Here is a 57671-nt window from a genome sequence, read left to right on the forward strand (position 1 = left end):
CCGGCGCGGGCTGGATCTCGGCGCGCGCCCGGATCCAGGCCGCGAAGGGATTGACGAAGCTGCCGTCGAAGGTCTCGTCCGGCGGCGCGGTGAAGTCGGCCCGGGGCCGGCGCCCGAGCCGGGCGCCGTACTTCACGTAGTGCTCGAGCGGCGACAGGTCGGTGAGGCCGACATCGGGATAGCGCGTCGCGTAGCCGATATGGTCGAACAGGCCGCTGGCGTAGATCGTGGCGAAATCGTCCTGCCACGGCTCGAGCGCGGGCGGAGCCGCGGTCGAGCCCGGCGCGCTCGCGCCTGCACCGTCCTGCATCGGTCTGATCCCTCGCACGCACCCCGTCCGGCCGCTCCCTAGATCACGGGACGGGGAGGGTCAACGCGACCGATAGAGACGATCGCTAAGTCTAGCTATCTCGGATCCGAATTTATACTTGACCTAATCGTCCGCAAAACGCGCCAACACTTAGGAGAGACCACTTGCAAGTTCGGTCACTCCGCGGCGCGCGCGCGCCGTCGACCGGCCCTCACAGCGTCGAGGGCAGGCGCGCCTCCTCCGACCCGTGATTGTAATAGTGCATCATCGGATCGGCCCCCGCATTGGCGACGTCGTCGTTGCACGCGAGGTAGAACTGGCGATCGAACAGGCCGGATGTCTCGAGCCACGCGAGCATTGTCTGCTCGGGCACGACCGGGGCGCGGTCAGGGGCGGCTTCGGCGGCTTCCCGGTAGAGGTGGGCGAACCGGGCGATCCGGGCCGCGACCTCCTTGGCGGCGGGACGGCGCACCGACGAGGCGACGACGCTCGACTGCTCGCCGGGACGCCGGCGCTGGAGATCCGCCTCGGCGAGGCGCACCAGCCGGGCCAGCTCGCCCTGCGCTTCCTTGAGCCGCGCCTGGGTCTCGGCGAGCTCCGCCCGCAGCGCCTCTACGTCCTCGCCCAAGGTCGGCTCCGTCTCAGTCGCGGGGCCCGACGGGTCTCGGGCACGCGGCCGCCGGCGGGATCGGCCGGAGGCCGGCGCGACGGGGCGCCCCTGTCGGGTCGAGGCCGGCTGTACGATCGGCTCCGGGACCGGTCAACCCTGCGTGCGGGGCGCGCGGATCGCGGGGCGGGCGGTCACGCCGCCAGACCGACGGCCTCCTCGGCCTCCGCGTCGGCCTCGTCGTCCGGACGCGGGAGCCACCGGCCGACCACCAGCAGCAGGAGGGCGGGGACGACGAGGATCAGGGCGATGCCGAAGATCCCGACATGCCCGATCAGCCGCCCGTAGAAGCCGCCGGTGACGCCGTCGTGCCACGAGATCACCGCCATGCCGGCACCGGCGGCGACGAGCAGCACGGGGATCTTGAACCACAGGGGCCAGGGCGCGCGCCGGGTGCGGACGGCCGCGCGCGCGGGGGCCTGCGGCGCCGCGCGCGCGCGCTGGGCCAGGAGCGCCTCGATCTGATTCTGGAACTCCGCCTGGTCGGGGCTGCTCGGGTCCACGCCGCCGTGCGCCGGGTGAGGCTCCATGACAGGCTCGACCCGCACCTCGCCGAGCCCCCCGCCGAGCGGTCCCGGGATCTCGGCCTCCGCGGCGACCATCAGGCGCGCCTCGTGCCGGCGCATGAACAGCCAGAGCGCGACGGCGCCCAGCAGGACGAAGGCCAGCAGCCCGAGGCCGACCGGGCCCATCACGTTCTCGATCGACCGGCCGCACAGGTAGGCGCCGAATCCCATGATCGAGGCCCAGGCGACGCCGCCGAGGGCGTTGAAGGCCATGAAGCGGCGCGCGTCGAGCTTGTTCACGCCGGCCAGGACCGCCGCGTAGGCCCGGAGCATCGCGGTGAAGCGGCCGAAGAACACGATCTTCCCGCCGTGCCGGCGGAACAGGTACTGGCCGAGCTTGAGCCGGCCGTGGTCGAGCCCGATCAGGTGCCCCTTGCGCAGGAGCAGAGGCAGTCCCCAGCGGCGGCCGACCCAGTAGCCGGCATTGTCGCCCAGGATGGCGGCGGTCGCGGCGATCGCCACGACGACGGCGATGTTGATGTTGCCCGTGCTGCCCGCGTAGGCCGCCGAGGTCAGCAGCACCGTCTCGCCGGGCAGGGGCAGCCCGGCGCTCTCCAGGGTGATGATGACGAAGATGGCCAGATAGCCGTAATGCGCGATCAGGTCGGCGATCGGCAGATCGTGCAGGAAGGACATGGGCTCTCCTCGCGGATCGATGCCGCCCGCTGTCGCCGACAAACGTGGCCGCTCCGGGGCGAAGACGAGATCCGGTCGGTCAGCCGGTGGCGGGGGGTGGACCAGCCGTCTCCGCCTGCGCCAAGTGGGCGCGCATCCACGCGATGGTCCCGGTCAGCCCGGCCTGCAGGGGGACGCGGGGCTGCCAGCCGAGCTCCGCCCGGATCAGCGCGGTGTCGAGCACGTTGGCCGGCACGTCGGCGGCGCGGCTCGGCCGGTGCACGCACGGGAGGTGGTCCCGCCCGAAGGCCGCCTTCAGCTCGGCGATGACCTCGTTGACGCTGAGGCCCCGGCCGCTGCCGACGTTCAGCACCTTGTGCGGTCCCCGATAGGCGACCGCGCCCAGGAAGGCGTCGCTGACGTCGTCGATGTGCAGGAAGTCGCGCACCACCGCGCCGGTCCCCCAGACCTCCAGCGGCTGGTCGGTGAGGACGCGGTGGATGTAGCTGCCGATCAGGCCCTGGTGCTTGGTGCCGAGCTGGAAGCGGCCGTAGGGGTTGGCGATCCGCAGGATCTGGTAGTCGATCCCGTGGAGGTGCCGGTAGAGGTGGAGCGACTTCTCGATCATCAGCTTGCTGATGCCGTAGGCCGAGATCGGGTCGGTCGGCGCCCGCTCGGGGATCGGGATGGCGGCCGGGATCCCGTAGATCGCGCCCCCGGAGGACGCGAACACGAGCTTCCCGATCCGGGCCGAACGGCAGATCTCCAGGAGGTGCAGCGTGGCGATCGGCGCCGCCGAGAGCTCCGCCGACGGGTCGCGGTTGGAGCTCTCGGGGATCGAGCCGGCGATCAGGTGGAAGACGACGTCCTGGCGTTCCACCGCGTTGGCGAGGGCGAGGCGGTCGGAGAACTGGCCGGACACCCGGGCGACGCGCCGGTCCAGGACCTCGGCCTGCGGGTGGCTGCGGCTGAAGCACGTGACCTCGGCGCCCGCCGCCGCGAGGCGGTTGCACAGGTTCAGCCCGAGGAACCCGCCGCCGCCCAGCACGAGGCAGCGGGCGCCCGCGAGCCCCNGACCCTGGCCGCCGCGGAGGCGCGCCTGCGCGACCTCTGCGCCCGCGAACGCTTCGCCGAGGCGGATCCGGTCGTCGCGCGCCTGCGCGCCGCGGACGCGAACCGGCTGCGACCGCGGATCATGGAGGAGTTGATCGACCGGGCGTGGCTTCTGGAGCTGCGCGGCGGGGCCGAGGCGAGCGTCCAGTGCTACCGCCTCGCTCTGGCCCTCAACGGCGGCGCCCCCGGTCTCGTCTCGCGGGACGGGGACCCGCTCGCCAAGAAGATCAAGAACCTGCGCCGGCTGCAGCTCGACGCACTGATCGAGGCCGGCGAATTCGACGCGGCCGTCGCGCTGCACGAGACAACCCGCCGGCTGATCGGCGCCGGCCCCCTGGCCTGCTACGACATGGTCACCGCCGCGTCCCTGGCCGGCCGGCCGGGCATCGACTACGCCGAGCTCCGGCCGCCCCGGCCGATCCAGGCACCGCGTCTCAAGTTCACCGAGCCGCCGCCGCCCCTCACCTCCGAGCCGGGGGATCTGGAGGCGCCGAGCCAGTACCTCGCGTTCGTCGACGGATGCCACGCCTTCCCGCGCAGCAACCTCGTCGTGAGGGACAGCCACCTGATCTACGACCTCGCCGCCCATCCCCGCCGGCGGGACGTGCTGCTCCAGGACGGGGTCAACCCGGACCAGATCGTGATGGCGGCCTTCGGGGAGAGGCGGGCCCTCGTCGAGGTTCCGGAAGACAGCCTGTCGATCGAGGCCGGCCTGTCGATGTTCGGGCTCCAGAGCCGGAATTACGGCCACTGGTTCTGCGAGTTCGTGCCGCGCATGCTGGCCTACAACGACCCGCGCTGCCCGGACGGCATCCCGCTCTGCATCGACGACCACATGCCGGCGACCCACGAGGAGGTGGTCCGGCTCCTCGACACGCGCGACCGCCCGATCATCAAGCTGCCACCCCGGCCGGTGGCGTTCGGCCGGCTCGGCCTCGCGCCGGTGCCCGCCTTCTTCCCGTTCGAGATGCGGCCGGGACAGCGGGTCTACGACACGATCTGGCCCTCCGACATCCTGGTGGATCTGCGCACCCGCATCCTCGACAGCGCCCGCGCGCGCGGGGCCCTGAGCGGCGGCACCGGCCGCCGGCTGTTCATCTCGCGCAAGGCCTTCGCGCAGCGCCAGCTCGTCAACGAGATCGAGATCGCCGAGGCGCTCCGGCCGCACGGCTTCGAGGTCATCACCCCGGAGACGATGACGTTCCTCGAACAGGTCGACGCGTTCCACGCCGCCGACATCATCGTCGGTTCGTCGAGTTCGGCGCTCACCAACGGGCTGTTCTGCCGCCCGGACTGCCGGATCCTCGGCCTGATCCACGCCAACCTGAGCTTCAATTTCCGGGGCTATACGAGCTTCATCGAGGCCGGCGGCGCGCAGATCACGTTCCTGCGCGGCGCGACCACGAACGAGGACGGTCACGCCTTCCACGCGAACTATCGCGTGTCGCCTCAGGCCGTCACGGCGGCCCTCGCGACCCTCGGGCCAGTCCCCAGCGCCGGCGCCGACGCGGGCCCAGCAACCGCCCCCGCCTCCGCATCACCGCCCGCGGCGCACTCCGCTGACGCCTCGCTGTTCAGGCGGGTGATCCGGGCGCTGCCCTTCGCCAGTCGCGCGGATTCGTGAACCCGTTGCGGACCGGGTCCTGTCGGCTTAGGACGGCCCGGCGCGGCGCCCCGTGCCTGTCGTCGCAGACAAGCCACTATCAGGTCCTTCCGGCGCCGTATCGAGCGCGCCGCGTGCCTCGGCACTCGCAGGATCTGAGCTGGAGTTTCCTATGGAACTGACCGACGCGCCGCATCTGATCGAGTTTAGGCAGATCCGGGATCCCCGCGGCGCCTTGACGCCGATCGAGGCGGAGGCGGACATCCCGTTCCCGATCCGTCGTGTCTACTTCATCTACGACGTCTCCGACGGCGCCATGCGGGCCGGACACAGCCACAAGGCCCTGCATCAGGTCCTGATCGCAATATCCGGCAGCTTCGTGGTCCATCTCGATGACGGGGAGAAGCGTCAGAGCTTCCGGATGAGCCGCCCCAACGTGGGTCTCTACGTCCCGCGCATGACCTGGCGCGACATCGACGAGTTCTCGGGCGGCGCGGTCTGCCTCGCTCTCGCCTCGGAGCGATACGAGGAGAGCGACTATTACCGGGATTACGACGCGTTCATCCGCGCCAAGGGTTTACAATGAAGGTTCCGTTCCTTGACCTGAGCCGGACGCACGACACGATCCGCGCCGATCTCGACGCGACGTGGCACCGGATCCTCGACCGCTCGCGTTACATCCTGGGTGAGGAGGTCGAGGCCTTCGAGGTCGAGTTCGCCCGCTATTGCGGGGCCGAGCACGCCATCGGCGTCGCGAACGGCCTGGACGCCCTGCACCTGATCCTGCGCGCCAACGACGTCGGTCCGGGCGACGAGGTGCTGGTCCCGTCGAACACCTTCATCGCCACGTGGCTCGCCGTCAGCCAAGTCGGCGCCACGCCGGTGGCCGTCGAGCCCGACCCGGCCACGTACAACATGGATCCGGCGGCCGCCGCGCGGGCGATCAACGGGCGCACGAAGGCGATCATCCCGGTCCATCTCTACGGCCAGCCGGCCGACATGGCGGCCCTGCGGGACCTTGCCCGCCGCCACGGGCTCCTCTGCATCGAGGACGCCGCCCAGGCCCACGGCTCGACCTTCGATGGCCGCCCGGCCGGCAGCCTCGGCGACGCCGCGGCCTTCAGCTTCTACCCGGGCAAGAACCTCGGCGCCCTCGGCGACGGCGGCGCGATCACGACGTCCGACAGCGCGATGGCGCACAGGATGCGCGAGCTCGCGAATTACGGCTCGAGCGAGAAGTACGTCCACCGCCAGCGGGGCCTGAACTCGCGTCTCGACGAGCTCCAGGCCGCGCTCCTCCGGGTGAAGCTGCGCCATCTCGATGCCTGGAATGCGCGCCGCCGGGCGATCGCCGGGACCTACCGCGACGCCCTCGAAGGCTGCGGGCTCGCCCTGCCGCACGTCGACCCGCGCACCGAGCCGGTCTGGCACCTGTTCGTCGTCCGCACGGAGCGCCGCGACGCCCTCGCGGCCCGGCTGAAGGTTGTCGGGATCGACACGCAGATCCACTATCCGATCGCGCCGGCGGATTCGGAGGCCTACCGCGATGCGCCGAAGCTCGGCACGAGCGATCTCGGCCGGACGCTCGGCCGCGAGATCCTCAGCCTGCCGATCGGCCCGCACATGCGCGACGAGGAGGTTCAGCACGTCATCGCGGCCTGTCGCGAGGCGGCTCGCTGATCCGCACCCGCGAGACGGGATCCGCAGGTGGGACGCCTCGCCGTGCCCGGAGGCCGGGCGCGGCCCCGCGAGGACGAACATCGGCGAGGCCGCAGGGGCCGGAGCACAGCATGGACAGTCCACGCAGAGATCTCGGTGCCTGCGGACATCTTCGCGCCCTCGATCCGCGGGCGCGCACGCATTTCCGCCTAGTCGACATCGCCGACGCCGCGTTCATCTTCGACCTCCGACAGGACGCCGCGATCGGCCGCTATCTGAACAAGCCCGCACCCTCGGTGGCGGACCAGGCGCGATGGATCGAGGCGTACAAATCCCGAGAGCGGCGCGGCGAGGATTTCTACTTCGTCATCATGCACGAAGGTCGGCGGCGCGGCCTGATCCGGCTCTACGACATCCGGAGTTTCGAGGGACGCGACTCCTTCTCCTGGGGCAGCTGGATCATCCCGCCGCCGCCGGTACCCGGCCTCGCCAGCTACTCGGCCCTCGCCATCTACGAGATCGGCTTCTCGGGCCTGGGGTTCGACCAAAGTCACTTCGATGTCCGGAAGGGCAACACGAAGGTCCTCGGCTTCCATACCGGCACCGGCGCGACGGTCGTGTCGGAGGACGCGGAGAATTTCTACTTCGTCTTCGAGCGGGAGCGGTACGCGCGCCTGCTGGCCGACAAGGCCGATGCGGTCCGCCACCATGGAGCGATCCTATAGGGACCGGCCCGGTGTCACGCCGGACTGGCATGCCGCTGAACGGGATGCAGGACACCCCCCGATGAGCCCACCTATCACCCCATTGAAGATCTGGCTGGCCCGCGCGCTCGTCGATCGGGAGTTCTACCTCAGCCGGTATCGGGACGTCGCGCTGGCCGGAGTCGATCCGGTCGCACATTTTGCGGAGTACGGGTTCCGCGCCCCAATGCGGTCGCCAAGCCACCGCTTCGAGAAGGCGCTGTTCACCGGTTCCGCGCTGCTCGTCGCGGTTTCGATCCTGTTCGGCGTCATCCGGCCGGATTTTCTGGAACTCCTGCGCGAGCACATCATCACGCTGCAGGGCCGCGGCAGGAAAGTGCGTCCGTTCCTTTACCTTATGGTGTTCCACGTCTACGCGGCCATGCAGGCTGCGGAAGTCGGTCAGCTGCTGACAATCGCGCGAATTTACTCGGATGCCCCGTATGCCGAGGCACGGCGCATCATCGCGCCGGAGCAGGATTTCACGTTCACGGATCCGGACGTGATCCTGTCCGAGCGAGTTGCGCGGCACAGAAACTTGAAGCGACCGAGCCTCTGGTGCGCGACGATCGAACACGCGCAGATCTTCGGATCCCTGCAGATCGCGTCCGGTGGCGTGTTCCTGGTCTCTGAACCGGCGGCGGACCCGCAGTTCAGCTTCGTCGCCGGACAGCACGAGTTCCTGACCACCCATCCGCTCAACCGGATCCGGTCCCGGAAGAGCGGCTTCGCCCGCCTGCCCGCCACCGCGGAGTCCGCTGTGCCGGAAGCCGTCCTCCTCGGCGGCCGCTGCGGCGTCAACTATTTCCACTTCCTCATCGAGTACGTCACCAAGGGCTACATCGTCGAGCGAATCGCGGAGCTCGACGGCCTGCCGCTGATCGTCCCGGACGACCTCTATCCGCAGGAGCTGGAACTGCTGGAGATCGTCTTCCCGGGCCGGCCGCTGGTGCGCCACAGGCGCGGGACGCGGATCGACGTCGCGAAGCTGCACGTGCCGTCGACGATGACGTACGTGCCGGACTGCCCCAAGACGCCGTTCTGGCAGGTCTCGGCCGTCAACCATGACAGCCTGGCCTGGCTGCGCGACCGGGTTCTGGCGGCGATCGCCATCCCGGCCGGCACGCCGCGGAACAGGAAGATCTTTCTGGCGCGGTTCCAGGGCCGGAACATCGAGAACGCGGAGGCGATCACCGAGATCTTCAGGGCGAACGGGTTCGAGATCGTCGACACGGCCAAGATGAGCTTCGCGGAGCAGGTCGTCACCTTCGCCACCGCGTCCCACATCGCCGGCCCGGTCGGCGCCGCCTTCTCGAACCTCATCTTCTGCGCGCCCGAAGCGAAGATCCTGGGCATCGTCTCGCCGTTCGCGGTCCAGATGTCCCTGTTCAAGAGCCTGTCGGACTTCGCGGGCGCGCGGTACTACGCGCTGCCGGGGACTCACCCGCAGTTCAGGGCGGGGATGGACGTCCGGCGCCCGCCGCTGCACGTCTCCCACGGCAGCTTCAGCGTCGATCCAACCTACCTGTTTGACGCGCTCAAGGTCTTCCACGAGGCCTGATCGGGCGCCCCCGGCGCGGACTGGCCGGTCAGCGCCGGTCCGGCCCCGTCATCACTGCGCGGAACGCGGCGCAGACCTGCTCGGCCGCGCCCACGCCCAGATCCCCGAACAGGGGCAGGCACAGCACCTGCTCGCCGATCCGGTTGGCCACCGGGAGATTCTCCCGCGCGCTGCTCGGCAGGTCCCGGTAGGGCCCGTAATCGCTGCACAGCGGGTAGAAGTAGCGGCGCGCGAACACGTTGTAGTGCTTCAGCCCCTCGTACACGGCATCGCGGGCGATGCCGGCCTCCCGCGGGTCGATGCGCAGGCAGTAGTACTGGAGGCTGTCCACCGCCGGGTCGGCCAGCTTCGGCCGCGTCACGCCGGGCAGGTCCGCGAGGTGCTGGTCGTAGACTTCCGCAACCGCCCGGCGCTTCAGCTTCTCGCCGGCGACAGCGTCGACGAGGCAGAGGCCGAGGGCCGCCTGCAGCTCGTTCATCTTGCTGTTGATGCCGACCGCCGGGACCGACACCTCGTTGGCGATGCCGAAATTCTTCAGGAGCTCCATGCGGCGCTTGAGGTCGGGATCGTTCATCACGACCGCGCCGCCCTCGGCGGTATGGAACAGCTTCGTGGCGTGGAAGCTGAACATGGTGGCGTCGCCGTAGGCGGCGATCGCGCGCCCCTCGACCCGGGTCCCGAAGGCGTGGGCGCCGTCGTAGAGGACCTTCAGCCCGTGCTTGCGGGCGATGCGCTCGATGGCCCAGACGTCGCAGGGATTGCCGTAGACGTGGACGGCGAGGATGCCGGTGGTCCGCGGGGTGATCGCCGCCTCGATCCGCTCCGGATCGAGCGTCATGGACCGCTCCTCGATGTCGACGAAGACGGGATCGATGCCGTGCCACGACAGCACGTGCGGCGTCGCCGCGAAGGTGAACGGCGTGGTGATGACCTCGCCGGACAGGTCGAGGGCCTTGACGGCGGTCATCAGCGCGTTGGTGCCGTTGTTGAACAGCGCGATGTGGCCGTCGCCCAGATGCGCCTGGAGGCGCCGCTCGAGCTCGACGTGCTGCGGGCCGCCGTTCGACAGCACGGCGCTGCCCCAGATCGCCTCGAGGTGCCGGGTGAAGACGGCGAGTTCCGGCAGCATCGGGCGGGTGACGTAGATCGGCTGCTCGAACGGCCGCGGCTGCGCGCTCATGATGACTCCTGCCGATGCGCGGACCGGAGCCCGTTCATCGCGAAACGAATAGCTTAGTGTGGCTGAGCACGCCCAGCAAACGCGCGCCCATCAGGCCTGACCGGCCGGTTTCGGCGCCGGGGCGACGATGTCCGCCCGGGGCCAGATCGTGGCGTTGTCGGGCAGGGCGCGCAGGACATTGCAGCCCATGCCGACCGTGACGCCCTGACCGAGGGTGAGGCCTTGGAGGATCTTGGCGAGCGGCCCGACGAGGCTGTCGGCGCCGATCGTGCAGCGGCCGCCGACGAAGGCGCCCGGCGAGATCGTGGTGTTGTCGCCGACGACCGTGTCGTGGCCGACGATGGCCGCCGAGTTCAGCACGCAGAAGCGCCCGAGCCGGGCATCGGCGTTGACGATCACTCCGTGCGCCACGAAGGCGCCGGCGCCGACCGCGACGTCCGGGCTCACGATCGCGCGGGGGGAGACGAGGGCGGGGCAGGGAAGGGCGTGCCGGTCCAGCCACGCGATCAGCTCGGCCCGCGCCCGGATCGCGCGCCGGCTCACGCCGCCGACCGCCAGGACGACGCCGTCATACTCCGCCCGGTCGGCGAGCAGCGCCTCGAGATAGCCCCGGTAGCGGCCGACCTGAACTTCCGGAGCGGTCGAGTAGGTATCCTCGACCGTGTGGCCGAGGGCGCGGGCGACCTCGGCGATCTCCTTGGAGAAGCCGCCGCCGCCGATCAGCGCGAGCCGCTGCCCCGGCCCGGTCACAGCACGGCCCCGCCATCGACCCGCAGGATATCGCCGGTGACGTGCCGGGCCTGGGGCGACATCAGGAACGCGATGGCGTCGACCACGGACTCGACGGTGGCGGCGCCCGCGGGGCTGCGCTTCTCCAGCGCCTCCTTGAACTCCGCGCCGTACAGGCGGGCATGGGCCTGGGTCATCTCGGTGTCGAGCCAGCCGGGGGCGACGCCGACGGCGCGCCGGGGTGCGAGTTCCCGGGCGAGCCCCTTGATCAGGGCGTCGAGGCCCGCCTTGGAGGCGGCGTAGGGCACGATCGCCGGCTCGGGCCGCTGCGCCGCGACGGACGAGACCGCGCAGAACACCGCGTCCCGGGTCGAGACGCGGGCGCTGCCGAAGGCGGCGGCGAACAGGGTCGGCGCGACGAGGTTGGTGCGGTAGAGGCGCTCGACCTCCTCCACGCCGAGGCTGCGCATCGGCTTGATGACCTGGACGCCCGCGCAGTACACGAGCCCGGTCAGGAGGCCCCGCTCGGCCACCGCCGCCTGCAGCACGCCGCCGATCGCCGGAAGGTCCGTGACGTCGGCCGCGACGGCCGCGCAGCCGAGGGCCTCCAGCTCGGCGAGCCGGTCCGCCCGCCGGGCGAGGGCGGTGATCCGCGCCCCGCCCGCGCGGAGGCGCTCGGCGACGGCGCGGCCGATGCCGCTGCTGGCCCCGACGACGAGGACGTGCCCTCCCGGCTCCGACATCGGCTCCGACATCGCGCTCAGGCCTGCAGCTTCGCGCCGGCCAGCGCGATCAGGTCGTCGGTGGTCGCCGCCCCGGCGATCCGCTGCGGATCCACCTCGAGGCCGAGCGTATCGTAGAGGGCCATGATGTTGAGGATGCCGAGCGAGTCGAAGGTCTCGATCGCCCCGAGGCTCTGCCCGCGGGCGAGCGGCCCCGGCTGATCGAGGATCGTGCCGAGCTCGTCCAGGAATGCGCCCTCGGTCATCGGGTGGTCTCCTCGTAGGTCAGGACCGGGGGCGCGAAGATCCGGTCGGTGGTGATCGTGCAGGCTCCCCAGCTCAGCCCGACCCCGAAGCCGGCGAGCAGCGAGCGCACCCGCCGCCCCGCATAGGCCTCCGCGAGGAAGCCCGAGATCGTGCCGGGGATCGAGGCCGAGTTCTGGTTGCCGTAGACCGACTGGGTGCCGGTCGGGAGCTTGCTGTCGTCGAGCCCCAGGCGGCGCTGGAGGTTCTTGAGGATGTACTTGTTCGGCTGGTGCAGGACCAGGAAGTCGACGTCCTCGGCGCGCGTGTCCGAGAAGGCCAGGATGCCCTCGATCAGCGGCGGGACGCGCTTGAGGGTGAAGTTGAAGACCTGCGCCCCGTCCATGTGCATGGTGCCGGGCTTGCCCGCGTCCTCGGCGTCGGCCCGCAGGCCGCTGTGCGGGATGAACAGGGCCTTCTCGCCCGAGCCGTCGCTGTGGAGCTGGAAGAAGCTCTCGCTCTCGCGCCGCTCGATCAGCACCGCGGCGCCGGCGTCGCCCATGATCGGCGTGATCGACCGGTCCCCGGTCGCGACCATGCGGCTCGCGACGTCGCCGACGCAGAGCAGGACGCGCTCGAGGCCGGATTCGACCAAGCTGTAGGCGACCGACAACCCGTAGACGAAGCCGCTGCAGCCGAGGCGGATGTCGAAGCAGAGCGTGTCGGTCCGCATGCCGAGGCGGTGCTGCATCCCGATCGACGTCGACGGCGAGCTGTAATCCGGCGTCTGGGTGACGAGGATCAGGCCGTCGACGGCGTCGGGCTGCAGGTCGAGGCCGCGCAGGAGGTGGCGCGCCGAGTGCAGGCAGAGATCCGCCGTCGTGGTGCCGGGATCGGCGACGACGTGACGGGTCGCGAAGCCCATGGCCCGCTTGAGGCGCTCCGCCTCCTCGGGGGCGAGCCCGAGGGCGGCCGCCTCGTCGTCGAAGGCCTGGACGCGCGCGCCGACCGTGGTGACGAGCCCCGCCAGGGTCGCGCGCGAGAACCGCAGGTCAGCCATGCTCGACCGTCTCGGCGACGTAGTCGATCCAGCCCTGGAAGCGGCGGAGCGGCGACTTCGTGCTGTCGAGGATGCTCTCGTTGGCGAGCGGCACGTAGCGGCCGACCGTCCGCTCGATCTCGGATTCCGTCTCGAGGAGGAGCTCGACCACCGCGAAGGAGTCGAGCCGTTCGTAGACGTCGTCCTCGGGCCCGGGATTCTCCAGCTCCGGGCGCCCCCAGGTCTCGACGAGCCGCGCGAAGGTCGCGCGGGCAGCCGCCTCGACGGCGCCGCGGTCACTCCGCGACGATGTGGATGTAGGGGGTGTCATCCGGTCCTCGTGTCAGTCGGTACGTCTTGCCCTCGGGGCCAGCGCTGAGGGGTTCGAAGCCGTTGTCGTCGAGGAAGCTCTCGACCATCCGGTTCTTCGCGCTCGGGCGATACCGGGCTTTCAGGTCCCGATCACCCTCCTGCTGGCAGACGTGGCGCAGAATTTGGGCCTCGATGCGGCGTCCGAGGGCCCGGCAGCTCATCAGGAACGTCTCGAGTTCGCCGCCCCGGACGATGGCGACCCCGACGATGCCCATGTCGCCGAACCGGTCGACCACCCGGGCCGCGTAGACGCCGCCCTCCCGCATGGCGGTCGCGACCTCGTCCTCGGTGTAGCGCCGCGTCGTCAGGTTGAACTGGTTGGTCTTGTTGATCAGCTGCGTGACCCGCCGCAGCGAGCCCGGGTTGTTGCGGGCGACGTGCACCCGGATCTCGAGGGAGGCGAGGTACTCGTCCATCGAGGCCGCGGAGCGCTGCAGCTCCTGGCGCTGGGCCTCGCCGCGGTACTGCTCGGTCTTGGCCAAGTCCTCGGCGGTGACGTTCCGGGCGCGCAGCGACGCGATCCCGTCGAGGAGGGTGAGCGCCTGCTCGGGGCGCGTCCGGTCGAACAGGTGGCACTCGACCCCGGGGAGACGCGCGCGGACCTCCTCGATCTCGAACGGGTTGTCGTCGAGGAAGATGAAGCTGTCGAGGCCGAGGTTCAGGGTCGCGGCGAGGTCGCGGATGTTCTCGCTCTTCTCCGTCCAGTTGCTGCGGTAGGCCACGAAATCGTCGAGGCGGAGCGGCATCGCGCGCTGGGCGAAGACCGCGCGGAAATCCTCCTCGTTGTTCTTCGTGACCGCGCAGAGCAGGATCCCGAGGCCCTTCAGGCGCAGGAGCTGGCGCTGGAGCTGGGTGTGGACGATCCCCGGATAGTCGCTGTCGACCTCCAGGTTCTCGACGCCGTCCTCGCCGACGACGCCGCCCCAGAGGGTGTTGTCGGCGTCGACCACCACCACCTTGCGCCGCGCCCGCAGCCGCGCCGCGACGGCCTCGGCGTAGCGCTCGCTGAGCGCGTCAACGGCGGCCGGGGCGTAGGGCATCTGGTACATGTACCGGTTGCGCTCGCGGAAGGCGTTGGCGAAGCCGAGCAGCGCCAGGGCCCCGGCGGCGTCGACGACGCTGACCCGCTCCTGCGTCCGGGCGAGGTCGAACAGCACCGCGTTCACCCGCGCCAGCGCGGCGAGCTGGTCGTGGAGGTCGCTCTCGACGGACGAGACCGGCACGAACGGCACGGTGTTGAGGATGATCGTCCCCGGCGCCCGGGCGAGCCGCGCCGAGACCAGCTCGGCGAGGTGCCGCGCGCGCGCGACCGCCGCCTCGTCCGGGGCGACGTCGAAGAACCAGCGGTGGTCGAGATGCACGATCAGGACGTCGGCGGCGGCGGGACCCGCCAGCACCTGCTCGATCTGTCCGATGGGGAGATGCTCGCACGAGACCGTGGCGAGATCCGCGAGGCGGCCCGCCACCTTCCCGAACGGGTTGGTGACGACGTTTCCGACGAAACCGATCGACAGGGCGCGAGCCGTGGTCATCCTCGATACCGGTCCCTGCGACACCCTGCGGATGCCTGCCCTCCGGCGATCGACCGGCCCCTTTCCGTGCGTGCGAGCGCCGCCCTCTTGCGAGATCGCGTGCCATAAAGCAAGGGGCCGGGCATCCGGCGGCCGGTCAGCCCGGTCAGCCCGGTCGGGGCGGGGACCTGGAGAGGGCTTGGCGGGGACCGGGCGAGGAGGAGCTGCGCGATGTACGGATCCGGTTCGGACGAGGCCGCCGCGACGACGCGGACCTGGACCGAGGCCCATCAGGCCGCCTTCGCGCGGGCGACCGGCGACGTGAACCCGATGCACATGGACGCGCGGATGGCCCGGCGGACGCTGGCCGGCGAGCGGGCCGTCCACGGCGTCCACGCCGCCCTCTGGGCCCTCGATGCCTGCGCCGACACCCATCCCCTCGACCGGCTCGCGACGCTGCAGATGCGGTTCGAGCGGTTCGTCCTGGTCGGGGACCGCGCCGTCCTGACGGTCCACGAGACCGACGCGGGGCAGCTGCGCCTGTCCGTGGCGGTGGACGGCGTCCGCACCCTGACGATCCAGGCGACCTTCGCGGCGGAGAGGGCCCCGGCCGGACGGGTCGAGGCGGCGCCGACCGCGATCCCCGCCGAGCCGGTCACCCACGATCCGGCGGCCCTGACGGGGCTCGCCGGCGCCTTCGCGCTGCCGGACCACACGTTCGGCATAGGCCCGCACCTCGACCGGGCGGCCGATAGCCGAGGCCGCGACAGAGTAGCGGTTGTTGTCGAAGCGCACGAGGCAGGTCGAGGACACTCGATCCTCTCGAAGATCGACGTGACCGTCACCGAGGGGGACACCGGTGCGAGCCTCGGCTACGCGGTGAAGCGGTTCCAGCCGATGCTGCAATCGGTGACGCTGGACGCGGTCGGCCCCGGCCTCGTCGCCCGGGTCGAGGGCTTCGTCCGCCCGCGGCCGGTGGAGCAGGAGAGCCTGCGCGACCTCGCGGCGCTCGTGGAGCCGGGCGCCTTCGCGGCGGTGTCCGCGCTGATCGTCGGCGGGTCGCGGGGCCTCGGCGCCGCGACCGCCAAGCTGATCGCCGCCGGGGGCGGGGCGGTCTGCATCACCTACGCGTCCGGCGCCGAGGAGGCGGAGGCCGTCGCCCGGGAGATCCGGGACGCCGGCGGGCGCTGCCAGGTCCTCCGCTACGACGCCGCCGAGCCGGCCGCCGCGCAGCTCGCGGCGCTGGCGATGCGCCCGTCGCAGCTCTACCATTTCGCGACGCCCCGCATCTTCCGCCAGAAGCGTGCCCCCTTCGAGCCGGCCTGCCTGGACGAGATGATGCGCGTCTACAACACCGCCTTCTACGAGCTGAGCCAGTTCTGCCTGGAGCGCGGCGACGCCGTGGCGGCCTTCTACCCGTCGACCAGCGCCATCGACGAGGCGCCCCGCGACACCCTGGAATACGTGATGGCCAAGATCGCGGGCGAGACGCTCGCCGCGACCCTGGCGCGCACGCTCCCGAACCTGCGGACCGTGATCGAGCGGCTGCCCCGGGTGAAGACCGACCAGACGGCCACGATCTTCCCTGTGCCGGCCGCCGCGCCGAGCGCGCTGATGCTGCCGATCATCCGCCGGATGTCGGCGGCCGCCTGACCTCGAGGCGTGGCGGGCACGGGACCGTGCTGGACGGCCCTGTCCGAGCCGGGCGCCGGCCTCACTCCGCGGCGGCGTCGTGCCGGACCTCTTCGTCCGCGTCCGAGTCGGTCTCGACCTCGCCCTCACCGTCCTCGGCCCCGTCGGGCGCCGCGGCGGCGGTGAAGAAGTCGCCGTTCCGGATCGCCTCGCCGCCGGTGACCAGCATGCTGAGATAGGTGTTGAGGGTGTTGGGCGCGACGTCGGGCAGCCGGTCGGCGATCTCGGCGTGCGACAGGCCCTGCGGGCCGGCCGAGCCGAGCAGCGCTTTCAGCCGCCCCTTGGCCGAGTTGGCCCGGGGACCGCGGACGCCGCGCCGTCCGCCGGAGGCGGGCACGNCTCGACGCCACCGGTCTCCACGCACCCGAGGGCCCGCGGGCCCTCGGGTGCGTGGAGACCGGTGGCGTCGAGCGGGATCCCCTCGACGATGGAGGTCAGCGCGGCTTCCGCCGCCCGGAGCTTGGTCAGCTCGGCCGCGATCCGGTCGTAGTCGCTCTGCAGCGCGGCCCGGCGCGCCCGAACGTCCACCAGGGCCTTCGTCAGGGTGTTGTCCTCAGCCATCGGACGGCCTCATCCCACGATTTCGATGGCTGACGGCATACGTCACAGGCGCCTTCCGGCGTCAACAGCCGCGCGGAGCCGCGCCGACCGGACCCGGCCACGCGCACCCGTTTCGCCGCGCGAGTTGTGAGGACGGCGCCCGATGCCTTAGAGACGTTCGTGAAACGCCGTTGCCGGCCCGGGGGCGTCGGCGCGACCGCCGAATGCGGACGGATCCCGATTTCGGCACGGCGATACCGTAATCGTCATGTCAGAAGGCGAGCTTTCTTCCGCGGGTTCGATGTGCGGCCGTCCGTTCCGGGGCGCCGGCCGCGCCGTGCCCAGGGGCGTTCATAGATCCCGCAGAGCGAATTATGTCTTTGAATATCTTCGATAAGGGGGAGAATAATGTCATCGACATTGATCCGCGGGATCAGCACAGCCAAGCGGGAAAGATCTACGTCAACGGCGACAACAACTACGTCCGCATAGGCAGGGGCTGCGTGTCCGACAAGGACATGCACATCGTCATCGAGTCGAACTGCCGGTTCGACGTCGGCGAGGACGTGCGGCTGTCGATGGCCAACATCTATATCGGCCCCGGCTCGGTGCTGCGCATCGGCGACCGGACCGGCTTCACCGGCCTCGTCCATCTCAACCCCGTCGAGGGGAAGGCGATCGAGATCGGCACGGACTGCTCGATCGCGTCGGGCGTCTGGATGACGACGAGCGACTTCCACTCCATCGTCACCCGGGACACCGGCACGCGGCTGAACCCGGCCAAGCCCGTGCGGGTCGGCAACCACGTCTGGATCGCCAATCAGGCCACCCTGCTCAAGGGCACGGTCATCGGCGACAACGCGATCGTCGGCGCGCACGCCGTGGTCACCGGGACGGTGCCGGCCCACTGCGTGGCCGCCGGCAACCCCGCGCGGATCGTGCGGGAGAACGTGACGTGGCGCTCCGACCTGATCTGACCGCACCGGCGGCGCGCGCGGGACGCGGGGCAGGGGGCGCCGTTGTTTACCCCGCGCGCGCGTTCCGTTAGGGCGATGGGCCGTCGGCGCGGGCCCTTGCCCGGCGCGCCGACACGCCTTCGATCCAGCCCGCGCGAACACATGCTCACCCGAGCCTCAGGTCTCGACCCCAGCGCCGCTTCCGGCACGGCCTCCGGCCGCGATCGGCGGCCGTCGCGCGACAGAGCGGGCGCCGCGCGTTGAAGCGGATCCGCGGCCTGTACCATCGCTGGGCGCGCTCCGGCCCGGTCCGCGCGAGCGGCAACCCGCTGATCCGGCTGGCCGCCCGCCGCGGCCTGCCGGCGGCGGACGATCTCGTCACCGCGGACGCGCAGATCGCCGCCCTGGCAGCCCACTTCGACGCGGCGTTCTACGCGAGCTGGTACGGGATCGCGGCCGACCCGGTGCGCGACTACCTCGTCCACGGCTGGCGCGCGGGCCGCGACCCGCGCCCCGACTTCGACTCCGCCGCCTACCTCGCCCGCCACCCCCACCTCGCCCGCGCCGGCATCAACCCGCTCCTGCACGCCCTGGCGCGCCGCCGCGGCYGGGCSGGCGGGGCCGGCGGGGAGGGGGWGTCCGAAGCCCTGCCGAAGCCCGACACGGCCGAGGCCCACCGCCTCGCCCGCCGCCTCGTCGACGGCGCCTWCTATCTCGCCGGCAARCCCGACCTCGCCGCCGCCGGCGTCGACCCGGTCGACCACTACATGGCCTCCGGCTGGCGCGAGGGCCGCGAGCCGGCGCCGCAATTCGACACCCTGGCCTACTGCCTCAGCCGCGGGATCACCTTCGCCACCCGGAACCCGCTGGTCCACTACGTCCTCCACGGCGGCCCGGCCCGGCCCGACCCGGAGGCCGCGCTCGCCCTGCGGGTCGAGACCCTCGCCCCCTACTTCGACGCCGCCCATTACCGGCAGCGCCTGCCCGAGCCGCAGGCCGAGGCGCTGGCCGGGGCCCCGGACGACGCCCTGCTGCGCCACTACGTGGCGGAGGGCTGGCGGGGGCGGATCGGCCCGCGGCCGGACTTCGACCCGGCCGGCTACGTGCAGGCGCGGGCCGGCAGCCGGGCGGTCGCGGACGACCCGTTCTTCCGCTACGTCGCCGAGGCGCGGCTGACGGGGGCCGAGCCGTTCTCGGAGCCGCACCGGCTGAACCTGCCGGCGGTGGACGCGGCGTGGTACCGGGCGACCTACCCGGACGTGGGCGGGCGCGAGCCGTTCCTGCACTTCGCCGAGGCGGGCTGGCGGGAGCTGCGCGATCCCGGCCCGGGGCGCTCGACGCTGGCGGCGCTGCTGCGGGTCTGCGGGCTGCGGCCGGCGCGGGCACCGGTGGAGGACACCGGCTGGCTCGGGGCGATCGGGCGGGAGACCCTCGACCGGGACGCGCTGCTGGACCTGCAGGCGCGGCTGGTGGCGGGGCATTTCGACCACGGCTTCTACCGGGCGCGCTACGGGCTGTCGGAGGCCGACGACGCGGTGCGCGACTACTGCGACACCGGCTGGAAGAAGGGCCGCAATCCCAGGCCCGACTTCAACGGCTGGGCCTACCGCGCGCACCATCCGTCCGCCGAGGCGACGGGCCTCGCGCCCTTCGTCCACCACATAGCCCGGGCCCTGCTGCGGGGCGACGACCTCGCGGGCGAGGCCTTCGATCCGCGCTACGGCGCGCCGCCGGCCGAGGAGGACGCCGACCTGTTCGAGCAGGCCCGCCTGATCGAGCCGTTCTTCGACGCGCCCTGGTACCTCAAGCGCTACCCGGACACCGGCGGCTTCGAGAACGGCCCGGCGATCCACTTCCTGTCCCACGGCCAGGAGGAGGACCGCGACCCGAGCAAGACCTTCTCGACGCGCTTCTACCGCCGGGCCTACGGGCATCTGCTGGGTCCCGGGGAGTCGCCGTTCCTGCACTACGTGCGCACGGGCCGGGCCGCCGGGCTGATGGGCTGCCCCGAGGATCTCGGCACCTACCCGCCGATGGAGGCCCCGCCCGCCGACGCGTGGGACCATCTGCCCCCGGCCCTGCCCATCGCGCAGGCCCGCGTCGTCGTCATCGTCCCGGTCTACAAGGGCCGCGGCGAGACCCTGCGCGCCCTCCACGCCTGCCTGTCGGCGCCCCAGGCCACCCCCTTCACCCTGCTCGCCGTCAACGACCGCTCCCCCGACCCGCAGCTCACCGCGGAGCTCGCCGCCCTCGCCGGCCGCGGCCTGTTCCACCTCGTCGAGAACGAGCGGAACCTCGGCTTCGTCCGCTCGGTCAACCGCGCCCTCGGCCTGCGCCAGGGCCGCGCCGTCGTCCTGCTCAACTCCGACGCCGAAGTCTTCGGCGACTGGCTCGACCGCCTCGTCGCCCACGCCGAACCGCAGGCGGACCCTCAGGCAGATCCTCGGGCCGGGTCCGGCAGCGTCACGCCCCTGTCCAACAACGCCACGATCTGCTCCTACCCGCGCTTCAACGCCAACAACACCATGCCGCTCGAGATCGCCCGGCCCGAGCTCGACCGCATGGCCGCGCAGGTCAACCGCGGCCGCGCCGTGCCGGTGCCCACCGGCGTCGGCTTCTGCATGTACATGACCGCCGCCGCCCTCGACGCCGTCGGCGACCTCGACGCCGAGGCCTTCGGCAAGGGCTACGGCGAGGAGAACGACTGGTGCCTGCGCGCCATCAAGGCCGGCTTCGTCAATCTGCTCGCCGAGGACGTGTTCGTCCACCACGCCGGCCAGATCTCGTTCGGGCTCGACGCGGGCGGCGAGTACGACCAGGGCCAGGCGGCGCTGCTCGCCAAGCATCCCGACTACCCGGCCCGGGTCGGGCAGTTCGTCCAGGCCGATCCCGGCCGGCGCGGGCGGGCGCGGCTCGACCGGGCGCGGCTGGCCCGGCACTTCGCGGGGCGGGCGCTGCTCTACGTGACCCACAGCTGGGGCGGGGGCATCCAGCGGCACGTCGACGACATGGTCGCGCAGGCCCGGGCCGAGGGCCTGAGCGTGGTGCTGCTGCAGATCGACCGGACCCGCAACCTGGAGGTCCACGTCTCGTATCGCGGCCCCGAGTTCCTGTACCTGCCCAACCTCGACAGCCTGTACCTGCCGCGGGACGCGGCCGAGCTCGCCGACTTCGTCGYGCAGCTGGCGCCGGTTCTGATCCACGTGCACTCGCTGGCGGGGCTGCGCTGGGCGGCGGCGCGGGCGCTGATGGCGGTGGTGGCGGGCGCGGGGCGGCCCTACGCGTGGACGCTGCACGACTACTCGCCGGTGTGCCACCGCAACCACRTGGTGCAGCCGGACGGGCGCTACTGCGGCRTGGCGCCGGTCAGCGAGTGCCGGTCGTGCCTGGCGGTGGACGCGGACGGGTTCGAGGAGCCGGATCCGGGCGAGCGGCGGGCGGCGTTCGGGGCGTTCCTGGCGGGCGCCGCGCGGGTGTTCGCGCCGTCCTCCGACACGGCGGCCCGGATCCGGACGGTCTACCCGGACCTCGCGGTGACGGTGCGGCCGCACGTCGAGCCGGAGCGGTCGGTGCGCGCGACCGCCCTGCAGCGGCCCGGCCGAATCCGCCGCGTCGCCGTGCTCGGCGCGATCAGCGCCACGAAGGGCGGCCTGTTCCTTCAGGCGCTGGCCACCGACGCGCAGGACCGGGACCTGCCGCTGCGCTTCGCGATCGTGGGCTACTCGGACCCGGCGCTGACGGGCGGGCTGGCGCGCGCCGGCGTGACCGAGACGGGGCGGTACTCCACCGACGATCCGACCCTCGACCGGGTCGCCCGGGCGGCGCTCCAGATCGCCGAGACCGGCCGCCACTGGGAGGACGACGAGACCCTCGATCTCGTCACCCAGGTCTCGGCCGACCTGGTGCTGCTGCCGTCGATCTGGCCCGAGACCTACGCGCACGCGCTGACCCTGGCCCTGCGCACCGGCCTGCCGGTGGCGGCCTTCGACCTCGGCGCGCCGGCCGAGCGGCTGCGCGGCGTGCCGAGCGGCCATCTCCTGCCCCGCGCGCTCGTCGCCGATCCCGCCGCCTGCAACGACCGCCTGCTGGCGATCGACATCTCGGATCCCGGGCGGCGCGCGGGGTCGATTTCAGAGGTCACGTCCAGTGACCTGATGCGGGACTACTATGGCCTGACGGTCTGACGCGCCGCGGGCGCGGGGCTGGGTCAACGCACTTTGGCCCATTTTCTCGTTGAGACAGGCGCCACAACGCAGAGGTCCCATCGATGCCCGCCCTCCCGAAGCCCGAATCGCAGAAGGGCCCGGTCGAGTCCTACCTCCACGTGCTGCACGCGCTGATGCTGCGCGACATGCGCACGCGCTTCGGCGCATCCCTGTGGGGCTACGGCGTGGTCGTGCTCTGGCCCTGCGTGCACGTGTTCATGCTGATCGCGATTTACAGCTTTCAGAAGCTCGCAGCTCCCCTCGGCGACAACAGAGCGCTGTTCTTCGCGACCGGTGCCGTTCCGGTCCTTGTTTTCCAGTACATCTCGCGCGAAGTCATGAAGGCGGTCATCATGAATCGGCCGCTGACTTACTATCCGCAGGTCAAGCTATTTGATGTGATATTGGCGCGCATTCTCGTCGAGATCGTGACCGGATTTCTGGCGCTTCTCGTCGTGACCTCAATCCTTATCATTATCGGATCTGATCCTATCCCCGCTCAGCCGTTCACAGCGATGTGCGGCTATATCGCTGCCATCATCCTCGGCATCGGCATCGGAACGATCAATGTCGCCATTATCGGATTCTTTCCCGGATGGCTCATCGGCTATGCCCTGTTCAGCATCATTCTTTACGTCTCCAGTGGCGTGATGTTCCTGCCGAGCTACATGCCAGACAAAATTTATTACTGGATGAAATTCAATCCGGCCCTGCAACTCGCGGAGTGGGTCAGATCGGCATACTATCCATACGCCGGAATTCAGGTCGATTATCTGTACGTGGTCATGTTCGGCCTGACATCGGCAGCCATCGGCCTGTTCATCGTCAAGCACGTCGTAAGCAAGTTGAGTGCATAGCTGGCCGCATCGGAGAGATCGGCCCGACACCCACGCCGTCGCGTGCTGATCTCTATCTGGTCGGCGAAAGATTTTTACCGACCGACGCTCCCGACCGGGCGATATCGGCGCGGGCGCGCGCCCCTCACCCACGAGGTGTCCCGCACCGGGACTGTCGATCATGGCGCGCCGTCGCCGCGCGATCGCGCGCCCTCACGGGGCAACCAGCGCAGCGGCGATTCTCGGACCCCTTCGAGGGGAGCACAGGCAGGCGCCCGAGCCATGCGAACAGCTTGGCGGTCCCGCCCCTCTGCGAGATCCGGCCACGACGATCTTTGACACCGAGGGTCTCGGCCCACGGGACCCAAACCGGTCACATCTTCGTGCCGTAGCCGCCCCCCCCCGGAAGCGCCACTTCGCGGCCCGACCGGCCTCGTTCACGCGGTCATTCGCAGTATCGGTCGGGCGCCGGGCTTGGTTCGCCTCGCCCTTGTGCCGGCGGCTGGAAGCAATCCGCGCCGGCGAGGCTGCGCTGGACCGAGGCGACCGTCCATCGCAGCCGGTCGACGGGAGGACGCCGGATGCTCCGTCAGGCCGGCATCGGAGGGCGGGGATCGCGCGCGCGGGTGGCACTCCACTCGGTCGCAAGCGAGATTTCACCGAGTCGGACAGCCAGATTCCGCCCACTCTCCCCGCCTTCGCGGAGGACCGCCAGGGCCGGAAGGTCGCAATCAACACCGCTCCGTTTGCCTTGAAAGACATTTTCCGAGGGCGAACATCGACGCCCGGGCGGCAAGTGGCAAAATATATCCCACCGCGCGGCCGCGGAAAAATCGGAATGGCCGGTGTTTACTACGATCTTGGGCGCCGTTGCCGCGATGCAACAACATGCTGAGAGGGCGTACAGATCGGTATTGACCTCGGTTTACGGATTGTTACACATGCCCCTTCGAAGGGGTGCTGGATTTTACCATGGTAGCCAAGCGAGCGCTGATCACGGGAGTGACGGGCCAGGACGGCGCGTATCTGGCGCAGCTGCTCCTGCAGAAGGGCTACGCGGTCACCGGGATCGTGCGGCGCTCGAGCCACGCCGGCGTTTTCGATCACCGGTTGAAGTGGCTCGGCATCCTCGACGATGTCGAGCTGGTCGACGGCAACCTGCTCGACCTCTCGGCCCTGCTGCGCATCGTCCAGGCCGCCAAGCCCGACGAGATCTACAACCTCGCGGCCCAGTCGTTCGTGACCTCGTCCTGGCAGCAGCCGCTGCTGACCGGGCANCGTAGACCGACCGGCTGAGCACGCGCTTCGACAGCAGCTGCTCCACCGACGTGTAGGGCCGCTTGGCGACGATCGCCCGGGCGATGCGCGAGTTCCTGCACGTCGACGACATGGCGCGGGCGAGCGTCTACGTGATGGAGATGGACGACGCGGTCTACGCCGCGAACACGCGCCCCGACCTGTCGCACATCAACGTCGGGACCGGCGAGGATTGCACCATCCGGCAGCTCGCCGAGGCGCTGGCGCGGGTGGTCGGCTACGCGGGCGAGCTGGCGTTCGACGCGACCAAGCCCGACGGCACGCCGCGCAAGCTGATGGACGTGTCGCGGCTGAAGGCGATGGGCTGGCGGCCGGAGATCGCCCTCGAGGACGGCCTGCGCCAGACCTACGGCTGGTTCCTGGAGAACCACGCCACGCTGCGGAGCTGAGCGGGCCCACCGTCCCGATCTGACGAGCACGCACAGGCTTCACGGACAGCCCCTGACAGGAGCGGGCATCTCTTCGATCCGGCGATCCGCAGCGCGACCAACTGAATCGTAGCCGCGCGGGGGTCGTCGCGCACGCGGCAGAGGTTCATCGCCCTCGACGAGCATGCACGATCGCGACGCGATCGGCCAAATCATGAACGGATAAAACTGCACCGTGGCGATTTTCGGTTGTGAATACCGAGATGGCCGAACACCGCGTCGACACAGGCAGCGCCGGAATGCCGTGCCTGCGTTTTCCGAGCGCATGGAACCAGGACGCACCGCGGTATGGGGAACTCGGACAGCGCGCGAGGCGTCAGATCTATCTACACACTCCTGAATACACGCAATGTCGCCCGAGCCCCCCTTTATATCGCCGCACGACCGTAGCAAATGAGTATAAATATATCAAAGATCGCTCCTGATCGGAGATACCCGCGATCCCGTTGACCGTACAGGGTTACGGCGATCTATAACCGGGACATGTTCACTATCGTACCACAAGCTGCCACGACCGCAGCACGTGCTGCAGAGTGACGCCAATGAGATATATTGTTCGGAAATACCGAGTTCGGCGATATGTGCTCACTGCGGACTCTGAACGCACAACCGAGCGCGCGGGACCGAACGTCCCAGGCTCATGGGGAGCCGCCATACTTCCTGCGCGCATCCAAATGCGAATGATTCAAACGTTAGGGCCGGCTTCCAGGATCAGGGAAGCCGATCTTGAAACTTCGCAATGCGCAAAATTCCGGGCCCGGACATCATCTTGCAGTCAGTACGGAGATATATACTTCGAAACTTATGCCATAATATCGGCAAGACTGTGAAATTTCACGCTCCGCGCGACTGCACTGCACCTCCATGATCTCTTGACACGCCTCCCGACTTCGCCCAATTGTCCGCCAAGCACGACTGCGTTTTTGACCTAGCCGGCTACCGATTACAGAAAAATGATCTCCGCGATATCACTGGAAGAATTTGTTGATTCGAGATAGATCACGCCGCCGCTTCGACAGATAAAGGATCACATGTTTGCCGAGGCTGACGACCCGCCATCTGTCAAACGGGCCGCCATGCGGATCATGTCGATGAACTGGGCCATCGAAGTTACAAAATCCTGAGGTTGAACAATTGTCTAGGATATTTGTCTGCGATCCCGTCTGCATCCAGAGCATCGGGCACAATGTCAGAGCCTTGATATACTATCAAAGAATCCTGGCCGATTATGCCGATCAGATCGTTTGCTTGGCTGCAAAGTATATCCCGGAAGACATTGCCGCAAAGAACAGCATTCTGCCGTTCTTCGAATTTTACTACAACGAGTTCATCCCCGTCCTGTCGGCTTCAGACGACCCCGTCAAGATGAGCGGGAGCCATGCCCAGAGATACGCCCTGGCAATGGCCGATATCGAGAGATTGCTAGACACCTACGAGCTCGGACCATCAGACGTCATATTCTTCCCGTCGATAGATTTTTACAGCCTCGCGGGCCTTGAGGCCTGTAAGGACAGGTTTCGCCAGGAGAACTCACCGCGCGTTCTGTTACGTTTTATCGGCGTGATGGAAAACTCTTCGACAGCCTATAAGAAGCCGCTCAACGTGGCATTGATGTACGTTCGATCTCTGATTGACGCGGGCTGCAAGGTCTCTGTGTCCGCCGAAACACCGATTTACGCGGATTGGCTGGCAGGCCAACTCGACACGTATGTGCGCGTCACCCCCTATGGCGAGGTGAGGGACCCCATCCCGATCCACGCGGGAAAAGAATTTCATGTTATATGCCCCGGCTCAGCGAGGTTCGACAAGGGCTTCCTGAGACTGGAAAATATCTTCAAATTGGTCCGCATCGAAGACCCCGATATCTCGATCGTCTTCTCGACTCAGATCCTAGTCGATCAGCAGATCGCGAGTTACCAGACTTATCTCTCGAGACTGTACGCTTGTCCCGGCGTACAATTGCTGCCCAGCGCGCTCGAAAATGAAGAGATGGACGAACTCTACAAGAAGTGCGATCTGGTGCTGCTCCCTTATGATCCCGAGATCTATAAGTATCGCGGATCCGCAGTGCTCATGGAAGCCGCGACCGTCGGGCGGCCCGTCATCGCGACGGAGGATGTCGGCTTTGTCGAGCAAATCAGATACTACGGGCTGGGCATCGCGTGCGCGGATGACGCGTCGATGGCGAAGCAGATTGTCGAATATTCGGCCATACCGAAAGATTCACGCTGGAAAAAATCTGTGCAGGCCAGAAATCGTTTCGTCGATGACATGCGCGGCGCGTTCAGGGACTGGATCGTAGCATGAGAAAATTGCTATTCCTCGACCACAAGTACCATGAGATAACCAAATCAAGTTCATTTTTCATCGAAATCTTGAGGCGGGAATTCGAAGTCGATCAGTATTATGTCGATCCGGATATCGGAGTCGACGATTCCCTGGTGTTGCGCCTGGCCGATTACGAGTTGGTGGTCGTCTGGCAGATGGATTACTTGGCCTCCGCGATCTGCGCGCTGGGAAAGCGCGTCGTTGTGGTGCCGATGTATGACGGCTCGGGATCGATGCCGGACATGCATTGGGCGCTGTTGCGAGAAGCTACGTTCATCAATTTCTCTCTCGCTATGCATGAGAGAACTCGTCTGATGGGCTGCAAAAGCTATCTCGTAAAGTATTTTCTGCCGCCGTGCGCCGCCGAGGACCGCGCCTCCTTCGATAAGATCAACGTGTTTTTCTGGCAGCGCCGGCCCGATCACGGCATCAACATCCAATTCGTTGACCGGCTGCTCGGTGAATCATGCGACCGGATCCATCTCCACGACGCCCCGGATGTCGACGTGGGGCACAGCAACAAAATTGCACGGCCGGTCAGCTACGACCTCACCACATCGACTTGGTTTCCGTCAAAGAAACATTACGAGGACACGCTGCGGGAATGCAACGTGTTTGTGTGCCCGAGATCTGCCGAAGGGATCGGCGTCGCCATGCTCGAAGCCATGGCGAAGGGCATGCTTGTAATCGCCAACGATCAGCCCACGAACAATGAATATATCTCGAACTGGGTGAACGGAATCCTGTTCAATATTCACTCCGAAAATGGTGGCATCGACATCAGAGATGCCGCAGCCCGGCTCGGTTATTCGGCCTGGAAAACCGTTGAGTACGGTCACCGGATCTGGGATAGACAAGCAACCGATCTGCTGCGGGTCATTGAAACCGCGGCGCCCAGCACAAAACTCGACGTGGATGTCGCCGAATATCTCAGCTCCGTCAGCATGAGTTTCTCTGCCGGGCAGGAAAATTATGTGAATTTTATTCAGAGACGGGCGCACAAGCTACTCTCGAATGGCAATCGCTCACTCGACGACATAGCCATGTTGATCGGTGGTCGGCCCGAAAGCCATGCTGACGAGGCCATATCTTTCATCGGCCCTGATCGGATCCTGAATGTTTCTGACGAGAATTGCCCATTCTTGAGAGAAGGATGGAGCAGCTACGAGAATGGCGAATATCGCTGGATCGAGGGGCGCTACGCGGTCCTGAAATTCGGAGATGCGCGGACCGAGACGATCGAATGCCTCAGCTTCGATGCAAAGTCGATCGATCTCTCTGTAGGCGACCAGTTCCTTACCATTGACTTCAATCGCAGAACCATCCTCAGAGTCGCGCTTCCGCAGGGATCTTTCACCAACTTCAGCATCCGTCTTCCGAGAGATACAATCCGGACTTCCAATATTATCGAGCTCAAGCTCCACGCTTCGGCGATCCCCCCGGGCGATAACCGCCAATTGTCGGCCTGTCTGTCGGATCTGCGATTTAGTCCCTTCGATCAGGTGCAGTGATCGCGCGGCTCGCGTGATCCTCCGTCGGCATCGCGGATGCAGGGAGATCGTCTCGCGGCCCTCTCGGCTCGGTCGCGCGCGAGATAGCCGAGGCCGCGTGGACGCGTCGCCGATTGTCGTCGCCCTCGAAGTGGGCGAACAGATCGCGCCGTTCCTCATCTCGGGTTGCCCATCGTCGCCGGTGGACGAGTTCGACCTTGAGGGTATGGGAGAAGCTCTCCATCGGGCCGCGCACGGGCTGCCGCGATCCGAGTGGCAGATCAACCCAGCGGCCGGCCGCTGCTGCCGGGCGGCCATCATCGGCGCCGCCACGCCCAGCTCGGTGCGCATGCGATCGCGCATCGACCAGCCGACGATCTTGCGCGTGGCCAGATCGGGGACGGCGGCCAGGTACAGCCAGCCCTCGCCGGTCGGCAGGTCGGTGATGGCGCTGCGCGGACCGTCGGTTCGGCCAGCCAGATGGTGTCGGCGGTCCGAGGTGCTGCGGTGCGCGGTCGGCCCGGTTCTTCGACGCCGATGAGCGTCTGAAGGATCTCTCGGCCAAGGGCGACGCGCCGGGGCGGTTGAGCCGCATCGTCGATTGCGAGCTGTTCCGGGACGACCGCGCCCGTGCCGCGCCTCGCTCGGACGGGTCGAAGGGCGGTCGCCCACCGTTTGACCGCGTCTTCATGTTCAAGGCGCGGATTCACCGGGCCAGCCACTCGCTGTCGGACGAGCGTCGCCCCAGTCGCTGATCGAGGATCGGCTCTCGTTCATGCGCTTCCCCGGGCTCGGGCTGTCCGATCCGGTGCCGGACGCCAACACCATCCGGACCGTCCGCGAGGCGCTCACCCGGGCTGAGATCGCGGGTCGCCCGGCAATCGAGGTCCTGTTCTCGACCTGCGAGGCGGCCCTGCGGCAGGCGGGTTTCCCGACGATGGGCGGGCAGATCGTCGACGCGACCGTGGTGGCCGCGCCCAAGCAGCGCGGCTCGTGGTGCGCACGATCGGTTCGGCGAGAGCCCGGATGAAGATTGGCCGGGCCAACCTCACGTACGACATGAACCGGGCGGTCTGGCCCACCGGCTCCCGCGCGAGGACTGCCTGATGGGCAAAACAGAGGGCTTCTCGCCCCGCTCGCGACCGGCGCGAGGACAGCATCACATCGCCGAAGCGCTCAGCATCCCGCTGCCCCCTCCGAGAGACCGCCGTCGACACGGTCCTCGAAGGTGCCCAGTTGTCCCTCTGCCGGCAGACGCGGACCTTCGACCGCCAGGACGTCGGTCGGGATGACTCGACGCTGGCCAGCGCGGTCGGACGCGGACCATTCCCCCTCCGGCCCGTGCTCGAGCTCGAGCACGCCATCGGGATCCGGGAGGGCACGGCTGAACACATGACGGTGAACCACGCCGTCGCTGAAGCGCCCGTCGCGCTGAGGCCGAGGCAATCCCGCTGCGCCTCACCCGATTGCCTGCCGCGCGACGCCGTGGCTCCCATCGCGGCACCTGTGCCTATCCGGCGCGCCATGCTCGACCGGCCCGTCCGGGACCCGTCGCCTAGCAAACCCATGGCCCTTCGCGTCGATCACCGCGCACCCGACGGGAAAGGAATTTAAACCTGTTGCCGTACCGTGGTATTCTATGTGATACGCTGTGTCCTGCACAGCGTCCCATCTTGTGGCGAGTTTTGGTGAGACAATAGATCGGATCTGGAAGTTATAATATAATTTTATCAAGATTAGCCTTCCGGGCGATCGTTGGGTCTGCTGCCGCAATGCAAGTGTTGGACAATTCAGATTCTGGATTTATCGCATACATTGATCGTCGATCTGCCGTTCTCGAAATTTCAATGAACGGGTCCTGCGCAATACCTCTCCAAATCCTGGAACCCAGATCCGTCGATCTCGTTGCTTGGTCGTTCGTAGGATTTTCCGGACGACGAATCTCGGACCCGCGTTGCTTCCTTGTTTTGGGCTTCCGCGACGAAGACACTTCTTCCAACCTCTCTTCGATCGCGATCCGCACGCATATTGAAGATCGATGCGTTGCTCTGTCCCCTAGAACGACCCCTCTCTCGCCCATCGAGACGTCCGCCCTCGCCAAGGCCGTCGTCTGCGCGCTGGAGCCTGGGACCCTTGCGTATCTCGATGCCCTGCTCCCGCTCTTGAGGGCCGGGCTGGACTCGATCTTGGCAGACAGTTCAGCAAGGGATCTGAGTATCGAAATCGGCCAGGCGGCCGATACCTGGCTGGCTCACAGCATCGATTTTATTCCAGATTGCATGATCGCGCGGTCGACGGACGGGTACACCTGCAGTCCGGTCACGTCGGTTCAATTTCAGACTCCTCATAGAGCTGTCATAACTCTGGAAACGAGCGCTCCCCCGATCACACCGGCACTCAACGGTGCCATCCTGAGCGGGCACGGTCGATACGCGCCAGCTCGCGTCATCGGAGCGATGTGAGCGTATGGAGCCCTCGGGGAAGCCGACCGTTCTGGTCGTGACGCCCATGCCCGCGGCACCGGTCAGCGCGGGCAATCGACGACGCCTCGTGGCGACCTGCGAAGCCCTTCGGCGCGGCGGCTTCGCGATCGATCTAGCCTATTTCCAGCACGAAGATCAGATCTACAGGCGCTTCGGGCAGCACCCGCCGACGGACGCGGCCGCGATGGCGGCAGCGTTCGATCGTGTTTTCCATATACCTGCCGCGACAACGATTCCGCTGAAGACTTGGGCCGGCGGATTTGACATCGATGCTTGGTGTCCGGACGAGCTCGTCGACTTCATTGCTTGGTATTTCGAGAGACATACGGAAACCTGCGCTATCATCGTCAACTACGTATTTCTGTCACGATGTCTCGAGGCGGTGCCGAGCGGTGTTACCCGCATCATCGATACGCATGATCGTCTGGCGGACAGGCAGTTACAATACCTGCCGTTCCGCGCCGAACCGAATTTCTTCTATACGGACCGCGCGTCAGAAGCGATCGGCTTGTCACGCGCCGAGATGATCCTGGCGATCCAGCCGAAGGAGGCAGAGTATTTCCGCAGTGTCGTGGATCGGCAGGTGTATCTGCTCCCGCCCTTCTGCGCCGAACGTGCGAGATTCAACGCACCCAGCCGGCTGACCCGGCTCGGCTTCATCGGGCATGGGAACGACCCGAATCTCTTCTCGATCAGCAAATTCGCTCACGGCTGGGCGGCATCCTGGAGGCCGGAGTTGCCCGTTCTCGTCATCGCGGGCGAGATCTGCGGGAGCCTGAACGGGCTGGACCTACCCGGCGTCCAGTTGGCGGGTTATGTCGACGCCGTTGAAACCTTCTACGCAGGCGTCGACGCGGTGGTCGCGCCGATGCTGATGGGAAGCGGTCTCAAGATGAAGGTCGCTGAAGCGCTCTCGCTGGGTCGGCCGGTGATCGGAACACGAATCGCGTTCGAGGGGTTCGATACCCACCATCCCGCGCACCGATTGGTAGGCGTCGCAGATACCGTTGCGGCTGTTCAGCGCCTCTACGAAGATCCGGCAGGTCTCGCAGCACTGACCAGCGCGTGCGCGGATCTGCTCTCGCGCTACAACGCCAGAGCGGCCGCCTGTGAGGCCGAGTGGCTCGATGCGATCCCGCGCCGCTCGGCGCGAGGCGCGGTCCCATCCGCGCAGAGCGACGCGGACGCTTCGGTCATCGTCGGAGCGGGGTTCACCGTGAGCGAGGAACGCTCCCTGCGATCCCTGCCAACCGCAGACGAGGAGGGCGGAATTCTTGTCGCGACCGAGAAACTTTCGCCCGCGACCGCTCAGGCCGCCGGCTACCCGTCCGCACGGCGACGCTGGTTCGTGAACTCACAGCCGGACCGGAACGTGCCGTTTCCGAGCCCGCCCCGAGCCCTGCACGGTGGCCAAGTCAGCCTCTCACCGGAATGGATTCACCGCCGTTCCCTTCCTCAGCCGCTTCGGGAGGCAATCGCCGGATCTCTCGGCGAGGCCCAAGCCGACTGGACCGCGGAAGGTCGCCTGATCGGGTACGAACCCGACGGGCTGACGGTGGCGTCCATCGTTCCGAGCTTCCTCGTCGCACGATCACGGGCCACAGCGGCGTTTCTCCTCGGGGCAGGGGATTCGGCACGGGAGTTGCGCCTGACCGGCACGGCGGCTCTGGCGCGTTCGCCCGGCCTCGGCTTCGCCGCGTTCCGAGGAGACCTGACACCCGTACCCGCCGGTCTCACCTTCGTTCCGTTGGAAGGCGCCGAACCCTCCGCCTCGGTCGCGGCAGAGGGCGCGGAGCCGTCGCGTCAGACGGCGGTGCTGCTCCTGAGCGATGATCTCGTGGGTCTGATCCGCCTCGCTCCGTCGAGCAACAACCGCCCTGAAGTCCAGTAATGAAGAAAATTGAGGCGGTTGATCCACATCATGGAAGGCTTGCCGCGATCGCCGAGGCGCGTCTCATCGGCAACGCCATCGCGCGCAACGATCTCCGCATCGCCTTCTCGCCGGTCGCGGCGCCGCTCGTCTCGATCGTCGTCGTCTCGCTCAATGCCCGCGATCTGCTGACGCTGACGCTCTATCGCCTCGCCACGCAGCAGGCTTTCGCCGGGGCCTCGTTCGAGGTGATCGTCGTCGACAACGCCTCCGACGCGGAGACCCTGACCGTCCTCGACCTGCTCGACAACGCCACGGTCATCCGCAACACGGACAATGTCGGTTACGGGCCGGCCTGCAACCAGGGAGCCGCGGCAGCGAGCGGACGCTACATCCTCTTCCTCAACCCCGATGTGGAACTGATGCCCGGCGCGATCGGCGCCCTCGTCGCCCCGTTCTCGGACGCGACCGTCGGCATCGTCGGAGCGCATCTGGTGTTCCCGGGCGGCTACCTGCAGGAGAGCGGCGCGTTCTTCCGCGACGATGCGCAGATCACCCACCCCTACGGCCGCGGCAACGCGAACCCGCTCATGGCGGAGGGCACCTTCCAGCGCGAGGTCGGGTATGTCTCGGGTGCGGTGCTCATGGTCGAGCGCGCGCTCTTCGCGGAACTGGGCGGCTTCGACGACCTCTTCGCCCCGGCCTACTTCGAGGACACCGACCTGTGCGTCCGCTGCCACCAAGCGGGGCGGCGCGTCGTCTACCAGCCGCGGGCGAGCGCGATCCATTTCGAGAATGCCACGACGCCGGTCCGGGCCGACGTCGAAGCCCTCATCGACCGCAATCGGGCACGATTCCTGGAGCGGCATCGGTCCTGGCTGTTCCCGCAGGCCGGCCCCCGCTTCGGCGATCGGACGCACAATACCTGGGCGCTCAAGGTGCTCTACGTCGACGACGGCGTGCCCCATATCGATCTCGGTGCGGGCATGCCGCGGGCGAACTTCATCGTCGCCACCCTGGCTCGGCTCGGCTATCAGGTGACCGTCTATCCGGTCTATCGCGCGGATCCGGAGATCGCGCAGCGGTACCGCGACCTCCCCGACACCGTCGAGATCCTGGATGCCGAGGAGGGGATGGGGCTCGCGCGGCTGATCGAGGAGCGGCGGGAACACTACGACGTGCTCTGGGTCAGTCGCCCGCACAACATCGATCTGGTCTGCCAGATCTTTCAGAACCGCGACCTGTCGCTGCGGGATTTCGCGAAGAGCCGCGTGATCTTCGATTCGGAGGCCCTGTTCTGTCTGCGCGCCTTCCTGGAAGGGACCCTGCAGGATGGGTCCGGATTCAGCGCGCGCTTGGCGGCCTCCGCGCGGCGGGAGACGCGCAACTTCGCGCAGGCCGATCATGTCGTCTGCGTCTCGGAGGCGGAAGCGCGCCTGCTGCAGTTCCATGGCGTGACCAACACCGCGGTGCTCGGCCACGCCTTCGCGACGCAGGCGGAAATTTCCTCCGCTCTCGACGGCCGCAGCGGCTTCGTCTTCATCGGGTCGCTGGAGCATGAGAATTCGCCGAACGTCGACTCGCTGATCTGGTTCCTCGAAACCGTCTGGCCGGACGTCCATCGCGCCCTGCCGCGCGCGCCCTTCACCATCATCGGACAGGTCACACCGGATCTGCGCGCGCGCCTGTCGGCACCCAACGTCACCGTGATGGGCCGGGTCGCGGACCCAGGGCCGTACCTCGACCGGGCGCGCGTCTTCGTCGCACCCACGCGCTTCGCCGCCGGGATGCCGCACAAGGTCCACGCCGCCGTCGCGCAGGGCCTCCCGTGCCTGGTCACGCCGATCCTGGCGGAACAGCTCGGCTGGCCCGAGGGCTCCGGATACCTGACCCGGGACTGGCGCGATCCGGACGCCTTCATCACCGGGCTGATCCAGCTTCATGAGGATGCCGAGACCTGGCGGCGGCTGCAGCGCGCCGGGCTGGCGCAGGTGGCGCAGGATTGCTCACCCGTGGCCTACGCGGAGAAGCTCCGGTCCCTCTGCGAGGCGCCGGTCTTCGCATGAGTCAGCCACCCTTCAAGCGGGCCGCGATCCGGACGATCTCGAAGGTGTTCCGGCGCGTCGTCATCGGGCGCGTACCGGGATTGTTCGACGCGGCCTACTACCTGAAGCACAACGGCGACGTCGCGGCCTCGGGCATCGACCCCTACCTCCACTACGTCTGGCGCGGCGCCGCCGAGAATCGCGACCCCGCCGAGGATTTCGACACGGCCTTCTTCCGCAACCAGAGCGGCAAGACCCGGCTCGATCCGGTGCGGCATTACCTGCGGTTCGGTTCCGCCGCCGGGCTCGATCCGCATCCCGGATTCAGCAGCACCTCCTACCTGATCCGCTACCCCGACGTGACGGCCTCGGGCGTCAACCCGCTGCTGCACTACCGGACGAACGGCCGGCGCGAGGGCCGCGTGGCCCAGCCGTCGGCGGCCAAGACCATGAACATCTCGGCCCTGCGCTCGGTCCCCTCCCGGCACCTGCGCAGCCTGCCGGAGGAGGGACGTGCCTTCTCGATCACGCTGCTGCGCGCGTTCCCGGCCGGGGACACGTTCGAGTCGGTTAAGCGCTTCTGCTTCCTGCTCAAGCTGACCCATGACGAGATCGCCCTGCTCGTGGGCGCCTTCGACACGATGCCCACCAGCGGCCACGCGGCGATCACACTGGAGGTCTTGGCCGACGCGGACGCGAGGGGCAAGCCGGGGTCCCGCGACGCGCGACCGAAGCTCGATACGGTGCTCTTCGCTTTCGAGCACTGCTACGTGGCTGTGCAGGGCAACAGCATTCGAATCAAGTACGCAGAATTCCGGCTTTGGGATCTACGAGAAGAGGAAGCCCGGGTAGCGGAGATTTTCCCGGCCGGCGCCGTGGAGTTCCGCATCTGAGTCGCTCCCGACCCAGGGCGTAAGCCGGCCGTGCATCTGTGATCCCCCTGGGATGGAAGCTTGTCAGCACGGCAACTTTCGAACGCTCCAAGCATACAAGCTTCGCGCGTGCATGGCCGGCGCAACATTGATGCTCTCGACGACGTCCAACATCGATCGACCAGCGGTACGGCCGGCGCCGGCGCGGCCTCAGCGGTCGGCGTACTCCGCCGCGGCGAGCCTGCGCAGGCCCGCCTCGAGATCGATGCGCGGCCGCCAGCCGGTCCGGTCGAGGAACCGCGACGAGTCGAGCATCTTGTAGGCCGCACCCTGGAACGAGCCCGGCGGGCTCACGAGCGGCACGGACCAGTCGAGCGCGGCCAGGGCTGCCCGCGCCACCGCCTCGACGGTGACGGGCGTGTTGGCGGCGCAGTTGAGGATCTCGTTGTCGAACGCCCGGTCGGCCGCCAGGATCGCGTCGATCTGGTCGTCGACGTACAGCACCTCGCGGACGGTCTGCGGGTTGCCCCAGACCTCGAAGGCCTGCGCGCCCGCCGCCTTCTCCCGCACGGCGCGGTCGAGCAGGGCGCCGACGAAGTGGCTGCGGTCGGAGGCCTTGTTGTCGTGCGGTCCGTACAGGGTCGCCAGCACGCAGTGCAGGAAACTCAGCCCGTACTGGTGCGCGTAGGCCGCCGAGCCCGTCGCCAGGACCTGCTTGGCGAGCCCGTAGCCGATCACCGACGGGTGCGTGGGTCCCTGGCCGAACCGCGCCTCGGGGAGCGCCTCCGCCGATTCCGGATAGGTGCAGGACGAGCCCGTGGAGACGAGCTTGGCCTGCGGCTGGAACAGGCGCCACGCCTCGAGGACGTTCAGGTGGACCCGGGCGTTGATCGCCAGGAGCTCGCCCTGGATATCGTACTGCACCGCGCCGGTGCGCTGGCGGGTCACCACGTGGAAGATCCGGCCGGCCGGCGGCGCCGCGCGCAGCGCCCGCTCGACATTCGCCCACACGGAGAGGTCGCCCGCCGCGCGGCCGATCCCGACGACCTCGCGGCCCTCGGCCCGGAGCCGCGGGACGAGGTTGCGCCCGAGGAAGCCGTCCGCCCCGATGACGATGTCGCGCTCAGGCCCCGGCATGGTGAGCCCCGTCGCGATAGGCCTCGCGATACCACGCGATCGTCGGCCGCAGCCCGTCCGCGAGTCCCGTGAAGCTCGACAGCCCGAAGCGCTCGCGCAGCCGCCGGTTGGTCGAGCGGCGGGCGAGCACGCCGTGGGTCGCCGTGTCGGGGGCGTGGACCGGCCGGTCCTCCCCGGCCACCTCTAGGATGGTGCGGGCGAGGTCGAGCAGGGTCGTGGTCTCGCCGCGGCAGAGGTTGAGCGCGTCGCTCGTCTCCCGCATCTCCAGGGAGCGGGCGAACACGTCGACGACGTCGCCGACGTAGATGAAGTCGCGCTCGACCAGCGGGTTGCCCTTGATCTCGAAGCGCTCACCGGGCGCCAGCGCGCGCATCACGAAGGCCGGCAGGACGTGCGCCTTGCGCGGATCCGTCGAGTCGTGGGGACCGTAGGGGTTGCTCAGGCGGAAGCTGAGCGTGTGGATGCCGTAGCGCTCGGCGTGGAGGTCGGCGATCACCTCGGACCAGCGCTTCGACCACGCGTAGAAGGCCTCGTTCCGGTTAGGCGGGGCGTTGAGGTCGACGGCCCGCGCGTCGTCGAGGGGATCGAGGGCCGCCGGGTAGACCGCGACGCTCGAGGCCGCGCGCACCTCGCGGATGCCCTTCGTCAGGCAGAACCGGTAGAGGCGGTTGGCGATCTCGGCGTTGCCGGTCAGCAGGTCGCTCTGCGCCGTCTCGAACCTGTCGGCGTCGTAGCGCTGCGCGGCGACGTTGACGACGATCGCGTCAGCGGGGACCGACAGTGCCTCCAGGGCATCGAAGCGCGCGGCATCGGTCGCCCCCGGCACCGACTGGCCGGAGGGGGTGACCGCGATCAGCCGCGGCACGCGGCCGGCGAGATGCGCGACGAGGTTGCGGCCGACGAAGCCGGACGCACCGACGACGACGACGGTGTCGGGCAACGCGGACAAGGGGAGGGCGGCCACGCTCAGACCGCCTTCGGCAGGTCGGCGGCGGTGATCACCTTGAGTTCCGGCACCGGGACGATGAAGGCGCCGCCGTTCTCGAGGTAGCGGCGCTCGCGCGCCAGGAATTCGTCGATGAAGTTCCAGGCGAGCACCAAGTAGGCGTCGGGCGCGGGTACGCTGCCCTCCTCGACGATCGGGATGCGGGCGCCGGGGATCAGGCGGCCGAACTTCAGCGGGTTCTTCTCGGCCGCGACCTGGACCAGCCGCGGGCCGATGCCGAAGGCGTTGAGCAGCGTCGCGCCCTTGGCCGGGGCGCCGTAGGCGTGGACCGTCTTCCCCTCGGCGTGCATGCGCTCCAGCAGGTCGAGCAGCGCCGCCTGCAGGCGGCGGACGTTCTCGGCGAAGCCGACATAGGTCTCGAACGTGCCGTAGCCGCGGGCCTCCTCGTCCGCGCGCATGCGCGTGACCGCGTCGCTGACCGGATGGGCGCCGGGGAAGCCGACATGCGCCTCGAGGGAGCCGCCATGGACCGGCACGACGCTGACGTCGAAGACCTCGAGGCCGTGGCGCGCGAACAGCTGCTCCAGGGAGCGGAGCGTGTAGTAGCACAGGTGCTCGTGGTAGATCTGATCGAAGGCGGTGTTCTCGATCATGCCGCCCAGGTAGATCGCCTGCACGACGAAGACGCCGTCCGGCTTGAGCAGCGTGACGATGCCCTTCACGACACTGTGCAGTTCCTCCAGGTGGAAGAAGACGCCGGCGGCGGTGATCAGGCTCGCCGGCCCGTCCTGCGCGCGGACGATCTCGGCGGTCTCCGCGTTGAAGAAGCGGTTCAGGGTCGGCACGCCGGCGGCGCGGGCGAGTTCCACGACGTTGGCGGCGGGCTCGACGCCGCAGCGGCGCAGGCCGAAGGGCTCGTACTGCCGCAGCCACGTGCCGTCGTTGCTGCCGATGTCGACGACGAGGTCCTGCGGCCCGAGGCCGTACCGCTCCACGAGCCGGGCCGCCGTCTGGCGGAAATGCTCCACCAGCGTCTTCGTCGTGCCCGAGACGTAGGGATAGTCGCTGAACATGCTCTCCTTCGGGATCGTGTGATCGATCTGGACGAGCGTGCAGTCGTGGCAGAAACCGGCGCGCAGGGGGAAATGCGGCTCGCGGCGGTCGGCGAGGTCCGGCGGGATCAGGCGGTTGCAGTGCGGCTGATCGGTCAGGTCGAGGAACAGCTCGACATCGCGTCCATCGCAGACGCGGCATGCCATGGCGAGTTTCGTTCCCGTCATCCTACGACCTGTGACATCCGCGGCGCGAGGCTCTACGACCCCGAGAGGCTTATCGGCTGGGCGAGGGCAGCGCAACGCGCGGTCGCAGCTCGTTCGAAGTCAGAGCCGAAAGACGAGACAGTTTTGCCATGGCGCATATCCTTCAGCGGCGAAGATCCACAATGACCGCGGCGGATATCCGCAAGCACAAGCACCGGGTCCGCAGAGAGCAATGATCTCGACACCGAGTTGGACAGTCCGCAAATCCCACCACGTCATGAAGGATCGCTGGCTCGGTCTCCGTTCCGACGCGTGCGTGACGCCGTCGGGGCACATCATCGATCCCTATTACGTGCTCGAGACGCCGGACATCGCCCTCGTGCTGGGCATCGACGCGGCCGATCACGTCATCCTCGTACGCCAGTACCGTCACGCCTATGGCGGCCCGAGCCTGGAGCTTCCGGGCGGGGCCATCGACCCCGCCGACCCCGATATCCTCGCGGCTGCCGAGCGCGAGATGCGTGAGGAGACCGGCTACATCTTCGCCGATGCCGAGCGCGTGGTCACCCTGAACGCGGATCCGGCCCGCTACGCCAACCGCATGCATCTCGTCCGCGCGCGCGTGACAGCGGCCGGGCCGGCGCAGCCGGATCCCGGCGAGGACATCGCCGTGGTGCGCGTATCGCGGGCCGAGGCCTTACAGCTCGCCCAGTCGGGCGCCATCGTCGGAGCCGTGCACGCCGCCATGCTCCTGATCGGCCTGTCCGGCACAGGATGATGGCCGTCACCGGATTGTGGATCGAGCGATCGAACCGCTGACAAGACCCGCGCGTTCCGCCAATACGATTAATCATCGGTTAAAGAGCGGATCCAAGCGTGCCCGATTACGACATCCAGATCGTCGCTCCGCGAGATCGGAAAGCCGCGGACGCGGAGCGCGAGACTCCGCCCAAGCGCAAGCTCGACTGGGATCGCGCCATGCGCGAGGCCGCGGAAGCGGAACTCTCGATCCAGTCGCACGACTGAGCGTGCCGGACGGCGAGCGCGCCCGGCGAGGGCCCACACTTCCCGGGGCCCTTCCTACCCCGTCAGCGCGACCTCTCGCAGGAAGGCGAGCAGGTCGTCCGACCTGAAGTGATGCACGGCGAGCCCCGCCGCACGGCCGGCGGCGAGATCCGTTTCCTGATCGCCGACCAGGAAGCTGCGCGCGCGGTCGATGTCCCAATGGGCCATCAGGTCGAGGATCATGCCGGGCTCGGGCTTTCGCCATCCGTGGACCGCCCTGTAGGCCTCGACCGTCCCGTCCGGATGATAGGGGCAGTAGCGGAGATCATCGATATGCGCGCCGGCCTCGCGCAGGTCGTCCCGCATCCAGGCGGTCAGACGGGCGACATCGGCCTCGGTGTAGAAGCCGCGGGCGACCCCCGCCTGGTTCGTGACGACGAACACGAAGTAGCCGGCATCATTCAGCGCCCGGACGGCGTCGCGCGCGCCCGCCATCCACTGGAACCGGTCCACGGAGCCGACATACCCGTGGTCGTGATTGAGAACGCCGTCGCGATCGAGGAAGGCGGCCGGTCTTCTCCGACGGGCCGGAATCTCTTCCTGGGCCCGGGCGTAGCTCTCGGGCACGCCGATATCGAGGAAGTAGCCGTCATGGGCCTCGCCGACCACGCGGCCCTCGGCGACCAGCGCGGGCAGGACGTCCCGTTCCAGTGAGCAGGCCGGCGGCAGGCCGGTGAGTGCATCGCGGCGCACCAGGTAGACGCCGGCGTTGACGAGACCGGGTCCCGGCTCAGGCGGCCGCTCGAGGAAGGCTGTGATCCGGACGCCGTCGAGGAGCGCGACGCCGTAACGCGCGGCGTCCGGCACCCGGCGGAGCGACAGGACCATCGCCGCATCGGGGTGACGCGCCGCCATGGCGGGCAGGGACAGCAGGTTCACGTCGAACCACGAGTCGCCGTTCAGCAGGAGAAAGGTCTCGTCGGCCTCGGGAAGGGCGTGCACGACGGCGCCCCCGGTCCCGGCCTGCTCCGGCTCGACCGAGACCCGCAGCGTCATGCCGAAGCGTCGCGCGACCGGGTTGTCGGCGGCGTAGGCGCGGATCTTCTCGCTGTGGAACGAGGCCAGGAGCACGATCTCGGTGAAGCCGTGGCGGCCGAGTTCGAACAGCAGCACGTCCAGGAACGGCTCACCCGATACCGGTAGCAGCGGCTTGGGCATCGCCGAGGTCAGCGCGCCGAGGCGCGTGCCGAAGCCGCCGCACAGGATCATGGCTTGCCGGACGGGGCCTCCACCCTTCCGTTCTGGCTCGGTCACAGGCCGTCCCTCACGCTGCCGTCCCGCGCGGGAACAGGCTTTCCTCGACGAGGCCGCACACGATGTGCGCGGCGGTGATGTGGATCTGCTGGATCAGCGGCGTGGCGTCCGTCGGCGCGTGCAGGCAGACATCCGCCCGCTCGGGCATCGCCCCGCCCGTGGCGCCCGTGAAGGCGACGACCCGCAGACCCAGGCCGCGGGCCGCGTCCATCGCCTTCAGCACGCTCGGCGACCGCCCCGACGTGGAGAGCGCGAGCAGGACATCGCCCGGCCGCCCGAGGGCCAGAACCTGCCGCTCGAACACGTGCTCGTAGCCGTAATCGTTGCCGATCGCGGTGATCACCGAGGTGTCGGTGGTCAGCGCCACGGCCGCGGCCGGCGGCCGGTCGTAGTTGAGCCGCGAGACGAACTCGCCCGCGATGTGCTGCGCGTCGGCGGCGCTGCCGCCGTTGCCGATCGTCAGGAGCTTGCCGCCGCCGCGCAGGGACGCGGTCACGAGATCGGCGGTCTCGGCGAGGGTCGCGTGGAAGCGGGAATCGTCGAGGGCGGCCTGGAAGGTGTCACGGGTCCGCGTGAGAAAATCGACGATCGCGCTCATGATCACCTCGGTCCGTTCCCGCGCCGGCCGCCGTGTCGGGCCGACCGGCGGCGCGTTCGCTGCAGGCCGCCCATCCCGATCAGACGTTGGCGAACCGCGAGTTGCGGATCATCCGGAAGCCCTTGATCAGCTCCTTGATGCCCCGGTCGAGGTCGAAATCGGGGAACCAGCCGGTCGCCTCCAGCTTCTCGTTGGACACGATGTAGTCGCGCTTGTCCGGGTCCTCGCCGATCGGGGCCTCGACGTAGACGAAGTTGGGAACGTGCGCCTTGATGCGCGCGCAGAGCTCCAGCTTCGACAGGTTGGCGCTCGACAGGCCGAGATTGTACGCCTCGCCGCGCATCCGGTCGTAATTGTCCATCGCGTGGATGAACCCTTTGGCGACGTCGCGGATGTGGATGTAGTTGCGCTTGAAGTGTCCCTCGAAGACCAGGAGCGCCCGGTCGGTCACGGCCCGGTGGGTGAAGTCGTTGACGAGGAGGTCGAGCCGCATGCGCGGCGCCATGCCGAACACCGTCGCGAGCCGCAGGCTGACGCCGCGCCCGCTGTCGAGCACGGCCTTCTCGGCCTCCACCTTGGTGGTGCCGTAGAGCGAGATCGGCCGCAGGGGCGAGTCCTCGGTGCAGAACTTGCCGGCCTCGCCGACGCCGTAGCCCGAGTTGGTCGTCGGATAGACGATCCTCTGGTCGCCGCCCGCGCGCTGCGCCAGCGCCACCACGGCGTCGCGGTTGAGCGTCGTGGCGCCGATCGCGTCCTCCTTGCACAGGGGCGCGCCGACCAGGGCGGCGAGGGGGATGAGCACGTCGTGCTTCGGGATCAGCTCGTCCAGGATGCGCGTGTCGCGCGCGTCACCCTTGATCGGCTCGAACGTGTCGTACTGGCAGGCCGAGAACAGGTCCGGGGCGCCGGACTTGAACGTGTCGAGCACCGTCACGTGATGCCCGCGCTCCAGAAGCATCGGCACCAGGATGGTCCCGATGTAACCCGCGCCGCCGGTGATCAGAATTCGCATCGTTGCCTCTCGTCGCGATGGGTCCGCGGCCCGGCTTGCGGCCGGGCTGGGGCCTGTGAGGACGCCGCTCAGCGCGTCTGGCGATAGATCAGGGTGGACCCGTCGACGTCGATGCCGATCGGAACGACGGACAGCGGCGCGACCCGCTCGATCAGGGCCGGAAGCCGATCGGGATCGATCAGAGCGAGGAAGAAGCCCCCCCCGCCCGCGCCGCACAGCTTCGCCCCGTACGCCCCCGCCGCGGTGATCGCTTCGAACAGATCGTCGAGCACCGCGTTCGAGACCTCACGCGACAGGGTCCGCTTGATGCGCCACGAGGCGGAGAGCATCTCGCCGAGCTGCGCGAGCCAGCCGCTCGTCCCCGCTTCGAGCAGAGAGACGCATTCCTCGACGAGGCGGTAGAGTTCGGACAATTCCTTGTCGATCGCGCGCGCGCGCGTCACGGCGATCTGCGCGGCGACCGTCGTCGTCGCGCGCCGCGCGATGCCCGTATGGACCAGCACCATCGACGCGTTGAGTTGCTGAATGGCGGCGGAACTCATCTGAACGGGCGAGATCCGTATGGCGGAGCCGCTGAAATCGAACCGGTTGATCCCGCCGAAGGCCGCGTGCAGCTGGTCCTGCACGCCGACGTTCTCGCGCAGGATCTCGCGCTCGACGTGTATCGCCTTCTTGGCGAGTTCGATCTTCGTAGGTTTCTGATTTTGAATCGCGTATATCGTTCTCAGAAATCCCACGGTGAACGCTGAGGACGATCCGAGACCGCTACCTGCCGCAGGCAAATCGGAGATGATGCTCATATCGAGCCGTCGATTGACGTCGAAATATTTGAGCACCTCGCGCACCACCGGATGCTCGATCTCGTCGATGTGCCCGCAATGCTCGACGCGGGAGTAGCTCAATCTATAATTATAATCCTGACAGCCTATCAAATCCAGAGCAGCTATGATGATGTACTTATCAATAGCGGCACCGACGACCGCCCCAGGCGCCCGCTCGAAATATTCCGGGTAATCTGTGCCGCCGCCGAACAGGCTTATTCGAAGCGGCGTCCGAGTCACGGTCAGCATGAAGGTATTCCGCCGCTCCTATCCGCCCAGGCAGATCTCAGACGCACAGCCCCCACGCGAAAGGCGACAGCGCTCGATCTATCGATCCATATCTCGACTCTATCAACACATTCTTGCGCGCGGGTGACATATTTTAGCGCCCTATCGAATAGTGCCTCGCGACGCCCCATATTGCCACAAATACTTCAATCAGACGTATTGACCTACACACAACGAATATAGGCGACTCTGGATTAATTCAGCGACGCACGGAATTCCTCTGAACTGATGACGGTCCCTAGAAGTTGCTTCCGGGAGATCTTTCCCGCATTCAGCTGGGCAGACCAATGCCGCAGCGCATCGTCCTCCGCGTCCCGTCCCAGAACGATACGGTACAGATCCATCACGAACGGCATGGTGTGCTTCCCCGACTGCTGCTGATCGAAGGCACCGGATTGGATGTACTCGACAAGCAGCAGCGAACGGCTTCGCCCGCGCGGCGAGCTTGTGATCACGTCGCAGATCGCGCGGCTCAATTGAGGGGGCCACTCGTCGAGGTTCTGGCGCAGAAAGGAGGCCACGTTCCCGATCGCCTCGATCTCATCGACCGCCACGAGGTGCCCCAGTCGCCGCGTTTCGGCGACACGCTCCGACAAGGCAATCGTCAAACTGACCACGTTCGTGAGATCGAGACCCTGCGAATGCATCCTGACCACAGCCGAAACTTGGAGGTGAGCTCGTAGGACTCAATGCTGGGATCATGGTTAAGAGAGGGTAAACGGTATTGCGCAGAGGCGCGTGCGGCGCTTTCGTGAAGGATCCCGTGCGCGAGCCCGGCTCCCGTCGCGGGACGTTGTGATGGCCGGCGTTTCGCGGCATCAGTGATCGATCCCAACTCAATCGACACTGACGGAACCGCCGTGAGCAGCCTGAGATTCGGTACGAGTGGCTTGAGGGGTCTGGTGACGGACCTCGTCGGAGGGCCGGCCTACGCCTATGCCAGCGCGTTCTTCCGCTCCATGTCGGGCGAAGCCCCTCGGGCAGTCGTGATCGGGCGGGACCTGCGCGACAGTAGCCCGAGCATCGCCGCGACGGTGGCGGATGCCGCTGCGGCAACGGGCTTCACGGCGATCGAATGCGGTGCCCTCCCGACACCGGCCCTCGCCCTCGAGGCGATGCGGCGCGGCGCCTGGGCAGTCATGATCACGGGCAGCCACATCCCGGAGGATCGCAACGGACTCAAGTTCTACCGGCCCGACGGAGAGATCACGAAGGCGGACGAGGCGGCAATCTTGGCCGCTCTGGACCGCGGCGCCCACGCCGGCGTGTCGGCGGAACGCACCCCCGCCACACCCGAACCCCGCGCCCTGGCCCGCTACCAGCACCGCTACATCGACGCATTCCCGTCCGAGATGCTGGCTGGCCTGCGCATCGCGGTCTACCAGCAGAGTTCCGTCGCCCGCGATCTCCTGGCCGATCTGCTCACCGGCTTCGGCGCACAGGTCACGACGATCGGCCGGTCCGAGACTTTCGTGCCCATCGACACCGAGGCACATCGGCCCGAGGATATCGCGTTCATCCGTGACGCGATGGCCTCGGGCGATTTCGACGCGCTCGTGACCACCGATGGCGACGCCGACCGGCCTCTCATCGCCGATGAGGCGGGCCGGATCGTGCGTGGCGACGTGCTCGGCCTGATCACGGCACGCTTCCTCGGGGCCGACGCGGTCGTGGTGCCCGTGACGGCCGGTTCGGCGCTGGAGCGTTCCGGCGGCTTCAAGCAGGTCCTGCGCACGAGAGTGGGCTCGCCCTACGTCATCGCCGGCATGGAACAGGCGCGACGCTCCGGTGCGGCCATCGTGGCGGGCTTCGAGGCGAATGGCGGCTTCCTGCTCGGCTCGGACATCGCACGCGACGGCAGGACCCTCCCGGCCCTGCCGACGCGCGATGCCATGCTGCCGATCCTGGCGACACTGGCCGCGACGCGCGCGGCCGGCACCTCGCTGGCCGACCTCGTGACCTCCCTCGATGCGGGGGAGATGGCGAGCGACCGGCTCCCCAACACGCCGTCCGAACGGAGCAGCGCCTTCCTGGGCCGCTTGCGCGAGGAGGCCTTCCGGGTGTCGTTCCTCCGACCGATCGGGGCGCCGGAATCCATCGACGAGCAGGATGGCATCCGGATCGAACTGGACGGCGGGCGGACGATCCACTTCCGGGCTTCGGGCAACGCTCCGGAACTGCGCTGCTACGCGGAGGCCAAGTCGGCACGGGAGGCCCAGGACCTCGTCCGGTGGGGCCTCGCGGCCGCGGCGGCCGCGATGGCGGCGGCGGACTGAACCCGCGTCACGGCCGATCGCCGTGGGTGCGTGCGAAGGCGATGCGCGACGGGTCGGCCGGGCTGCCGGCCCATTTGCCGAAGCCGTTGCCGCGTCGCGACACAAAAACACCTCGGTGTGGCCTACGCTGCGGGTCTCGCGCGGGAGGCGCCTGCAGCATGGCCAACAAGCACTTCGTCCACGCGTCCCGCCCGCCGCCGGCGACGATCCGGCCCGGCGCCTACGAGCTTCCACGCGCGATCGTGGCATCCGATAGCACCACGTCGCACGTCCGCGTGACGCAGGCCGGCGACCTCTGTGACGCCGCGTGTTCCGTACACGACGGTCGGGCCCGGCCCGCGCGGGTCGCTCTCCGCGAGCAGGGTCCCTCAGGCCTGGACCTCTGGCTTGAACGTCAACTGACACCCGATACGCGCGCGGCCTAGGTTCGCATGCGCGCGCACTCGTCCCGGCATCGCCGGCCACGTCTCGGATACGTGCTCTTCCAGGTCTCGAAGGCTGCCACGCGATGACGACGCGCGCTCACGACATCGACATCAAATTCATCCGGCAGATCCAGCAGCAGCAGATCGAGCTAACGTTGCTGCAGACCGAGCGCGACAGAGCGCTCCACGAACGCGCTCTGGCACAAGCGCGCTGCGAAGCGATGACGAAACTCGTCGACGCCCTGCTGACGAGCTTCCGCCCGTTCGGATTCGATCGCAAGCGCTTCCTGGCCTCCGTGCGCCGGGCAGCGCAGACCGTTCCAGATCACGCGGCGGATTCAGTGCAGCACAGCGTCCTACACGACGGCTCTGCGCGGATCCTGCGGGCTCAGCCCGGCAATCCCATGCGTCCCTGATTGGCTCTTGCCCGATCCGTCTCCAACGCGCGTCTCAGAGGTGAAACAGAGAGCCATGGATGTCGAGCTCCTGACCGTCTTCAACGCTCTGATCAACCTCAGGGATAACTTGGACGCGCGGTCGCATATCTTCGGCTCCGAACTCGACTTCCTGTCCTTCGCGACACGGATGGCGCCTTACGCCAACGGACAGCTGCTCCAGGATCTCTGGGTCCTGTACGAGTTGAAGGAGAAGCGGAACGGCTACTTCGTCGAGTTCGGGGCCTGCGACGGCGTCAGCCTCAGCAACACCCTGATCCTGGAGAAGACCTTCGGCTGGCAGGGCGCCCTCGCCGAGCCGGCCCGCGCTTGGCACGCGGCGCTGTATGGCAACCGGAACTGCTACATCACCGACAAGTGCGTCTACAAAATCGACGGCGCCGAAGTCCTCTTCAACGAGGTCGATATCGGTGAATTGTCCGGCATGGACGATTTCGTCACTGGCGATTTCCACGCTCAGTTTCGCCAGGACGGTCGCCAATACGCGGTCCAGACGATCTCACTGGGCCGCTTCCTCGCGGAGGCCCGGGCGCCCCGGCGAATCGATTACATGAGCATCGATGTGGAGGGCGGCGAGTTCGACGTCCTCCAAGCCTTCGACTTCACGACCCACGACGTCGCCCTGATCAGCGTCGAGCACAATTTCTCCGACAGCCGCGAGAAGATCCATGCCCTCCTGAGCGGCCTCGGGTACCGGCGCCGGTTCAGGCAACTTTCTCTGTTCGACGATTGGTACGCACGCCCCGATCTCGTCCCAGAGCCGGCCTGACGGATCGCCCCATGTCGGCACAGACCGCGATCGAGATCCTCGATTCGATGTTCGATCTGTTCAAGCAGATGGGCAGCGGCATCGCGCTCGACCTGCACTGGCTCGAGATCTCCCGGCGCCTCCGGCGTGTTCGCGCGGAAGCCGTCTGGTCGGCCGATCTCGATCTCGTCGCCACGAAGCTGAAGGCGCAGGCCGGCCATTACGCGATGACCTACAGGTCGCCCGGGGATTCGGACCGGATACGTCAGTCCAATGCCGAGCGGCTCGACGAGGTCGTCAGGTACTACTCCATCCTTCGGGCACACCTCGAACAGCAATTGCCGCCTTAGGCAGTTCGGCGGAACGACATCGCTTCGATGGCGCCCTCGACGCGTCAGGCGGCCCGCGTGCCGGCCACGTCCCACCCGTGCGCCTGATCCATGATCTCGCCGATCCGCTCGCCCACGGCGACGGCGATCTCCACCGAGGCCGCCCCTTCCGAACCCTGCCGGCAGATCCGGGTGAGGACGTCGGTCACGCGCTGCTCCATGACGCCGAGGATCGCCGCGGCCGCCTGGGGCTGGGCGCCGCGCAGGACCGCCGCGAGGTCGCAATAGGCGTCGTGAAGGAGCTGGAGCGTCAGCCGCTCGACAGCCTGTTCATCCTCCGCCGACAAGGCCCGCATCACGCCCCTCTCCAACGTCCAACGCTCGACGCCAGAGCCAGCCTTGACCCGATGCGTTAACAAGGCGTGAAGATCGCCGGCAGCCGGCAGGGATCGGCTAACCCATCCGCGGGTCGCGGAGATGCCCCCCTCGCTCGCGAGGGGAATGGAACTTGGCGGGGACCCAGTGGGTCAACGCGGCAGGATCCCTCAGCGCGAGAACCTTTCCATGCGCCGCCTCATCGCCACGCTCACCGCCGCGAGCCTCGGTCTCGCCGCGGCACCCGCCCTGGCCCAGGTGCAGCAGAACAACCCCAACGCCGCCAACCGATCCATGGAGGCGGGCGGCCAGATGCGCGCCCTGCGCCAGGACCAGACGAGCCAGAGCAACACGCTGCGGATGGACATCCAGCGGAACCAGGCGGCGACGCCCGCCCCGAATACCGGGCCGAACACCGTCGGCCCGACCGGGGGCACCGGCGTCATCGGCCGCTGAGCGGGCAGGCCGCGCCGGCCTACACGTCCGGCAGGGGCCGCCCCTTCACGACCACCCGCGGCCACCGCTCCAGGCCGATCGGCATCAGCACGGCGATCTGCGGCGGCACCGCGGTGCCGCCGAGCAGGCTCTCGAGGGAGATCCGGCAGGCCTCCTCGAGTTCGCCGCGCGTGCGCGCGCCGGAGGTCTTGATGTCGGCGATCAGGAGCGCCGCGATCTCGTGGGCAAAGGCGTCGCCGTCCAACATGCCGGACTCCCGCTCCGTGTCGGACCAGCATAGGCCCCCGCGGATCGTCCGGGCATCAGCACAGAATTGCGTATCCACATACCGATTGCGGATACGTTGTCGCGCTCCGATCGCGGTCACGGGTCGGCCACCGCGCGTCGGCGCGCCCCGGAGCCGCCGGGCCGTCGCCCGGCGGGGGGCGTGGGCCGGGCGAAGGGCAGGCGCAGGCCGGCGACCGCGGGGTAGATTGCCGGCAGCACCACCAGGGTGAGCAGGGTCGCCGAGATCAGGCCGCCGATCACCACGGTGGCGAGCGGCCGCTGCACCTCGGCGCCCGCGCTGGTCGAGAGCGCCATCGGCAGGAAGCCCAGGGCCGCCACCAGGGCCGTCATCATCACCGGGCGCAGCCGCATCTCGGCCGCCCGCGTCGCCGCCTCCCGGGGTCCGAGGCCGGACGCCTCCAGGTCCCGGATGTAGCTCGTCAGCACGACGCCGTTCAGGATCGCGATGCCGAAGGTCGCGATGAAGCCGATCGCCGCCGAGATCGAGAACGGCATGTCGCGGAGCGTGAGCGCCAGGATACCGCCGGTGGCCGCCACCGGCACGTTGAGGAAGATCAGCCCGGCGAGGCGGATGTCGCCGAACATCACCACCAGCAGGACCAGGATCGCCGCGAGCGCGGCGGGCACCACCACGGTCAGCCGGGCGGTCGCCTCCTGGAGGTTCTGGAACTGCCCGCTCCAGACCAGCGAGTAGCGCGGCGGCAGCTTGACCTGCTGGTCGACGGCGGCCCTGGCCGCGTCGACGAAGCTCTGGACGTCGCGGCCGCGGACATTCGCCTGCACGGAGATCCGCCGCTGCAGACGCTCGCGGCTGATCTGCGCCGGGCCGGAGGCCACGTCCACGCTGGCGACCATCGACAGCGGCACCATCATGCGGCTGCCCGATTCCCGGCCCGGATCGCCGGTGCCGGACCGGCCGACCGGCAGGGCGCGGATCCGCTCGAGGTCGCTGCGGTCGGCCGGGTCGAGCCGCACCACGATTTCGGTGATCGAGTTGTCGTCGCCGTAGACGACGCCGCTGGTCCGCCCGCCGATGCTCTCGACCATGTCGAGCACGTCCGAGACGTTGATGCCGTAGCGGGCCGCCTTGGCGCGGTCGACCTGGATCGTGAGCGCCGGCATGCCGGCCTGCGCCTCGGCCTTCACGTCCGCCGCCCCGTCGACCCCGGAGACCGTGCGCACGATGGCGTCGGCCGTGTCCTTGAGGGTCTTCAGGTCGTCGCCGTAGAGGCTGATCGCCACGTCGCCGCGCACGCCCTCCAGCAGGTCGTCCATGCGCATCTGGATCGGCTGGGAGAAGCTGTAGGCCACTCCCGGTACCTCTTCCTTGAGGCGCTTGTCGAAGGCCGCCACGAGGCCCTCCTGCGTCTCGGCGGTCTTCCAGGTGGCCGGATCGGTGAGGGTGATGAAGCTGTCGGTCGATTCGACGCCCATCGGGTCGGTCGGGATCTCGGCGCTGCCGGTGAGCGAGACGACGCGCTTCACCTCCGGGAACGACTTCAGCACCCGCTCGATGCGGGTCACCGTGGCGAGCGAGGCGGAGAGATCGATGCCGGGCAGCTTCTCGGAGGTGATCACGATCGAGCCCTCCGAGAGCTTCGGCAGGAACTCGCCGCCGAGCCGGGTCGCCAGCACGCAGGAGCCCGCGAACAGGGCGAGCGTCGCCAGCACCGTCACGAGGGCGTGCCGCTCGGCGGCCTTCAGCATCGGCGTGTAGGCGGCCCGCATCCAGTGGACGAGGCGCGTCTCGCGCTCGCCGACGCCGCGGCCGGCGAGGAAGATCGCGGCGAGCGCCGGCATCAGCGTCATGGTGACGATGAGCGAGCCGGAGAGCGCGAGGATCACGGTCAGCGCCATCGGCACGAACATCTTGCCGGCCACGCCCTCCAGCGCGAGGATCGGCACGTAGACCAGGATGATGATCGCCACCGCGAACATCACGGGCTTGGCCACCTCGGCGGCCGCGTCGCGGATCAGATCCTGGGGCGGCCGGTCCGGATGCTCGCCGCGGGCGCGCAGGACGTTCTCGACCATCACCACCGCGCCGTCGACGATCAGGCCGAAATCGATGGCGCCCAGGCTCATCAGGTTGCCCGAGAGGCCGAGCAGCCGCATCCCCGCGAAGGCCATCAGCATCGCGAGCGGGATCGCGGCGGCCACGATCAGCCCGGCGCGGAGGTTGCCCAGCAGCAGCAGCAGGACGACGATGACGAGCACCGCGCCTTCGAGGAGGTTGTGCTCCACGGTGTGGATCGTGCGGTCCACGAGCGCGCTGCGGTCGTAGTAGGGCACGATCTCCATGCCCGGCGGCAATTGCGGGCGCAGGTCGTCGATCGTCTTCTTGACCTGCCCGACCACCGCGCTGGCATTCTCCCCGAGCTGCATCATCGCGATGCCCACGACCGTCTCGCCCTGCGCGTCGTGCGTCACGGCCCCGAGCCGGACCTTCGGCGCCTCGACCACTTGGCCCAGCGTCCCGAGCGTCACCGGCACGCCGCCGGGTCCCGTGGCGACCACGATGTTGGCGATGTCCTCCGGCCCCTTGGCGAGGCCGAGGCCGCGGATCGTCTCCTGCTGGTCGTTGTGCTCGATATAGGCGCCCCCGCGGGCGGCGTTGTTGTCGGTCAGCGCCGTGAAGACCTGGGCGAGGCCGACGCCGTAGCGGCGCAGCGCATCGGCCGAGACCCGGACCTCGTAGGTCGGCATCTGGCCGCCGTAGATGTTCACGTCGGCGATGCCGGGGGTCAGCTTCAGCTTGGGCGCGATCGTCCATTGCAGGGTGCGGCGGAGCTGCATCGGCGTGTAGGCGGGCCCGCGCAGCTCGAACTGGTAGATCTCGCCGAGCCCGGTCGCCATCGGGCCCATCTGCGGGTCGCCGACGCCCGCCGGCATCATGCCCTTGGCCGCCGGCAGGCGCTGGAAGACCTGACTGCGCGCCTCGGTGATCGACATCCCGTCCGCGAAGGTGACGTAGACCGCCGAGACCCCGGCCCGCGAGGTCGAGCGGATCCCGGTCAGGCTCGGCGCCCCCGCCATGGCGTTCTCCACCGGGAAGGTGACGAGCCGCTCGACCTCCAGCGCGCCGAGTCCTGGCGACAGGGTCAGGATCATCACCTGCTTGGGCGAGATGTCCGGCACCGCGTCGATCGACAGGCCCTCGAGGTTGGCCACGCCCCCCGCGGCCGCCGCGAGCGCGATCATCAGAACGAGGAACCGGCGGCGGACCAGGAGGGCGAACCACGACCGCATCGGGGGCCTCAATCCGTCGAGCCGAGCAGGCTGCGCAGCAGGATCGCCTTGAGCCCGAAGCTGCCCTGCGTCGCCACGCTCTCCCCGGCCGCGACGCCGCTCTGCACCTCGACCCAGTCGGAGCGCTGGATCCCGAGTTTCAGGGCGCGCCGCTCGAACCGGTCCTCGGCCGCGCGCACGAAGGCGATCGGCCCCTGCTCGGTCTGCTGGATGGCGGCGGCCGGGACCGTGACCCCGTCGCGGCCGAGATCCGCCGCGATCGTCACGGACACGAACATGTTGGCGCGCAGCAGATCGCCCGGGTTGTCCAGCTCGATCCGGGCGGGCGCCGTGTTGGTGGCCGGATCCAGGGCTGCGTTCACCGAGCGGACCCGGCCCTCGAAGGGAGCGTGCCCCGGAACCGGGCTCTCCACGGAGGCGGTGTCGCCGGCCTTCACCCGCCCGAGATCGGGCCCGTAGAGATTGGCCAGGACGAGGATGCGGGTCGGGTCGGCGACCGTGAAGGCGTCGCGGGTGGTGTCGACGACCTCGCCCAGGGTCACGCCGACGCTGGTCACGACGCCCTGTATCGGGGTCACGACGGCGCTGGTACCCGGGGCCGCCCCCTCGGTCGGGGCGAGGCGCTGGTACTGCGCCCGGTACATCTCGGCGTTGGCCTGGGCCGATTTCACCGCCGCCTGCGCCTTGGCGAGATCGACCTGCCGCCGCTCCACCTCGGCCTGCGCGACGCCGCCGAACTTGAGCTGTTCCAGCCCGCGCTTGAGCTGCAGCGCGGCCACCGCCTCGGAGGCCTGCGCCTCGCCCAGCGAGGCCTGCGCGGCGAGATAGCCGTTGCGCGCGTCGAGGAGGCCGGCGGCGTCGAGGGTCGCCAGGGTCTCGCCCGCCTGAACCCGGTCGCCGGGCTGGACCGCGAGGCTCAGCACCCGCCCCTGCGTGCGCGGCTTGAGATGCGTCACCCGCCGCTCGTCGAAGGCGACGGTGCCGGGGACGCGCACCGGCAGCACGATCCGGCGGATCTCGGCCGTCCCGAAGGCGAGGCCGATCCGCTTCTGCCCCGCCGCGTCGAGGGTGACGCGATCGGGGTCCGCCGGCGCGGTGTCGGCCGCGCCGGTCACGGGCTGCGCCGCGGGCGCCAGCCCGAGCCGCTCGCGGAGCGCGTCCCGGTAGACCCAGCCCGCCGCCGCGAGGAGNCCGGCGTCGCGGCGGCCGACGTCACGGTCGCCGGCATCCGTCTCGGTGGTCAGCGCCATGGGTACGCCCACCGGGACTGCCGGCCACAGGCGGCTCCCCCGGCCCGCCGCGCGCGCGCGCTCATACCGCGCGCGCTCACGCGTCGAGGCCCGGCCGAAGCACGTCCTCGGTCACGAAGCGGCCGGTCTCGACCTCGCGGACCACGACCTCGTAGCCCGCGCCGCGCATCTCCTTGAGCCGGTCGAGGGTGACGTAGGTCCCGGTCTCGACATCGTAGAGGCGGCTTTCGGCGTAGCGGTTGATCAGGCGCCGGGGGCGCCGCTTCCTAGGCATGCGCCGCCATCCGCGCGAGGGACGTGCGGCCGCGAGGCGGGCAGGGGCGGCGGGACCGGGTCGGCATCGGGGGTATCCGGCAGGCGCGCCGTCCGGCGGCCGAGCGGGGCGCCGGTACGGGATAGAGTCATTCCAATAAAGGGGGCCAAGCCGATGCGGTGCCATTAAATTCTGGTTCATGGTGGCCCGCCCGGGGCGATTTGCGCGGCGAAGTCCGGCACAAAGGAAGGGCGTCGGTGACCCGCGTCGGGGGATCGGGGCGAAGCATGCACCGAAGCGGGGGCCGCGCGTGGCGAAGCTGCTGCTGATCGAGGACGATTCGGAGACGGCCGGGGACGTGCGCGACGACCTGCGCGGGCGCGGCCACGACGTCGTCTGGGCCGCGACCGGACCGGACGGGGCCCGGGCGGCCCGGGACGGCGGCTGGGGCGCGATCATCCTCGACCGGATGCTGCCCGGGCAGGACGGCCTGAGCGTGCTCCAGGATCTGCGCCGGGACGGGGACCGGACCCCGGCCCTGGTCCTGAGCGCGCTGGGCGACGTCGACGAGCGGATCCGCGGCCTGCGGGCCGGCGGCGACGACTACCTCGCCAAGCCCTTCGCGCTCGGCGAGCTCGCGGCGCGCATCGAGGCGCTGCTGCGGCGCCCGGTCGACAGCCGCGAGACGGTCCTGCACGTGGGCAGCCTCGCGATCGACCTGATCGCCGGCACGGGCCGGCGCGGCGCCCGCGACCTGGAGCTGCTGCCGCGCGAACTCAAGCTCCTCGAATATCTGATGCGCCGCCCCGGCCAGATCGTGACCCGGGCGATGCTGTTCGAGGAGGTCTGGAACTACCGGTTCACGCCCAAGTCCAACCTGATCGACGTCCATGTCGGGCGCCTGCGCCGGAAGCTGGAGGCGGCCGGCGAGCCGCCCCTGATCCACAGCGTGCGCGGCACCGGATTCACCCTCTCGCCCGATGCTTGACCTGCCCCGCCCGGCCGACCTGCTGCGCTCCACCGCGCTCCGCTGGGCGCTCGGCATCGCCCTGTGGTCGGCCCTGCTCGCCCTGGCGATGTTCGCCTTCGTCTACTGGCAGACGGCCGACTACCTGCGCGAGGAGCTCGCCGAGACGCTCCGGCTGGAGGTGCGGGCGGCCGCGGCCGACCCCGCCGCCGCGGGGAACCGGGTCGACACGTGGATCGCCATGGACGTCCACGCCACCCATTACGGCGGCCTGTTCGCCCCGGACGGGGCGCGCCGGGCCGGTAATCTCGGGGCGATCCCGGACCGCCTGGCGCGCGACGGCGACGCGTACCGGGTGAGCGCGACGGTCGACCTCGCCGGGCGGCGGCTCCAGGACGAGATCTGGGCGGCCGCGCTCGGGCTCCCGGACGGCAGCACCGTGGTGATCGCGCACGACACCGACGAGATCGACCGGGTGCGGGCCACGACCCTGCGCGCCCTGGGCCTCGGGCTCGTGCCGACGCTGGCGCTCTCGATGCTGGGCGGCCTGCTGCTCACGAGCCGCGCCCGCCGCCGCCTCGCCGCCACGGAGTCCGCCGTGGCCGAGGTGATGCGCGGCGATCTCGGCAAGCGCCTGCCGGTCGGGCCGCGCGACGACGAGTTCGACCGGCTGACCCGGACCGTGAACCGGATGCTGGACGAGATCGAGCACCTCATGGGCGAGGTCCGCAGCGTCGGCGACGCGGTCGCTCACGACCTGCGCACGCCGCTCACCCGCCTGCGCGCCCGGCTCGAGCGCACCCGGTCCCAGGCCCGAACCGTCGCGGAGTTCCACGAGGCCATCGACCAGGGGCTCGTGTGGATCGACCAGACCCTCGCCATGGTCACCGCCGTCCTGCGGATCGGCGAGATGGAGGATGGCCGGCGGCGGGGGGCGTTCACCCGGTTCGATATCGGCGAGGTGGCGACCGTCGCGGTCGAGTTCCACGCGCCGCTCGCCGAGGAGAAGGATATCGACCTCGCGCTCGCGGTGCCCCCCGAGCCGCACCGGATCCACGGCGACCGCGACCTGTGCTTCGAGGCGTTCTCGAACCTCCTCGACAACGCCCTGAAGTTCACGCCGCCCGGGGGCCGCGTCGCCGTCGCGGTGCGGCGCGCCGCGGCGGCCGTCGTCGTGACCGTCGCCGATACCGGACCGGGGCTGCCGCCAGGGGAGCGCAGCCAGGTGTTCCGCCGCTTCTACNGGCCTGAGCCTCGTGGCGGCGATCGCCGACCTCCACGGCGCCCCCGTGACCATCGCGGAGGCGGCGGGCGGAGGCTGCCTCGTGACGCTGCGCTTCCCGCCGGCCGGCGCCGACCCGGAGGACCGCGCGGCGCGGTGAGCGCGGCGCGAATCGCCTCGATCCACCGCGATTCACGACCGCGCGCGCCGGCCGGAACGCCGCGAAAGCCGCGGTTAAGGCTCGGCGTGCCAGAGCGCGGCAACGAAGCGCCGTCCGCGGGGGGCCGATGAACGTCTGGCGACGCGTCGCCCCGTGGCTGCGCTCGGCCCGCACCTGGATCGGCCTCGGCATCCTGGCCCCGCTGGGCATGGTCGTGACGTCCGGCCTGATGCTGGCGGACCTGCGCCGCGACGCCTGGGCCAGCGCGGAGCAGACCTCCTGGAACCTCCTGCAGGTTCTCGAACGCGACATCGCGCGCAACATCGAGATGTACGACCTCTCGATCCGCGCGGCCGTCGACAATCTGAAGGTGCCGGGCCTGACGGAGGCAGACCCGCGCCTGCGCCAGCTCGTCCTGTTCGACCGCGCCGCGACCGCCCGCGACATGGGCGTGATGCTGATCCTCGACGCGCGGGGCGACGTCGTCGGCGACATCGCGGCCGTGCCGCCGCGCCCGGGCAATTACGCGGATCGCGAGTACTTCCAGGCCCACCGGGCGAGCACCGGGCTCGGCCTCCATGTCGGGCGCCCGATCGTGTCGCGGCTCACCGGCGAGCGGATGCTGCCGTTCAGCCGCCGCATCGACGGACCCGACGGCAGCTTCGGCGGCGCGGTCCTGGGCACCGTGAAGCTGTCCTACTTCGCGCACCTGTTCAGCGAGATCGACCTCGGGCCGGGCGGGGCCATCAACCTGTACCTGACCGACGGCACCCGCATCATGCGCTACCCCTACGTGGAGGCCGATCTCGGGGCGAATATCGGGCAGACCGCGATCTTCAAGCGGTTCCTGCGGGAGGGGCGGGGCAGCTTCGTCAGCACCTCCGTGCGCGACGGCGTGGAGCGGAACTACACGTTCACGCGGATCGGGACCCTGCCGCTGATCCTGAACGTCGCCCTGTCCACCCGGGACGTGGAGGCGGAGTGGGCCGCGAAGGCGACGATCATCGGCGGCATCGTGCTGGCGCTGTGCGGTCTCACGATCGCCCTGTCGCTCCTGTTCGGGCGGGAGTTGCGCCGCCGCGAGGCGCTGCGGGCCGAGATGGCGGCGCTGTCGCGCACCGACACCCTGACAGGCCTGCCGAA

Annotated in this window: 49 protein-coding genes and 6 pseudogenes (2 of these 55 cut by a window edge); 28 read left to right on the forward strand and 27 right to left on the reverse strand. The window is 68.9% G+C overall.

Annotation, left to right across the window (positions count from 1 at the left end; translation table 11 throughout):
* The 4 genes and pseudogenes from MMR14E_RS10910 to MMR14E_RS10925 all read right to left on the reverse strand — a co-directional run.
* Positions 1-310, reverse strand: the 5' portion of a protein-coding gene (locus MMR14E_RS10910) for a glycosyltransferase family 2 protein (protein WP_331314180.1). It extends 2096 nt beyond the left edge of the window; the window shows 310 of its 2406 coding nt (coding positions 1-310); it begins with the start codon at positions 308-310; its stop codon lies off the left edge, out of view.
* A 211-nt stretch (positions 311-521) separates the two neighbouring features.
* The gene (locus tag MMR14E_RS10915) at positions 522-938 is read right to left on the reverse strand and encodes a hypothetical protein (protein WP_056529681.1); all 417 of its coding nucleotides are present in this window, start codon (positions 936-938) and stop codon (positions 522-524) included.
* A 605-nt stretch (positions 939-1543) separates the two neighbouring features.
* A pseudogene (locus tag MMR14E_RS10920) lies at positions 1544-2179 on the reverse strand (DedA family protein); the annotation flags it as partial.
* Positions 2180-2258: 79 nt separating this feature from the next.
* The gene (locus MMR14E_RS10925; protein ID WP_331314182.1) at positions 2259-3206 is read right to left on the reverse strand and encodes an NAD-dependent epimerase/dehydratase family protein; all 948 of its coding nucleotides are present in this window, start codon (positions 3204-3206) and stop codon (positions 2259-2261) included.
* A gap of 147 nt (positions 3207-3353) precedes the next feature.
* Between MMR14E_RS10925 and MMR14E_RS10930 the strand changes: the two genes are divergently transcribed.
* From MMR14E_RS10930 to MMR14E_RS10950, 5 genes are all read left to right on the forward strand, one after another.
* Entirely contained in the window at positions 3354-4895 is a 1542-nt protein-coding gene (locus MMR14E_RS10930) for a glycosyltransferase family 61 protein (RefSeq protein ID WP_331314184.1), read from the forward strand.
* Positions 4896-5046: 151 nt separating this feature from the next.
* A complete protein-coding gene (locus tag MMR14E_RS10935) occupies positions 5047-5460 on the forward strand; it encodes an FdtA/QdtA family cupin domain-containing protein (protein ID WP_331314186.1) in 414 nt (137 codons plus the stop codon).
* Positions 5457-6554, forward strand: a complete 1098-nt coding sequence (locus MMR14E_RS10940) for a DegT/DnrJ/EryC1/StrS family aminotransferase (protein ID WP_331314187.1) — start codon at positions 5457-5459, stop codon at positions 6552-6554. The genes MMR14E_RS10935 and MMR14E_RS10940 overlap by 4 nt, the downstream gene beginning before the upstream one ends.
* 110 nt (positions 6555-6664) lie before the next feature.
* Positions 6665-7258 carry a GNAT family N-acetyltransferase gene (locus MMR14E_RS10945; RefSeq protein ID WP_331314189.1) on the forward strand — a complete coding sequence of 198 codons (594 nt, stop codon included), beginning with the start codon at positions 6665-6667 and terminating at the stop codon, positions 7256-7258.
* Positions 7227-8837 carry a glycosyltransferase family 61 protein gene (locus MMR14E_RS10950; protein ID WP_331314190.1) on the forward strand — a complete coding sequence of 537 codons (1611 nt, stop codon included), beginning with the start codon at positions 7227-7229 and terminating at the stop codon, positions 8835-8837. Before MMR14E_RS10945 ends, MMR14E_RS10950 begins: the two co-directional genes overlap by 32 nt.
* A 28-nt stretch (positions 8838-8865) precedes the next feature.
* Here MMR14E_RS10950 and MMR14E_RS10955 read toward each other — a convergent pair whose 3' ends face one another.
* From MMR14E_RS10955 to MMR14E_RS10985, 7 genes are all read right to left on the reverse strand, one after another.
* Positions 8866-10017 carry a DegT/DnrJ/EryC1/StrS family aminotransferase gene (locus MMR14E_RS10955; RefSeq protein WP_331314191.1) on the reverse strand — a complete coding sequence of 384 codons (1152 nt, stop codon included), beginning with the start codon at positions 10015-10017 and terminating at the stop codon, positions 8866-8868.
* A gap of 90 nt (positions 10018-10107) precedes the next feature.
* Positions 10108-10767, reverse strand: coding sequence for an acetyltransferase (locus tag MMR14E_RS10960; RefSeq protein ID WP_331314192.1), 660 nt, complete (start codon positions 10765-10767; stop codon positions 10108-10110).
* Positions 10764-11489 carry an SDR family oxidoreductase gene (locus MMR14E_RS10965; RefSeq protein ID WP_331314193.1) on the reverse strand — a complete coding sequence of 242 codons (726 nt, stop codon included), beginning with the start codon at positions 11487-11489 and terminating at the stop codon, positions 10764-10766. Before MMR14E_RS10965 ends, MMR14E_RS10960 begins: the two co-directional genes overlap by 4 nt.
* 17 nt (positions 11490-11506) lie before the next feature.
* Positions 11507-11734, reverse strand: a complete 228-nt coding sequence (locus tag MMR14E_RS10970) for a hypothetical protein (RefSeq protein ID WP_012318193.1) — start codon at positions 11732-11734, stop codon at positions 11507-11509.
* A complete protein-coding gene (locus MMR14E_RS10975; protein ID WP_331314195.1) occupies positions 11731-12771 on the reverse strand; it encodes a ketoacyl-ACP synthase III in 1041 nt (346 codons plus the stop codon). The genes MMR14E_RS10970 and MMR14E_RS10975 overlap by 4 nt, the downstream gene beginning before the upstream one ends.
* Positions 12764-13081 carry a hypothetical protein gene (locus tag MMR14E_RS10980; protein ID WP_331314196.1) on the reverse strand — a complete coding sequence of 106 codons (318 nt, stop codon included), beginning with the start codon at positions 13079-13081 and terminating at the stop codon, positions 12764-12766. Before MMR14E_RS10980 ends, MMR14E_RS10975 begins: the two co-directional genes overlap by 8 nt.
* Positions 13047-14654 carry an HAD-IIIC family phosphatase gene (locus tag MMR14E_RS10985; protein ID WP_331314416.1) on the reverse strand — a complete coding sequence of 536 codons (1608 nt, stop codon included), beginning with the start codon at positions 14652-14654 and terminating at the stop codon, positions 13047-13049. The genes MMR14E_RS10980 and MMR14E_RS10985 overlap by 35 nt, the downstream gene beginning before the upstream one ends.
* Before the next feature lie 210 nt (positions 14655-14864).
* On the opposite strand from MMR14E_RS10985, the pseudogene MMR14E_RS10990 reads away from it, so the two are divergent.
* A pseudogene (locus MMR14E_RS10990) lies at positions 14865-15161 on the forward strand (MaoC family dehydratase); the annotation flags it as partial.
* A 36-nt stretch (positions 15162-15197) separates the two neighbouring features.
* Here the strand turns inward: MMR14E_RS10990 and MMR14E_RS29225 are convergent.
* Positions 15198-15446, reverse strand: a pseudogene (locus MMR14E_RS29225) (Mu transposase domain-containing protein); the annotation flags it as partial.
* Between the two features lie 84 nt (positions 15447-15530).
* Here MMR14E_RS29225 and MMR14E_RS10995 point away from each other — a divergent pair.
* Entirely contained in the window at positions 15531-16286 is a 756-nt protein-coding gene (locus MMR14E_RS10995) for an SDR family NAD(P)-dependent oxidoreductase (protein WP_331314417.1), read from the forward strand.
* A 61-nt stretch (positions 16287-16347) separates the two neighbouring features.
* Here the strand turns inward: MMR14E_RS10995 and MMR14E_RS11000 are convergent, their stop codons facing one another.
* Positions 16348-16662, reverse strand: a complete 315-nt coding sequence (locus MMR14E_RS11000; RefSeq protein WP_331314199.1) for a hypothetical protein — start codon at positions 16660-16662, stop codon at positions 16348-16350.
* Between the two features lie 577 nt (positions 16663-17239).
* Here MMR14E_RS11000 and MMR14E_RS11005 point away from each other — a divergent pair.
* From MMR14E_RS11005 to MMR14E_RS11035, 7 genes and pseudogenes are all read left to right on the forward strand, one after another.
* A complete protein-coding gene (locus tag MMR14E_RS11005; RefSeq protein ID WP_331314201.1) occupies positions 17240-17842 on the forward strand; it encodes an acyltransferase in 603 nt (200 codons plus the stop codon).
* A 239-nt stretch (positions 17843-18081) separates the two neighbouring features.
* Positions 18082-22005 (forward strand): glycosyltransferase, encoded by a 3924-nt coding sequence (locus MMR14E_RS11010; protein ID WP_331314203.1) that lies wholly within the window; start codon positions 18082-18084, stop codon positions 22003-22005.
* A gap of 83 nt (positions 22006-22088) precedes the next feature.
* Positions 22089-22883 carry an ABC transporter gene (locus MMR14E_RS11015; RefSeq protein WP_331314204.1) on the forward strand — a complete coding sequence of 265 codons (795 nt, stop codon included), beginning with the start codon at positions 22089-22091 and terminating at the stop codon, positions 22881-22883.
* A gap of 951 nt (positions 22884-23834) precedes the next feature.
* Positions 23835-24137 (forward strand): annotated as a pseudogene (locus MMR14E_RS11020) (GDP-mannose 4,6-dehydratase); the annotation flags it as partial.
* A gap of 65 nt (positions 24138-24202) precedes the next feature.
* Positions 24203-24568: a hypothetical protein gene (locus MMR14E_RS11025; RefSeq protein WP_331314205.1), complete on the forward strand. Its 366-nt coding sequence runs from the start codon at positions 24203-24205 to the stop codon at positions 24566-24568.
* A gap of 1287 nt (positions 24569-25855) precedes the next feature.
* Positions 25856-26914, forward strand: coding sequence for a glycosyltransferase (locus MMR14E_RS11030; RefSeq protein ID WP_331314207.1), 1059 nt, complete (start codon positions 25856-25858; stop codon positions 26912-26914).
* Positions 26911-28446, forward strand: a complete 1536-nt coding sequence (locus tag MMR14E_RS11035; protein ID WP_331314209.1) for a glycosyltransferase — start codon at positions 26911-26913, stop codon at positions 28444-28446. The genes MMR14E_RS11030 and MMR14E_RS11035 overlap by 4 nt, the downstream gene beginning before the upstream one ends.
* Before the next feature lie 50 nt (positions 28447-28496).
* Here the strand turns inward: MMR14E_RS11035 and MMR14E_RS11040 are convergent.
* Positions 28497-28872 (reverse strand): annotated as a pseudogene (locus MMR14E_RS11040) (DDE-type integrase/transposase/recombinase); the annotation flags it as partial.
* A 60-nt stretch (positions 28873-28932) separates the two neighbouring features.
* On the opposite strand from MMR14E_RS11040, the pseudogene MMR14E_RS11045 reads away from it, so the two are divergent.
* From MMR14E_RS11045 to MMR14E_RS11060, 4 genes and pseudogenes are all read left to right on the forward strand, one after another.
* A pseudogene (locus tag MMR14E_RS11045) lies at positions 28933-29419 on the forward strand (transposase); the annotation flags it as partial.
* A gap of 1472 nt (positions 29420-30891) precedes the next feature.
* Complete coding sequence (locus MMR14E_RS11050) at positions 30892-32799, forward strand: glycosyltransferase (protein ID WP_331314211.1); 1908 nt, start codon at positions 30892-30894, stop codon at positions 32797-32799.
* Positions 32799-34844, forward strand: a complete 2046-nt coding sequence (locus tag MMR14E_RS11055) for a glycosyltransferase (RefSeq protein ID WP_331314213.1) — start codon at positions 32799-32801, stop codon at positions 34842-34844. The genes MMR14E_RS11050 and MMR14E_RS11055 overlap by 1 nt, the downstream gene beginning before the upstream one ends.
* Entirely contained in the window at positions 34841-35716 is an 876-nt protein-coding gene (locus tag MMR14E_RS11060; RefSeq protein ID WP_331314215.1) for a hypothetical protein, read from the forward strand. Before MMR14E_RS11055 ends, MMR14E_RS11060 begins: the two co-directional genes overlap by 4 nt.
* Before the next feature lie 189 nt (positions 35717-35905).
* Here MMR14E_RS11060 and MMR14E_RS11065 read toward each other — a convergent pair whose 3' ends face one another.
* The 3 genes from MMR14E_RS11065 to MMR14E_RS11075 are packed head-to-tail and all read right to left on the reverse strand — an operon-like array spanning position 35906 to position 39037.
* Complete coding sequence (locus MMR14E_RS11065; RefSeq protein WP_331314216.1) at positions 35906-36832, reverse strand: NAD-dependent epimerase/dehydratase family protein; 927 nt, start codon at positions 36830-36832, stop codon at positions 35906-35908.
* Positions 36819-37796 carry an NAD(P)-dependent oxidoreductase gene (locus tag MMR14E_RS11070; RefSeq protein ID WP_331314218.1) on the reverse strand — a complete coding sequence of 326 codons (978 nt, stop codon included), beginning with the start codon at positions 37794-37796 and terminating at the stop codon, positions 36819-36821. The genes MMR14E_RS11065 and MMR14E_RS11070 overlap by 14 nt, the downstream gene beginning before the upstream one ends.
* A gap of 2 nt (positions 37797-37798) precedes the next feature.
* Positions 37799-39037, reverse strand: coding sequence for a class I SAM-dependent methyltransferase (locus MMR14E_RS11075; RefSeq protein WP_331314219.1), 1239 nt, complete (start codon positions 39035-39037; stop codon positions 37799-37801).
* A 316-nt stretch (positions 39038-39353) separates the two neighbouring features.
* Between MMR14E_RS11075 and MMR14E_RS11080 the strand changes: the two genes are divergently transcribed.
* Positions 39354-39815 carry an NUDIX hydrolase gene (locus tag MMR14E_RS11080; RefSeq protein ID WP_331314221.1) on the forward strand — a complete coding sequence of 154 codons (462 nt, stop codon included), beginning with the start codon at positions 39354-39356 and terminating at the stop codon, positions 39813-39815.
* Positions 39816-39913: 98 nt separating this feature from the next.
* The gene (locus MMR14E_RS11085) at positions 39914-40063 is read left to right on the forward strand and encodes a hypothetical protein (RefSeq protein WP_020094679.1); all 150 of its coding nucleotides are present in this window, start codon (positions 39914-39916) and stop codon (positions 40061-40063) included.
* A gap of 54 nt (positions 40064-40117) precedes the next feature.
* Here MMR14E_RS11085 and MMR14E_RS11090 read toward each other — a convergent pair whose 3' ends face one another.
* The 5 genes from MMR14E_RS11090 to MMR14E_RS11110 all read right to left on the reverse strand — a co-directional run bounded on the left by MMR14E_RS11090 (position 40118) and on the right by MMR14E_RS11110 (position 44722).
* On the reverse strand, positions 40118-41356 hold the full coding sequence (locus tag MMR14E_RS11090; RefSeq protein WP_331314223.1) for an HAD-IIIA family hydrolase: 1239 nt from the start codon (positions 41354-41356) through the stop codon (positions 40118-40120).
* Between the two features lie 10 nt (positions 41357-41366).
* Entirely contained in the window at positions 41367-41954 is a 588-nt protein-coding gene (locus MMR14E_RS11095) for a D-sedoheptulose 7-phosphate isomerase (RefSeq protein ID WP_331314225.1), read from the reverse strand.
* Between the two features lie 79 nt (positions 41955-42033).
* Entirely contained in the window at positions 42034-42966 is a 933-nt protein-coding gene (locus tag MMR14E_RS11100; protein ID WP_331314227.1) for an NAD(P)-dependent oxidoreductase, read from the reverse strand.
* 68 nt (positions 42967-43034) lie between these two features.
* Entirely contained in the window at positions 43035-44036 is a 1002-nt protein-coding gene (locus MMR14E_RS11105; RefSeq protein WP_331314229.1) for a GHMP kinase, read from the reverse strand.
* A gap of 233 nt (positions 44037-44269) precedes the next feature.
* Positions 44270-44722 carry a DUF4214 domain-containing protein gene (locus MMR14E_RS11110; protein ID WP_331314232.1) on the reverse strand — a complete coding sequence of 151 codons (453 nt, stop codon included), beginning with the start codon at positions 44720-44722 and terminating at the stop codon, positions 44270-44272.
* A gap of 213 nt (positions 44723-44935) precedes the next feature.
* Here MMR14E_RS11110 and MMR14E_RS11115 point away from each other — a divergent pair, with 213 nt between their 5' ends.
* The 4 genes from MMR14E_RS11115 (at position 44936) to MMR14E_RS11130 (ending at position 48329) form a co-directional block, all read left to right on the forward strand.
* Entirely contained in the window at positions 44936-46351 is a 1416-nt protein-coding gene (locus MMR14E_RS11115) for a phosphomannomutase (protein WP_331314419.1), read from the forward strand.
* A 508-nt stretch (positions 46352-46859) separates the two neighbouring features.
* Entirely contained in the window at positions 46860-47192 is a 333-nt protein-coding gene (locus MMR14E_RS11120) for a hypothetical protein (RefSeq protein ID WP_331314234.1), read from the forward strand.
* A 55-nt stretch (positions 47193-47247) separates the two neighbouring features.
* Entirely contained in the window at positions 47248-48000 is a 753-nt protein-coding gene (locus MMR14E_RS11125; RefSeq protein WP_331314235.1) for an FkbM family methyltransferase, read from the forward strand.
* An 11-nt stretch (positions 48001-48011) separates the two neighbouring features.
* Entirely contained in the window at positions 48012-48329 is a 318-nt protein-coding gene (locus MMR14E_RS11130; protein WP_331314236.1) for a hypothetical protein, read from the forward strand.
* A 44-nt stretch (positions 48330-48373) separates the two neighbouring features.
* Here the strand turns inward: MMR14E_RS11130 and MMR14E_RS11135 are convergent, their stop codons facing one another.
* Complete coding sequence (locus MMR14E_RS11135; RefSeq protein ID WP_331314238.1) at positions 48374-48664, reverse strand: hypothetical protein; 291 nt, start codon at positions 48662-48664, stop codon at positions 48374-48376.
* A gap of 208 nt (positions 48665-48872) precedes the next feature.
* On the opposite strand from MMR14E_RS11135, the gene MMR14E_RS11140 reads away from it, so the two are divergent.
* On the forward strand, positions 48873-49139 hold the full coding sequence (locus MMR14E_RS11140) for a hypothetical protein (protein WP_331314240.1): 267 nt from the start codon (positions 48873-48875) through the stop codon (positions 49137-49139).
* 19 nt (positions 49140-49158) lie between these two features.
* Here MMR14E_RS11140 and MMR14E_RS11145 read toward each other — a convergent pair whose 3' ends face one another.
* From MMR14E_RS11145 to MMR14E_RS11160, 4 genes are all read right to left on the reverse strand, one after another.
* Positions 49159-49386, reverse strand: coding sequence for a hypothetical protein (locus MMR14E_RS11145; RefSeq protein WP_029360406.1), 228 nt, complete (start codon positions 49384-49386; stop codon positions 49159-49161).
* A 116-nt stretch (positions 49387-49502) separates the two neighbouring features.
* Positions 49503-52676 (reverse strand): CusA/CzcA family heavy metal efflux RND transporter, encoded by a 3174-nt coding sequence (locus MMR14E_RS11150; protein WP_331314243.1) that lies wholly within the window; start codon positions 52674-52676, stop codon positions 49503-49505.
* A gap of 8 nt (positions 52677-52684) precedes the next feature.
* A complete protein-coding gene (locus MMR14E_RS11155; RefSeq protein ID WP_331314245.1) occupies positions 52685-53926 on the reverse strand; it encodes an efflux RND transporter periplasmic adaptor subunit in 1242 nt (413 codons plus the stop codon).
* A gap of 76 nt (positions 53927-54002) precedes the next feature.
* Positions 54003-54200 (reverse strand): polyhydroxyalkanoate synthesis regulator DNA-binding domain-containing protein, encoded by a 198-nt coding sequence (locus tag MMR14E_RS11160; protein ID WP_331314247.1) that lies wholly within the window; start codon positions 54198-54200, stop codon positions 54003-54005.
* A 289-nt stretch (positions 54201-54489) separates the two neighbouring features.
* On the opposite strand from MMR14E_RS11160, the gene MMR14E_RS11165 reads away from it, so the two are divergent.
* The 3 genes from MMR14E_RS11165 to MMR14E_RS11175 form a co-directional block, all read left to right on the forward strand.
* The gene (locus tag MMR14E_RS11165; RefSeq protein ID WP_029360411.1) at positions 54490-55167 is read left to right on the forward strand and encodes a response regulator transcription factor; all 678 of its coding nucleotides are present in this window, start codon (positions 54490-54492) and stop codon (positions 55165-55167) included.
* Positions 55160-56659: an ATP-binding protein gene (locus MMR14E_RS11170; protein ID WP_331314249.1), complete on the forward strand. Its 1500-nt coding sequence runs from the start codon at positions 55160-55162 to the stop codon at positions 56657-56659. The genes MMR14E_RS11165 and MMR14E_RS11170 overlap by 8 nt, the downstream gene beginning before the upstream one ends.
* On the forward strand, positions 56656-57671 hold the 5' portion of the coding sequence (locus tag MMR14E_RS11175) for a sensor domain-containing diguanylate cyclase (RefSeq protein ID WP_331314251.1). 517 nt of this gene lie beyond the right edge of the window; the window shows 1016 of its 1533 coding nt (coding positions 1-1016); its start codon is at positions 56656-56658; its stop codon lies beyond the right edge, outside the window. The genes MMR14E_RS11170 and MMR14E_RS11175 overlap by 4 nt, the downstream gene beginning before the upstream one ends.

The sequence above is a fragment of the Methylobacterium mesophilicum genome, from assembly GCF_036441335.1.
Taxonomy (GTDB): Bacteria; Pseudomonadota; Alphaproteobacteria; order Rhizobiales; family Beijerinckiaceae; genus Methylobacterium; species Methylobacterium mesophilicum_B.

Excerpts from the sequence above, each read along its gene's own strand:
- MMR14E_RS10930 (WP_331314184.1), top strand. The coding sequence starts at position 3,354 with ATGGAGGAGTTGATCGACCGGGCGTGGCTTCTGGAGCTGCGCGGCGGG.
- MMR14E_RS10935 (WP_331314186.1), top strand. The coding sequence starts at position 5,047 with ATGGAACTGACCGACGCGCCGCATCTGATCGAGTTTAGGCAGATCCGG.
- MMR14E_RS10940 (WP_331314187.1), top strand. The coding sequence starts at position 5,457 with ATGAAGGTTCCGTTCCTTGACCTGAGCCGGACGCACGACACGATCCGC.
- MMR14E_RS10945 (WP_331314189.1), top strand. The coding sequence starts at position 6,665 with ATGGACAGTCCACGCAGAGATCTCGGTGCCTGCGGACATCTTCGCGCC.
- MMR14E_RS10950 (WP_331314190.1), top strand. The coding sequence starts at position 7,227 with ATGCGGTCCGCCACCATGGAGCGATCCTATAGGGACCGGCCCGGTGTC.
- MMR14E_RS10955 (WP_331314191.1), bottom strand. The coding sequence starts at position 10,017 with ATGAGCGCGCAGCCGCGGCCGTTCGAGCAGCCGATCTACGTCACCCGC.
- MMR14E_RS10965 (WP_331314193.1), bottom strand. The coding sequence starts at position 11,489 with ATGTCGGAGCCGGGAGGGCACGTCCTCGTCGTCGGGGCCAGCAGCGGC.
- MMR14E_RS10970 (WP_012318193.1), bottom strand. The coding sequence starts at position 11,734 with ATGACCGAGGGCGCATTCCTGGACGAGCTCGGCACGATCCTCGATCAG.
- MMR14E_RS10975 (WP_331314195.1), bottom strand. The coding sequence starts at position 12,771 with ATGGCTGACCTGCGGTTCTCGCGCGCGACCCTGGCGGGGCTCGTCACC.
- MMR14E_RS10980 (WP_331314196.1), bottom strand. The coding sequence starts at position 13,081 with ATGACACCCCCTACATCCACATCGTCGCGGAGTGACCGCGGCGCCGTC.
- MMR14E_RS10985 (WP_331314416.1), bottom strand. The coding sequence starts at position 14,654 with ATGACCACGGCTCGCGCCCTGTCGATCGGTTTCGTCGGAAACGTCGTC.
- MMR14E_RS10995 (WP_331314417.1), top strand. The coding sequence starts at position 15,531 with ATGCTGCAATCGGTGACGCTGGACGCGGTCGGCCCCGGCCTCGTCGCC.
- MMR14E_RS11005 (WP_331314201.1), top strand. The coding sequence starts at position 17,240 with ATGTCTTTGAATATCTTCGATAAGGGGGAGAATAATGTCATCGACATT.
- MMR14E_RS11015 (WP_331314204.1), top strand. The coding sequence starts at position 22,089 with ATGCCCGCCCTCCCGAAGCCCGAATCGCAGAAGGGCCCGGTCGAGTCC.
- MMR14E_RS11035 (WP_331314209.1), top strand. The coding sequence starts at position 26,911 with ATGAGAAAATTGCTATTCCTCGACCACAAGTACCATGAGATAACCAAA.
- MMR14E_RS11050 (WP_331314211.1), top strand. The coding sequence starts at position 30,892 with ATGGAGCCCTCGGGGAAGCCGACCGTTCTGGTCGTGACGCCCATGCCC.
- MMR14E_RS11055 (WP_331314213.1), top strand. The coding sequence starts at position 32,799 with ATGAAGAAAATTGAGGCGGTTGATCCACATCATGGAAGGCTTGCCGCG.
- MMR14E_RS11060 (WP_331314215.1), top strand. The coding sequence starts at position 34,841 with ATGAGTCAGCCACCCTTCAAGCGGGCCGCGATCCGGACGATCTCGAAG.
- MMR14E_RS11065 (WP_331314216.1), bottom strand. The coding sequence starts at position 36,832 with ATGCCGGGGCCTGAGCGCGACATCGTCATCGGGGCGGACGGCTTCCTC.
- MMR14E_RS11075 (WP_331314219.1), bottom strand. The coding sequence starts at position 39,037 with ATGGCATGCCGCGTCTGCGATGGACGCGATGTCGAGCTGTTCCTCGAC.
- MMR14E_RS11095 (WP_331314225.1), bottom strand. The coding sequence starts at position 41,954 with ATGAGCGCGATCGTCGATTTTCTCACGCGGACCCGTGACACCTTCCAG.
- MMR14E_RS11100 (WP_331314227.1), bottom strand. The coding sequence starts at position 42,966 with ATGCGAATTCTGATCACCGGCGGCGCGGGTTACATCGGGACCATCCTG.
- MMR14E_RS11105 (WP_331314229.1), bottom strand. The coding sequence starts at position 44,036 with ATGCTGACCGTGACTCGGACGCCGCTTCGAATAAGCCTGTTCGGCGGC.
- MMR14E_RS11110 (WP_331314232.1), bottom strand. The coding sequence starts at position 44,722 with ATGCATTCGCAGGGTCTCGATCTCACGAACGTGGTCAGTTTGACGATT.
- MMR14E_RS11120 (WP_331314234.1), top strand. The coding sequence starts at position 46,860 with ATGACGACGCGCGCTCACGACATCGACATCAAATTCATCCGGCAGATC.
- MMR14E_RS11125 (WP_331314235.1), top strand. The coding sequence starts at position 47,248 with ATGGATGTCGAGCTCCTGACCGTCTTCAACGCTCTGATCAACCTCAGG.
- MMR14E_RS11130 (WP_331314236.1), top strand. The coding sequence starts at position 48,012 with ATGTCGGCACAGACCGCGATCGAGATCCTCGATTCGATGTTCGATCTG.
- MMR14E_RS11135 (WP_331314238.1), bottom strand. The coding sequence starts at position 48,664 with ATGCGGGCCTTGTCGGCGGAGGATGAACAGGCTGTCGAGCGGCTGACG.
- MMR14E_RS11140 (WP_331314240.1), top strand. The coding sequence starts at position 48,873 with ATGCGCCGCCTCATCGCCACGCTCACCGCCGCGAGCCTCGGTCTCGCC.
- MMR14E_RS11145 (WP_029360406.1), bottom strand. The coding sequence starts at position 49,386 with ATGTTGGACGGCGACGCCTTTGCCCACGAGATCGCGGCGCTCCTGATC.
- MMR14E_RS11150 (WP_331314243.1), bottom strand. The coding sequence starts at position 52,676 with ATGCGGTCGTGGTTCGCCCTCCTGGTCCGCCGCCGGTTCCTCGTTCTG.
- MMR14E_RS11160 (WP_331314247.1), bottom strand. The coding sequence starts at position 54,200 with ATGCCTAGGAAGCGGCGCCCCCGGCGCCTGATCAACCGCTACGCCGAA.